The sequence below is a fragment of the Streptomyces marinisediminis genome (assembly GCF_026262575.1).
Classification (GTDB): Bacteria; Actinomycetota; Actinomycetes; order Streptomycetales; family Streptomycetaceae; genus Streptomyces; species Streptomyces marinisediminis.
Genome location: NZ_JAPKFL010000009.1, coordinates 110,730 through 166,841, shown reverse-complemented (window position 1 = coordinate 166,841; position 56,112 = coordinate 110,730). Strand labels below are relative to the sequence as shown.

At 76.3% G+C, this 56,112-nt stretch carries 53 protein-coding genes (2 of these 53 running past the window's edge); 23 read left to right on the top strand and 30 right to left on the bottom strand.

All coding sequences use genetic code 11. The annotated features are described in order from the left end of the window. A protein-coding gene (locus OSB71_RS10220) for an ABC transporter ATP-binding protein (RefSeq protein ID WP_265946676.1) crosses the window boundary here: on the top strand, window positions 1-208 show its end. 497 nt of this gene lie to the left of the window's left edge; only the last 208 of its 705 coding nucleotides appear in the window; the start codon falls outside the window, past its left edge; the stop codon is at window positions 206-208. A 12-nt stretch (window positions 209-220) separates the two neighbouring features. Here the strand turns inward: OSB71_RS10220 and OSB71_RS10215 are convergent, their stop codons facing one another. After that, a complete protein-coding gene (locus tag OSB71_RS10215) occupies window positions 221-1,333 on the bottom strand; it encodes a methyltransferase domain-containing protein (RefSeq protein WP_265946674.1) in 1,113 nt (370 codons plus the stop codon). A 286-nt stretch (window positions 1,334-1,619) separates the two neighbouring features. On the opposite strand from OSB71_RS10215, the gene OSB71_RS10210 reads away from it, so the two are divergent. Together OSB71_RS10210 and OSB71_RS10205 are read left to right on the top strand one after the other, a co-directional pair. Continuing rightward, entirely contained in the window at window positions 1,620-2,789 is a 1,170-nt protein-coding gene (locus tag OSB71_RS10210; RefSeq protein ID WP_265946672.1) for an adenosine deaminase, read from the top strand. Window positions 2,790-2,903: 114 nt separating this feature from the next. Further along, on the top strand, window positions 2,904-3,323 hold the full coding sequence (locus OSB71_RS10205) for a hypothetical protein (RefSeq protein ID WP_265946670.1): 420 nt from the start codon (window positions 2,904-2,906) through the stop codon (window positions 3,321-3,323). Window positions 3,324-3,419: 96 nt separating this feature from the next. On the opposite strand, the gene OSB71_RS10200 is transcribed toward OSB71_RS10205, so the two are convergent. The 5 genes from OSB71_RS10200 to OSB71_RS10180 all read right to left on the bottom strand — a co-directional run bounded on the left by OSB71_RS10200 (window position 3,420) and on the right by OSB71_RS10180 (window position 7,568). Next, a complete protein-coding gene (locus tag OSB71_RS10200; protein WP_265946754.1) occupies window positions 3,420-3,617 on the bottom strand; it encodes a PspC domain-containing protein in 198 nt (65 codons plus the stop codon). Window positions 3,618-3,708: 91 nt separating this feature from the next. Then, entirely contained in the window at window positions 3,709-4,431 is a 723-nt protein-coding gene (locus OSB71_RS10195) for a VanZ family protein (protein ID WP_265946668.1), read from the bottom strand. Window positions 4,432-4,498: 67 nt separating this feature from the next. After that, a complete protein-coding gene (locus tag OSB71_RS10190) occupies window positions 4,499-5,191 on the bottom strand; it encodes a hypothetical protein (RefSeq protein WP_265946666.1) in 693 nt (230 codons plus the stop codon). Continuing rightward, window positions 5,188-6,852, bottom strand: a complete 1,665-nt coding sequence (locus OSB71_RS10185; protein ID WP_265946752.1) for an ATP-binding protein — start codon at window positions 6,850-6,852, stop codon at window positions 5,188-5,190. Before OSB71_RS10185 ends, OSB71_RS10190 begins: the two co-directional genes overlap by 4 nt. A gap of 38 nt (window positions 6,853-6,890) precedes the next feature. Continuing rightward, window positions 6,891-7,568, bottom strand: coding sequence for a response regulator (locus OSB71_RS10180; RefSeq protein ID WP_265946664.1), 678 nt, complete (start codon window positions 7,566-7,568; stop codon window positions 6,891-6,893). Between the two features lie 185 nt (window positions 7,569-7,753). Here OSB71_RS10180 and OSB71_RS10175 point away from each other — a divergent pair, with 185 nt between their 5' ends. Beyond that, window positions 7,754-8,593 carry a SigE family RNA polymerase sigma factor gene (locus OSB71_RS10175; protein ID WP_416237233.1) on the top strand — a complete coding sequence of 280 codons (840 nt, stop codon included), beginning with the start codon at window positions 7,754-7,756 and terminating at the stop codon, window positions 8,591-8,593. Between the two features lie 297 nt (window positions 8,594-8,890). On the opposite strand, the gene OSB71_RS10170 is transcribed toward OSB71_RS10175, so the two are convergent. From OSB71_RS10170 to OSB71_RS10160, 3 genes are all read right to left on the bottom strand, one after another. Next, window positions 8,891-9,307 (bottom strand): PGPGW domain-containing protein, encoded by a 417-nt coding sequence (locus OSB71_RS10170; protein ID WP_265946662.1) that lies wholly within the window; start codon window positions 9,305-9,307, stop codon window positions 8,891-8,893. Window positions 9,308-9,457: 150 nt separating this feature from the next. Beyond that, entirely contained in the window at window positions 9,458-9,991 is a 534-nt protein-coding gene (locus OSB71_RS10165) for a PGPGW domain-containing protein (RefSeq protein WP_265946660.1), read from the bottom strand. 242 nt (window positions 9,992-10,233) lie between these two features. Next, a complete protein-coding gene (locus tag OSB71_RS10160) occupies window positions 10,234-10,839 on the bottom strand; it encodes a uridine kinase family protein (protein WP_265946658.1) in 606 nt (201 codons plus the stop codon). Window positions 10,840-10,968: 129 nt separating this feature from the next. Between OSB71_RS10160 and OSB71_RS10155 the strand changes: the two genes are divergently transcribed. Next, window positions 10,969-11,352, top strand: a complete 384-nt coding sequence (locus tag OSB71_RS10155; RefSeq protein WP_265946656.1) for a hypothetical protein — start codon at window positions 10,969-10,971, stop codon at window positions 11,350-11,352. A gap of 132 nt (window positions 11,353-11,484) precedes the next feature. Here the strand turns inward: OSB71_RS10155 and OSB71_RS10150 are convergent, their stop codons facing one another. The 7 genes from OSB71_RS10150 to OSB71_RS10120 all read right to left on the bottom strand — a co-directional run bounded on the left by OSB71_RS10150 (window position 11,485) and on the right by OSB71_RS10120 (window position 19,652). Beyond that, the gene (locus OSB71_RS10150) at window positions 11,485-12,372 is read right to left on the bottom strand and encodes an aldehyde dehydrogenase family protein (protein WP_265946654.1); all 888 of its coding nucleotides are present in this window, start codon (window positions 12,370-12,372) and stop codon (window positions 11,485-11,487) included. Further along, window positions 12,365-13,813: an aldehyde dehydrogenase family protein gene (locus tag OSB71_RS10145; protein WP_265946652.1), complete on the bottom strand. Its 1,449-nt coding sequence runs from the start codon at window positions 13,811-13,813 to the stop codon at window positions 12,365-12,367. Before OSB71_RS10145 ends, OSB71_RS10150 begins: the two co-directional genes overlap by 8 nt. 6 nt (window positions 13,814-13,819) lie before the next feature. Then, window positions 13,820-14,788 (bottom strand): deoxyribose-phosphate aldolase, encoded by a 969-nt coding sequence (deoC, locus tag OSB71_RS10140; protein ID WP_265946748.1) that lies wholly within the window; start codon window positions 14,786-14,788, stop codon window positions 13,820-13,822. Between the two features lie 160 nt (window positions 14,789-14,948). Further along, the gene (locus OSB71_RS10135) at window positions 14,949-15,578 is read right to left on the bottom strand and encodes a PH domain-containing protein (protein ID WP_265946650.1); all 630 of its coding nucleotides are present in this window, start codon (window positions 15,576-15,578) and stop codon (window positions 14,949-14,951) included. A 73-nt stretch (window positions 15,579-15,651) separates the two neighbouring features. Beyond that, window positions 15,652-17,328, bottom strand: coding sequence for a phospho-sugar mutase (locus OSB71_RS10130; RefSeq protein WP_265946648.1), 1,677 nt, complete (start codon window positions 17,326-17,328; stop codon window positions 15,652-15,654). Window positions 17,329-17,372: 44 nt separating this feature from the next. Beyond that, window positions 17,373-18,170 (bottom strand): purine-nucleoside phosphorylase, encoded by a 798-nt coding sequence (locus tag OSB71_RS10125; RefSeq protein ID WP_416237239.1) that lies wholly within the window; start codon window positions 18,168-18,170, stop codon window positions 17,373-17,375. 459 nt (window positions 18,171-18,629) lie between these two features. Next, entirely contained in the window at window positions 18,630-19,652 is a 1,023-nt protein-coding gene (locus OSB71_RS10120; RefSeq protein ID WP_265946644.1) for an NAD(P)/FAD-dependent oxidoreductase, read from the bottom strand. Between the two features lie 80 nt (window positions 19,653-19,732). On the opposite strand from OSB71_RS10120, the gene OSB71_RS10115 reads away from it, so the two are divergent. Continuing rightward, on the top strand, window positions 19,733-20,320 hold the full coding sequence (locus OSB71_RS10115) for a helix-turn-helix domain-containing protein (protein WP_265946642.1): 588 nt from the start codon (window positions 19,733-19,735) through the stop codon (window positions 20,318-20,320). 235 nt (window positions 20,321-20,555) lie between these two features. On the opposite strand, the gene OSB71_RS10110 is transcribed toward OSB71_RS10115, so the two are convergent. Both OSB71_RS10110 and OSB71_RS10105 read right to left on the bottom strand, forming a co-directional pair. Further along, window positions 20,556-21,044: a hypothetical protein gene (locus tag OSB71_RS10110; RefSeq protein ID WP_265946640.1), complete on the bottom strand. Its 489-nt coding sequence runs from the start codon at window positions 21,042-21,044 to the stop codon at window positions 20,556-20,558. A 240-nt stretch (window positions 21,045-21,284) separates the two neighbouring features. Next, window positions 21,285-21,722 (bottom strand): gamma-glutamylcyclotransferase family protein, encoded by a 438-nt coding sequence (locus OSB71_RS10105; protein WP_265946638.1) that lies wholly within the window; start codon window positions 21,720-21,722, stop codon window positions 21,285-21,287. Between the two features lie 97 nt (window positions 21,723-21,819). Here OSB71_RS10105 and OSB71_RS10100 point away from each other — a divergent pair, with 97 nt between their 5' ends. The 10 genes from OSB71_RS10100 (at window position 21,820) to OSB71_RS10055 (ending at window position 35,309) form a co-directional block, all read left to right on the top strand. Beyond that, a complete protein-coding gene (locus tag OSB71_RS10100) occupies window positions 21,820-23,250 on the top strand; it encodes an NAD(P)H-quinone dehydrogenase (protein ID WP_265946746.1) in 1,431 nt (476 codons plus the stop codon). Window positions 23,251-23,389: 139 nt separating this feature from the next. After that, on the top strand, window positions 23,390-24,286 hold the full coding sequence (locus tag OSB71_RS10095; protein ID WP_416237238.1) for a DeoR/GlpR family DNA-binding transcription regulator: 897 nt from the start codon (window positions 23,390-23,392) through the stop codon (window positions 24,284-24,286). Between the two features lie 269 nt (window positions 24,287-24,555). Further along, window positions 24,556-25,419: an alpha/beta hydrolase family protein gene (locus OSB71_RS10090; RefSeq protein ID WP_265946635.1), complete on the top strand. Its 864-nt coding sequence runs from the start codon at window positions 24,556-24,558 to the stop codon at window positions 25,417-25,419. Between the two features lie 117 nt (window positions 25,420-25,536). Then, window positions 25,537-28,461, top strand: coding sequence for a helix-turn-helix transcriptional regulator (locus tag OSB71_RS10085; protein WP_265946633.1), 2,925 nt, complete (start codon window positions 25,537-25,539; stop codon window positions 28,459-28,461). A gap of 188 nt (window positions 28,462-28,649) precedes the next feature. Next, window positions 28,650-29,930: a PucR family transcriptional regulator gene (locus tag OSB71_RS10080; RefSeq protein WP_265946631.1), complete on the top strand. Its 1,281-nt coding sequence runs from the start codon at window positions 28,650-28,652 to the stop codon at window positions 29,928-29,930. 317 nt (window positions 29,931-30,247) lie between these two features. Next, entirely contained in the window at window positions 30,248-31,108 is an 861-nt protein-coding gene (locus tag OSB71_RS10075; RefSeq protein WP_265946629.1) for an ABC transporter ATP-binding protein, read from the top strand. Then, entirely contained in the window at window positions 31,105-32,016 is a 912-nt protein-coding gene (locus OSB71_RS10070) for an ABC transporter ATP-binding protein (protein WP_265946627.1), read from the top strand. The genes OSB71_RS10075 and OSB71_RS10070 overlap by 4 nt, the downstream gene beginning before the upstream one ends. Then, window positions 32,013-32,903 carry a branched-chain amino acid ABC transporter permease gene (locus tag OSB71_RS10065; protein WP_265946625.1) on the top strand — a complete coding sequence of 297 codons (891 nt, stop codon included), beginning with the start codon at window positions 32,013-32,015 and terminating at the stop codon, window positions 32,901-32,903. Before OSB71_RS10070 ends, OSB71_RS10065 begins: the two co-directional genes overlap by 4 nt. Then, complete coding sequence (locus OSB71_RS10060; RefSeq protein ID WP_265946623.1) at window positions 32,896-34,050, top strand: branched-chain amino acid ABC transporter permease; 1,155 nt, start codon at window positions 32,896-32,898, stop codon at window positions 34,048-34,050. Before OSB71_RS10065 ends, OSB71_RS10060 begins: the two co-directional genes overlap by 8 nt. After that, window positions 34,047-35,309: an ABC transporter substrate-binding protein gene (locus OSB71_RS10055; RefSeq protein ID WP_265946621.1), complete on the top strand. Its 1,263-nt coding sequence runs from the start codon at window positions 34,047-34,049 to the stop codon at window positions 35,307-35,309. Before OSB71_RS10060 ends, OSB71_RS10055 begins: the two co-directional genes overlap by 4 nt. A gap of 265 nt (window positions 35,310-35,574) precedes the next feature. Here the strand turns inward: OSB71_RS10055 and OSB71_RS10050 are convergent, their stop codons facing one another. The 6 genes from OSB71_RS10050 to OSB71_RS10025 all read right to left on the bottom strand — a co-directional run bounded on the left by OSB71_RS10050 (window position 35,575) and on the right by OSB71_RS10025 (window position 44,706). Then, window positions 35,575-37,341: a S8 family serine peptidase gene (locus OSB71_RS10050; RefSeq protein ID WP_265946619.1), complete on the bottom strand. Its 1,767-nt coding sequence runs from the start codon at window positions 37,339-37,341 to the stop codon at window positions 35,575-35,577. Between the two features lie 208 nt (window positions 37,342-37,549). After that, window positions 37,550-40,432 (bottom strand): ATP-binding protein, encoded by a 2,883-nt coding sequence (locus OSB71_RS10045; protein WP_265946617.1) that lies wholly within the window; start codon window positions 40,430-40,432, stop codon window positions 37,550-37,552. Window positions 40,433-40,648: 216 nt separating this feature from the next. Continuing rightward, a complete protein-coding gene (locus OSB71_RS10040; protein ID WP_323055265.1) occupies window positions 40,649-42,112 on the bottom strand; it encodes a pyridine nucleotide-disulfide oxidoreductase in 1,464 nt (487 codons plus the stop codon). Then, window positions 42,109-43,302 carry an MAB_1171c family putative transporter gene (locus OSB71_RS10035; RefSeq protein WP_265946615.1) on the bottom strand — a complete coding sequence of 398 codons (1,194 nt, stop codon included), beginning with the start codon at window positions 43,300-43,302 and terminating at the stop codon, window positions 42,109-42,111. Before OSB71_RS10035 ends, OSB71_RS10040 begins: the two co-directional genes overlap by 4 nt. A gap of 52 nt (window positions 43,303-43,354) precedes the next feature. Further along, window positions 43,355-43,960 carry a M48 family metalloprotease gene (locus tag OSB71_RS10030; protein WP_265946613.1) on the bottom strand — a complete coding sequence of 202 codons (606 nt, stop codon included), beginning with the start codon at window positions 43,958-43,960 and terminating at the stop codon, window positions 43,355-43,357. Window positions 43,961-44,037: 77 nt separating this feature from the next. Next, window positions 44,038-44,706 carry an XRE family transcriptional regulator gene (locus OSB71_RS10025; protein WP_265946612.1) on the bottom strand — a complete coding sequence of 223 codons (669 nt, stop codon included), beginning with the start codon at window positions 44,704-44,706 and terminating at the stop codon, window positions 44,038-44,040. A gap of 423 nt (window positions 44,707-45,129) precedes the next feature. Between OSB71_RS10025 and OSB71_RS10020 the strand changes: the two genes are divergently transcribed. After that, window positions 45,130-45,579 (top strand): universal stress protein, encoded by a 450-nt coding sequence (locus OSB71_RS10020; protein ID WP_265946610.1) that lies wholly within the window; start codon window positions 45,130-45,132, stop codon window positions 45,577-45,579. An 11-nt stretch (window positions 45,580-45,590) separates the two neighbouring features. Beyond that, window positions 45,591-46,658, top strand: coding sequence for an adenylate/guanylate cyclase domain-containing protein (locus OSB71_RS10015; RefSeq protein ID WP_265946608.1), 1,068 nt, complete (start codon window positions 45,591-45,593; stop codon window positions 46,656-46,658). On the opposite strand, the gene OSB71_RS10010 is transcribed toward OSB71_RS10015, so the two are convergent. Next, window positions 46,589-46,816 carry a hypothetical protein gene (locus OSB71_RS10010; RefSeq protein WP_265946606.1) on the bottom strand — a complete coding sequence of 76 codons (228 nt, stop codon included), beginning with the start codon at window positions 46,814-46,816 and terminating at the stop codon, window positions 46,589-46,591. The genes OSB71_RS10015 and OSB71_RS10010 overlap by 70 nt on opposite strands. Window positions 46,817-47,057: 241 nt before the next feature. Then, window positions 47,058-48,839, bottom strand: coding sequence for an acetyl/propionyl/methylcrotonyl-CoA carboxylase subunit alpha (locus OSB71_RS10005; protein ID WP_265946604.1), 1,782 nt, complete (start codon window positions 48,837-48,839; stop codon window positions 47,058-47,060). A gap of 460 nt (window positions 48,840-49,299) precedes the next feature. On the opposite strand from OSB71_RS10005, the gene OSB71_RS10000 reads away from it, so the two are divergent. Beyond that, window positions 49,300-49,764 carry a hypothetical protein gene (locus OSB71_RS10000; protein ID WP_265946602.1) on the top strand — a complete coding sequence of 155 codons (465 nt, stop codon included), beginning with the start codon at window positions 49,300-49,302 and terminating at the stop codon, window positions 49,762-49,764. A 52-nt stretch (window positions 49,765-49,816) separates the two neighbouring features. Here OSB71_RS10000 and OSB71_RS09995 read toward each other — a convergent pair whose 3' ends face one another. The 4 genes from OSB71_RS09995 to OSB71_RS09980 form a co-directional block, all read right to left on the bottom strand. Then, window positions 49,817-50,443: a Maf family protein gene (locus OSB71_RS09995; RefSeq protein WP_265946600.1), complete on the bottom strand. Its 627-nt coding sequence runs from the start codon at window positions 50,441-50,443 to the stop codon at window positions 49,817-49,819. A gap of 24 nt (window positions 50,444-50,467) precedes the next feature. Then, the gene (mmpB, locus tag OSB71_RS09990; protein ID WP_265946598.1) at window positions 50,468-50,596 is read right to left on the bottom strand and encodes a morphogenic membrane protein MmpB; all 129 of its coding nucleotides are present in this window, start codon (window positions 50,594-50,596) and stop codon (window positions 50,468-50,470) included. 140 nt (window positions 50,597-50,736) lie between these two features. Beyond that, window positions 50,737-50,940 (bottom strand): acyl-CoA carboxylase subunit epsilon, encoded by a 204-nt coding sequence (locus OSB71_RS09985; protein ID WP_265946596.1) that lies wholly within the window; start codon window positions 50,938-50,940, stop codon window positions 50,737-50,739. A gap of 16 nt (window positions 50,941-50,956) precedes the next feature. Next, the gene (locus OSB71_RS09980; RefSeq protein ID WP_265946594.1) at window positions 50,957-52,552 is read right to left on the bottom strand and encodes an acyl-CoA carboxylase subunit beta; all 1,596 of its coding nucleotides are present in this window, start codon (window positions 52,550-52,552) and stop codon (window positions 50,957-50,959) included. A gap of 107 nt (window positions 52,553-52,659) precedes the next feature. Here OSB71_RS09980 and OSB71_RS09975 point away from each other — a divergent pair, with 107 nt between their 5' ends. The 4 genes from OSB71_RS09975 to OSB71_RS09960 all read left to right on the top strand — a co-directional run. Next, entirely contained in the window at window positions 52,660-53,556 is an 897-nt protein-coding gene (locus OSB71_RS09975; protein WP_265946592.1) for a biotin--[acetyl-CoA-carboxylase] ligase, read from the top strand. Between the two features lie 159 nt (window positions 53,557-53,715). After that, a complete protein-coding gene (locus OSB71_RS09970) occupies window positions 53,716-54,894 on the top strand; it encodes an adenylate/guanylate cyclase domain-containing protein (RefSeq protein ID WP_265946590.1) in 1,179 nt (392 codons plus the stop codon). A gap of 368 nt (window positions 54,895-55,262) precedes the next feature. Beyond that, window positions 55,263-56,051 (top strand): enoyl-CoA hydratase/isomerase family protein, encoded by a 789-nt coding sequence (locus OSB71_RS09965; RefSeq protein ID WP_265946588.1) that lies wholly within the window; start codon window positions 55,263-55,265, stop codon window positions 56,049-56,051. A gap of 42 nt (window positions 56,052-56,093) precedes the next feature. After that, a protein-coding gene (locus tag OSB71_RS09960; RefSeq protein ID WP_265946585.1) for a GGDEF domain-containing protein crosses the window boundary here: on the top strand, window positions 56,094-56,112 show its beginning. 1,100 nt of this gene lie beyond the right edge of the window; the window shows 19 of its 1,119 coding nt (coding positions 1-19); the start codon lies at window positions 56,094-56,096; its stop codon lies off the right edge, out of view.

Sequence of the window (56,112 nt, the reverse complement as noted above, 5' to 3'; positions counted from 1 at the left end):
CGACGAGCCCACCAGCGCCCTGGACCACGCGCGCGGCGCCGCCGTCGTCGGCCTGATCGCCCGCCTCACCCGGGAGCGGGGCACCGCCACCGTGCTGGTCACCCACGACCGGGCGCACCTGGCCACGGCGGACCGCACCGCCGAGATGCGCGACGCCCGCCTCACGCCCCTGGCGGGGCCGCGGCCCCCGGCCGCGGCGGGGCGGTGAGCGGGGCGGCGGTCAGGGGGAGGCGTGGGTGACCGGGGTGGCCGGGTCGTCCAGCCACACCGACGGGTGGCCGTCCGGGCCGACGGTGAGGCCGAAGCGGTCCCGGGCGGGGGAGCCGAGGGCCTCCCAGCGCCGGAAGGCGGCCTCCACCTCGTCCCACAGGCGGCGCGGCCCGTACTGGTCCGTCTCGAACTCGGCCGTGCGCGGCGCGTACTCGACGGTGGCCCAGGACCGCTTGTCGTCGGCGAACAGCCACAGCGTCGCCTCGCCGCTGTCGTCGTCCGCGGCGGACCAGCGGTACCAGGCGTCGGTGACGTGCAGCGACACGAAGAACGCCGGGTCGGTCTGGAGCACGTTCTGCGGCGGGACGCGGGTGCGGCCGGGGTCGCCGGACTGGTCGTGGTAGTAGTCACGGATGTGGCCGGCTCCGGCGGGGCGGACGCGGTCCCACATGAACGAGGGGTCGCCGCTGAGGCGGCCGGTGCCCACGCCGTCGCGCACGTCCACCGTGGCGAAGGAGGCGTGGAAGAAGCTGCTGCCCCACGGGGCGACGATGCGGCCGTTCGGACACTGCGCCACCAGGCGGCCGAAGTCGCGCAGCGTGCAGGTGGCGATCACCCGGTCGTACGGCGCGCCGGACGCGTCCCCGGCCAGGCCGTCGCCGATTAGGACGCGCGGGGCGAACCCCGCGGCCGCCAGGGCGCGCCGGGCCCGCTCGGCCAGCCCGGGGTCGTACTCGACGGTGGTGACGCGCTCCTGGCCGAGCCGGTGGCACAGCCAGGCCGCGTGGTACCCCGTCCCGGTGCCGATCTCCAGCACCCGGTCCCCGTCACGCACCTGGAGCAGCTCCAGCATCTCCAGCATGAGCGAGGGCATCGACGACGAGGAGCTCGGCCGCTCGAAGGCGCCGTCCCCCAGCTCCCGGCCGTCGTTGACCTGGGTGATGATCGGTACGTCGCTGTACACCGCCGCCCGCCACGCCTCCGGATCGGCGGCGACGTCGTGGCCGCCGAACCGGGGCGGGATGAACAGCGCGCGGTCCACCGCGGCGACCGCGTCCCGCCACGGCTCCGGCACGGCGCCGGAGCGCTCCAGGGCACGGACGAGGTCGCGCTGGGTGGTCACCGCCGGCTCACTTCGGCGGCTCGTACGGCTTCGTCGGGCCCGGCGGCTTGTCGCGGTGCCCGTCTCCGCCGGCCGTGTCCGGCTTTCCGGAGTGGCCTCCGCCCTTCTTCTCCATCGCGAACCTCCCTCTCCCGGGGCTCCCGGTCTGTGGCGTCCGGGATATGCCCCCGTGAGACGCGCGCTACACCGGGTCACCGTAGCGTGGCCGAGAACCACCGTCGCCCCCCTGAACCGTGCGCATCGTTCGGGGCTCGATTATCTACGCGCGTAGGACTACAGTACGAAGATGCCACGCGAGACCCTGAGCACCCAGCCCACCGAGGAGCAGATCCGGCGCGCCCCCAAGGTTCTGCTGCACGACCACCTCGACGGCGGCCTGCGTCCGGCCACCGTCGTCGACCTCGCTCGAAAGGCCGGATACGACCGGCTGCCGGAGACGGACGCCGAGGCGCTGGGCCGCTGGTTCCGGGAGGCCGCCGACTCCGGCTCGCTGGAGCGGTACCTGGAGACGTTCACCCACACCGTCGCGGTGATGCAGTCCCGCGACGCCCTGTTCCGGGTCGCCGCCGAGTGCGCGGAGGACCTGGCGGCCGACGGCGTCGTCTACGCCGAGGTGCGGTACGCGCCGGAGCAGCACCTGGAGGGCGGGCTGAGCCTGGAGGACGTCGTCCGGGCGGTGAACGAGGGCTTCCGCGAGGGCGAGCGCCGCGCCCTGGCGGCCGGGCACCGGGTCCGCGTCACCGCGCTGCTGACCGCCATGCGGCACGCGGCCCGCTCGCTGGAGGTCGCGGAGCTGGCCAACCGCTTCCGGGACGAGGGCGTGGCCGGCTTCGACATCGCGGGCGCGGAGGCCGGCTACCCGCCCACCCGCCACCTGGACGCCTTCGAGTACCTCAAGCGGGAGAACCACCACTTCACCATCCACGCCGGGGAGTCCTTCGGCCTGCCGTCGATCTGGCAGGCGCTCCAGTGGTGCGGCGCGGACCGGCTGGGCCACGGGGTGCGCATCACCGACGACATCACGGTGGCCGAGGACGGCACCGTGGAGCTGGGCCGTCTGGCCGCCTACGTGCGGGACAAGCGCGTCCCCCTGGAGATGTGCCCGACGTCCAACCTCCAGACGGGCGCCGCCACCTCCTACGCGGATCACCCGATCGGGCTACTGCGCACGCTCCACTACCGGGTCACCGTCAACACCGACAACCGGCTGATGAGCGGCACGAGCATGACGAACGAGTTCGCGCACCTGGTGCGCACGTTCGGCTACACCCTGGACGACATGCAGTGGTTCACCGTCAATGCGATGAAGTCGGCTTTCATCCCTTTCGATGAACGTCTGGCGATGATCAACGACGTGATCAAGCCGGGTTACGCGGAGCTGAAGTCGGCCTGGCTGTTCCGGCAGACGGCCGCCGAACGCGGCGTGACCAGCGCTCTCTCCCACGCCGACCGCTGAGCGCGGCTCCGGGGCGCGGGGCGGCGGCGGCGCGCCGCCGCGCCGCCCCGCACGCCGTCCCGGGCGCGGCGGTGTTTGCTCCCGCACTCACGTGATCACTACGTTCTGGTGACCATGAGCCACGGAATCACCAGGAAGACCCTGAGCGCCGCCGTACTGGGGGCCGCCATGGCCGCCGGCGCCGCCGGCACCGCCGCCGCAGCCGACCACCAGGCCGCCTCGGCCGACAACCTCACCACCACCGTCGCCGACGTGCAGAACATGAGCGTCGAAGACCGCGTCATGGGCATCCCCGGCGACATCACGCGGGCGGCCGGGGCCGTGCACGGCACGGTCGAGCGCGCCGCGCCGCAGCGGTCCGCGGAGGGGCTGCTCGGCGGCCTGCCGCTCATCGGCCCGCTGCTGGAGGGCGCCGCCGGCGGCCTGCCGACCGACAGCCTGACCGGCGGGGGCCTGCCCACCGACAGCATCACCGGCGGCGGCCTGCCCACCGGCAACCTGTCCGGGCTGCCGACGAGCGCGCTCGGCCTGTAGCCCGCGGGCACCGCGGAGGGCGGGCCGGTGCCCCGGCCCGCCCTCCGACACTCCGAGACCCCGAGACCTCTCAGCGCTGCCCGCGCGGCCCCCGCCTCACCACGCGCCGGGACGCTCCTCCTGCGGGAGCAGCACCCACAGCGCCAGGTAGAGCAGGAACTGGGGTCCGGGCAGGATGCACGACGCGACGAAGATGATCCGCATCGTCGTCGGCGAGATTCCGAAGCGGCGGGCGAGCCCCGCGCACACCCCGGCGATCATCCGGCCCTGACGCGGTCGGGAGATCCCTGAGATCACGGCCATGGCCTGACTCCTTCGCAGTGGTTGGCGGCGCCTTCCGCGCCAGGTATCCAACGTAGGGCCGCCGCAAACCCGGCGCGTCGGTCTACGGGGCGATTCCGACCCTGGCCGACCTCGGGGTACGCCCCGGAGGGGCCCCGCCGGCCCGCGCGGCGCGCCCGGCCCCGGGCACGGCTCCGGCCGTGCCCCCGGCACCGCTCGCGCCTCCGCCTCCGGCCGTGGCGCCGCCTCCGGCCGGGGTGCCGCCTCCGGCCGGGGTGCCGGCGCGCGCTGCGGCCGGCGTCACCCTCACCGTCCCCGTCCCCGTCCGGGCGCACGCGGCCGCGCCCGCCACCGCCGGGCACCGCGCGGTGCGCCGCCGCACGCCGGCGCGCAGCACCGGGTGGAGCGCCAGGTGCACGACGCCGGCGCCCACGGTGTTGAGCAGCACGGCGTCCACGTTCCCCGTCTGGCCCGGTACCGAGGTGCGGGCCACCTCCAGGGCGCACGAGAGCGCGGCGACGGTGGGCACCGTGCGCAGGAACGAGGCCAGCCACGGGCCCAGCGGCCCGGCGGCCAGGGGCAGCAGGACGCCCAGCGGGGCCAGCAGCAGCAGGTCGCCGCCCAGCGCGGCCAGCGCGTCGCGCGGCCCGCCCGCCCACTGCGCGCGCACCGTGGCCAGCAGCGTCACGTTGGCGGGCTCCACCCACGGCACCGTGCGGGGCCGCAGGGTCAGCCAGCCGGTGAACAGCAGGTACGCCGCGAGCAGCGCGCGGCTCGCGCTCCGGACGCGGAAGGCGGCGGTGCCTTCGGGACGATGACGCTGCACGGGTGCCACGCGGAGGACGACGCGGGGCCGGGCCGCACCGGTTCCCGGCTCCGCGCCACCGGGCGCCTCACCGGGCGAGCGGCGCCCGTTCGGCGGAGGCGGGGCCGTCGGCGCTGGTCCGCAGGGCGACGTCGCACTCGTAGCGCCGCACCGGCGCCTCCTCGGACCCCGTCGTCCCGTCGGCGCGGTCGGTGGCGTCCGGGCGGGGGGCCGGGCCGCCGAGCAGCACGCCGTCCCCGCTGTCGGCGAGCGAGGTGTCGGCGTAGGTGCACACGAGCTGGGCGAGGGCGAACGCGGGCAGCGCGGCGGGCGGGCGGCTCAGCCGCAGCGCTTCGGGGTCGTCCCGCTCCTGCGGGCCGCTGACCCGCAGGTCGCCGGGGACGGCGGTGGAGAAGCCGGCCGCGCGCTCGCGCCCGTCCGGGGTGCGGCGCACCTCCGCCAGCAGGGTGCGGGCGAGCGCGAGCCGGTCGGTCTGGCTTTCCCCGGTGGGCAGTTCCAGCGCGCGCCGCACGTCCACCACGCGGCCGCTGCACACCAGTGCGATCCGTACGGTGCGCTCCTGCGCGCCCGCGCCGGTCTCCCGCACCCCGCAGGCCACCCGGGACGGCGCGGGCCCGGCGTCCACGGGCACGGGCGTGGCCCGGATGCCGCACCCGGCGAGAGCCGCGACCGCCACGGCGGCGGCCGCCAGCCGCGCCGCCGCCCGGGCGCCGCCCACCCGCGCCGCCCGGCGCCCGCCCACCGCGTCCACCCCGCTCACCGGCCGTCCTCCCCGCCCCGGCGGCTCCGTCCGCCGCCCTGGTCGCCCGCGTGGTCCGCGTCGGCCGCGTCGGCCGGGTCGTCCGTTCGGCCCGTCCGGTTCTCCTGGCAGGCGTCTCCCGCGCGGTCGTCCGCGTCGCCGTAGTCGCCGTCGTCGCCGTCGTCCGCGTCACACGGGTCGCCGTGGGAGGCGTTCGCGTCCAGCGCGCTGGCGTCGCGGGGCAGCCGCAGGGTGAAGACCGCGCCGCCCTCCGGCGCGTTGTGCGCGGTGATCGACCCGCCGTGGATGTGCGCGTTCTCCCGCGCGATCGACAGACCGAGCCCGCTGCCCTCCGAGCGCGGCCGGGAGGCGCTGGCCTTGTAGAACCGGTCGAAGACGTGCGGCAGGACGTCCTCGGGGATGCCGGGCCCGCGGTCGGCCACCTCGATGACCAGCACCTCCCCGGCCGGCCCGTCCGCACCGTCGCCGTCGCGGGTGTGCACCGCGACGCGCACCGGGGACCCGCCGTGCTTGAGCGCGTTGCCGATGAGGTTGGCCAGGATGACGTCGAGCCGGCGCGGGTCGAGGCGGGCGCGGATGCCCAGCGGCGCGTCCAGTTCGACCGCGTCCAGCCAGGCGCGCGCGTCCATGCACGCCATGACCTGCTCGGCCACGTCCACGTCGTCCAGCACCAGGCGGGCCGTGCCCGCGTCGAAGCGGGTGACTTCCATCAGGTTCTCCACCAGGTCGCCCAGGCGCCGGGTCTCGCTGACGACGAGCTGGACGGCCGGGGCGATCATCGGGTCCAGGTTGTCGCTCTCCTCCTCCAGCACCTCCGTGACCGCCGAGATCGCGGTGAGCGGCGTGCGCAGCTCGTGCGACATGTCGGCCACGAAGCGGCGGCTGGACTGCTCCCGGGCGCTCAGCTCGGCCACCCGCTGCTCCAGGGAGGCCGCCGCCGCGTTGAAGGTGCGCGAGAGGTCGGCCAGCTCGTCGTTGCCGGACACCGCGAGCCGGGTGTTCAGCCGCCCCTCGCCCAGCCGCCGGGCCGCCTCGCCCAGCCGCTGGACGGGACGCAGCACCGTGGACGCCGCCGCCTGCGCCAGCAGCACCGAGCCGAGCAGCGCGAGGGCGCTGGCGACGGCCAGCGACCAGGCCAGGGAGTTGAGGTCGTCCCGCTCCGGCTCCAGCGACTTCAGCAGGTAGCCCGTCGGCCCGTCCCCGATCACCGTCGCGCCCGCCACCAGGTAGGGCGTGTCGTCCTGGGTGACGCGCTGCCAGTACAGGTGGTACGGGGCTTGGTTGACCCCGTCGACGGGGCGCTCCTCGCGCACCGCGTCGCGCAGCGGGTCCGGCACGTCGGCCAGGGTGAAGGACCCGTCGGAGGTCACCGCGCACCGTTCGCCCCCCGCGTCGCGGTCCACCAGGAGCACGGCGTAGTTCTGCGTGGTGTCGGCCATCGCGTCGGCGGCGTCGCGGAGCTGGTCGCAGCGCGGCCCGGGCGGCAGCGTCCCGGCGTGGTCGCCGAGCATCTTGCTGAAGTCGTCCAGCGCGGCGTTCTGCGCGCGGGTCAGCACCGCGTCGCGGTTGAGCCAGTACGCGATGCCGCTGGCCACCACCGCGGCCGACAGCGCCGCGACGGCGAACACGACGACCAGCCGCAGCCGGAGGCTGGGCAGCATCCCGGCGAGCCGGCCGCGCACCCGGCCGGGCGCCGGGCTCACTGCGGCGCGTCCAGCCGGTACCCGACGCCGCGCACGGTCCGGATCAGGGTCGGCGAGGAGGGGACGTCCTCCACCTTGGCCCGCAGCCGCTGGACGCACGCGTCCACCAGCCGGGAGTCACCGAGGTAGTCGTGCTCCCACACCAGGCGCAGGAGCTGCTGCCGGGACAGCGCCTGGCCGGGACGGCGGCTGAGCTCCAGCAGCAGGCGCAGCTCGGTGGGGGTGAGCTGGAGCTCGGCGCCGTCCTTGGTGACCGTCATCGCGGCGCGGTCGATGGTGAGGTTGCCGAAGGTGGCCGCGTCGTTGGCCTCGCGCTCGCCGCGCCGCATCACCGCGCGGATGCGGGCGTCCAGCACCCGGCCCTGCACCGGCTTGACGACGTAGTCGTCCGCGCCGGACTCCAGCCCCACCACGACGTCGATGTCGTCACTGCGCGCGGTGAGCAGGATGATCGGGAGCTGGTCGCCGCGCCGGATGCGGCGGCAGACCTCGAAGCCGTCGATGCCGGGGAGCATGACGTCCAGCACGATCAGGTCGGGGCGCTGCTCGCGCAGCAGCTTGAGGCCGTCCTCGCCGGAGGCGGCGGTCACCACGCGGTGGCCCTGACGGGTCAGGCCCATCTCCAGGGCGGTACGGACGGCGTCGTCATCCTCGATCAGCAACAGGAAAGCCACGCCCGTCATTCTGGCCCATCCGGACGGACGAGTTCGACCGCCCGGGTGCCGGACGGCCGCCCGGGCGGCGCCGCGGACTTTGTGACAGCGCTGTGACAATGGGGGGACTCGCTCATGAAACTGGCCCGGCAGTGTGTTCGTCACACGGCAAGCCCACCCGGCTGGCTGAACGAGGGAGGCACGGGATGACGACAGCACTGCGGGAACCGCGCGGACAGCACGGCACGGCCCCGTCGTCGTCCACCGAGCCGGGCGGTGCAGTGGTTCACACGCGCCGGCACCCCGCTTCGGTTCCCGGGGCGAGGCGAACCGCCGAGAACCCCGGTGCCGCGGGCGGGCGGGGGTGCGCCCGCGGCACCGGTCGGCAGCGTCTCGGCGCGCGCCTGGCGGTCGTCCCCGCGGACGGCGGGCAGGCGGCGCCGGCCCCGGCCACCGCCGCGGCGCCGGTGGCACCGGCCCTCCCGGCGCCGGACGCGCAGGCGGCGTCGGAGGCGGCGTCGGAGAGGGAGTTCACCGCCTACGTGCGGGAGCGCCGCGCCGCGCTGTACGCCACCGCCTACCACCTCACCGGCGACCGGTACGAGGCCGAGGACCTGCTGCAGAGCGCGCTGTTCTCCACCTACCGGGCGTGGGACCGGATCAGCGACAAGGCGGCCGTCGGCGGCTACCTGCGCCGCACCATGACCAACCTGCACATCAGCGCCTGGCGGCGGCGAAAGCTCAACGAGTACCCCACCGAGGAGCTGCCCGAGACGCCGACGACGGCGGACCAGGACGCGATGCGCGGCACCGAGCTGCGCACGGTGCTGTGGCAGGCGCTCGGCCGCCTGCCCGAGCCGCAGCGGACGATGCTCGTGCTGCGCTACTACGAGGGCCGCACCGACCCCGAGATCGCCGACATCCTGGGCATCAGCGTGGGCACGGTGAAGTCGAGCATCTGGCGCTCGCTGCGCCGGCTGCGTGACGACGAGGTGCTGGCGCGCGGCCGGGACCACACGGAGTGCTTCGGCGAACTGGTCGCCTGACCGGCGCCGACACGGCGCGCGGGGGAGCGCGCCGGGGCCCGCGGGGAGGGGAAGCCCCGGGGGATGCGGGGGGCACGGGGGAGCGGGGCGGGTGCGGCCGGCCGGGGGGTCTGGCCGCACCCGCCCCGCGCGTGTGTCCGCATGCCCAGCCACACCGCCACACCGCCCGACGCGTGTGCGGGCCCGCCCCTCGCGGCCCGCCCCGCCCGCGCGCGGTCCGCGGGGCGGCCGGAGCTGCGGCGGCCCCGCCCGCGGGGGTGCGGCACGCGTCTCGTGCCGGGCGGCGCACCCGGGCCGCTACCGGCGTCCGGCGTCCGCGCGCCGCTGTGCGCGCACCCGGCGCCAGCTCCAGCCCAGCAGGGCGAGGAGCACGAGGCCGGACAGGAGCAGGCTCGACCCGGCGCTCCAGCCGGTGAAGGGCAGCCACGGAAGCGCGCCGAGCCCCACCACGACCCCGGCGCCCAGGAGTCCGAGCCCGGCCAGCACGGACCCGGCGACGCGCCACGGCGACGCCACGCTGTCCTCGGCAGCCCGCAGCGCCCGCAGCCGCACCGGCTCCTCGAACCGGGCCACGGAGGGCACCGCGCGGCCCAGCAGCACCACGCCGGCGAACACGAGCAGCAGTCCGGGCCCGGGCAGCACCAGCAGCGCGACGCCGGTCAGCAGCACCACGGCGCCGGTGGCGATCAGGCCCACCCGCTTCACATGACCCACGTCCCGTGCCCCGTTCCTCCGCGTCCGTCCCCGGCCTCACGTTATGCCGGGACGCCGCGCCCCGGCGACGGCACGCGGCCGGTGTGCGCCACGCCGCCGTCGGCCCGCGGGCGGGGCGGGCGGGGGCGCGGGGCCGCGTGCCGGACGGGGTCAGGCGCCGGGCCGCGCCCGCGCGGTGGCGGAGACGCTCGCGGGGGCGCTCGGGCCGCCGGCGGACTCCGCGGCGGGGCCGCCGTCCGCGAAGGCCGTGACGCCCCCGGTCCCGGCGGCGCCCGCGGTCCCCTCGACGCCCAGGGCGGCGGCGGCCCGCACGCGCCGGTGGCTCCACACCAGCAGGGCGAACAGGATGAGGCCGGAGACCATGAGGCTGATCCCCGTCGGCCACCCGGCGAACGGCAGCTCGGGGAAGACGCCCGCCACGACCCCCGCGGTCAGCAGCGACAGCCCGACGATCACCGACCCGGCTATGCGCCACCACGAGGACACGCTGTCCTCGGCCGCCTTCATGGCCCGCGCGCGGACCGGCTCGACGTGCCGGCGCAGCGCGGGGACCGCCTTCGCCAGCAGCACCATCCCGGCCAGCACCAGCAGCAGGCCGGGGCCGGGCAGGACGAGCAGCGCGATGCCGGTCACCAGCAGCGCGCCACCGACCGTCGCCAACACGACCCGCTTGAGGTGTCCCACGTTCCCCGTCCTGCCCTTCGCTCGCGTTCGCGCACGTCCCGGCCCACGGTAAGGGGGACGCGCCCGTTCCGGGTAATCCCGTCCGAACAGCCTTCCGGCCGACCGGAGGCCTTCACCCGGTCACCTTCCGGCCGCAACCGTACGGACGCCCGGGGGAGCCGTGCGGGTTGCCGCCGGGAGGTGTGGCTGCTCTCACGCCGGTGGTGCTCCGGCCGTGCGCGGGAGCCCCGCCGCGCGGCGCCTCACACCGGGGCGGGCGCGTGGCGGGCGGCGGCGATGCGGGCGAGCGCCTCCGGGGCCCGGCACGGGCGGGCGCCCAGGGCCGCGTGCTGGGCGACGATGCCGGGCTCGGCGCGCATGAGGCGCCAGCCGCGCGCCAGCAGCACCGGCAGCGGCTTGCGGCTCTCGCGCACGTCGCGCAGCAGGCGGCGCCGGAACGTCGCCGACGGCCGTCCGCGCAGGCACAGGGCGTCGGCCAGCAGACCCAGCTCCCGGCAGCGCGCGGCGATCTCGGCCGCGAAGACGCCCTCGGCGACGAACAGCCGGGCGCCGTCCAGCGCCAGGTGCGCGGTGCCGGTGCGGGCGCTGGCGCCGATGTCGTACACCGGCACCGTCGCGCGCCCCGCGGCGCACAGCTCGCGGACGGCGGCGACGGCCGCTTCGGCGTCCCACGAGGCGGGCGCGTCCCAGTCGGTGCCGCCGCCGGGCAGGCGGGGCAGGGAGGGGTCGCCGTGTTCCTTGTAGAAGTCGTCCAGCCGCAGCACCGGCAGGCCCGTGCGGGCGGCGAGTGAGGACTTCCCCGAGCCGGAGGGGCCGGTCAGCAGAATCACGCGGGCGGTGTCGGTCACGAGACGCCATTGTCCCGCATTCGCCCGTCCGAGTGACCCCCCGGGGGCCGGAGGATGAACGCCGGGCGCCCCTCCACTACGCTCCGGACCTGGTCCCTCACTCGCCGTCGACCCCGGACAAGGTGGCCCATGGCCTCGCACGCCCGTCACGCCCGCCCCCGCACCCGCCAGCTCCTGCGCGCGGGGCTCACGCTCTCGGCGGCCGCGGCGGCCGCGCTCGGCACCGCCGGGCCGGCCCAGGCCGACGCCACCGTGCCCGACGCCGTGGGGATGGCCACCGGCAGTCTGGGCACCGCGCTCGGCAACACCCTCGTCCCGGTGACCGACCTGCGCCTGTACCCGCTGGCCGGCACCGGCACCGATCCGCTGGCCAACTCAATCGGCACGCAGGTCGCCGACTTCAAGCCGGTCAGCACCGCGCCGGTGACCGCGCCGGTCACGGAGGGCGGCGCCTCGCTGGACACCCTCACCGGGCCGGTCACCGCGCTGCTCGGCCCCCTGGCCACCGGCTGACGCCGCGCGCCCCCGGCCCCGCGGCGACCGCGCCCGCGGCGCCGCGGCGACCGGGGCGTCCCGCCCCCCGGCGTCGACGACCGGCGCCCCGCTCCCCGGCGGTGGGGAAGCGGGGCGCGGGCGGGGCGCGTCTCAGTAGGCGGAGCCGGAGGCGCCCAGGGACCCCGTGGGGTGCCAGACGGTCTTCGTCTCCAGCAGCGCCAGCATGCGCTCCGGGCCGGGGTCGGCCGTCCACGACGTACCCGGCCGGGGGCGCAGCACGCGCTTGAGGTTGTCGGCCGCGGCGACCTCCAGCTCGCGGGCCAGCTCGGCGTCCGCGCCGCTCAGGTCGATGGCGTTGACGTCCCGGTGCGCGGCCAGCGGCGCGCCCAGTTCGGCGGCGCGGCCGGAGAGGACGTTGACCACGCCGCCGGGCACGTCCGAGGTGGCCAGCACCTCGGCGAGCGACAGCGCGGGCAGCGGCGCCGACTCGCTCGCCACGAGGACGACCGTGTTGCCCGTCACGATCGCCGGGGCGAGCACCGAGACCAGGCCCAGGAAGGCGCTCTCGCGCGGGGCGAGGACGGCGACGACGCCGGTCGGCTCCGGGGTGGAGAGGTTGAAGTACGGACCGGCCACCGGGTTCGCGCCGCCCGCGACCTGCGCCACCTTGTCCGACCAGCCCGCGTACCAGACCCAGCGGTCGATCGCGGCGTCCACCTCGGCCGCCGCCTTCGCCTTCGACAGCCCCGAGCCCGCCGCCACCTCCGCGGTGAACTGCCCCCTGCGGCCCTCCAGCATCTCCGCCACCCGGTACAGCACCTGGCCGCGCAGGTAGGCCGTCGCGCCCGACCAGCCGCCGAACGCCTTGCGCGCGGCGACCACCGCGTCCCGGGCGTCCTTGCGGGAGGCCAGGGGCGCGTTGGCCAGCCAGCCGCCCTTCGCGTCCGTCACCTGGTACACCCGCCCGCTCTCGGACCGGGGGAACGTGCCCCCGATGAACAGCTTGTACGTCTTGAGGACTGCCAGCCGCTCAGACATCGAGGTACGCCTCCAGACCGTGACGACCGCCCTCGCGGCCGAAGCCCGACTCCTTGTAGCCGCCGAACGGCGAGGTCGGGTCGAACTTGTTGAACGTGTTGGCCCACACCACGCCCGCACGGAGCCGCGCCGCCATCGCCAGGATGCGCGACCCCTTCTCCGTCCAGATGCCCGCGGAGAGGCCGTAGGGGGTGTTGTTGGCCTTGGCCACCGCCTCGTCCGGCGTGCGGAAGGTCAGCACCGAGAGCACCGGGCCGAAGATCTCGTCCCGGGCGATGGTGTGCGCCTGCGTGACGCCGGTGAACAGCGTGGGCGCGAACCAGTACCCGGAGTCCGGCAGCTCGCACGCCGGGGACCAGCGCTCGGCGCCCTCGGCCTCGCCGGTGCGGGCGAGCGCGGTGATGCGCGCGAGCTGCTCGGCGGAGTTGATGGCGCCGACGTCGGTGTTCTTGTCCAGCGGGTCGCCGACGCGCAGCGTGGTCAGGCGCCGCTTGAGCGCGTCCAGCAGCTCGTCGTGGAGCGACTCCTGCACCAGCAGCCGCGAACCCGCGCAGCACACCTGGCCCTGGTTGAAGAAGATGCCGCTGACGATGCCCTCGACGGCCTGGTCGACGGGCGCGTCGTCGAACACGATGTTCGCGCCCTTGCCGCCCAGCTCCAGGGTGAGCTTCTTGCGGGTCCCGGCCACGGTGCGGGCGATCTCCCGGCCCACGGCCGTCGAACCGGTGAACGCCACCTTGTCCACGCCCTCGTGCGCGACCAGCGCCGCGCCCGTCGACCCGTCCCCGGTGACGATGTTGACGACGCCGCGCGGCAGCCCCGCCTGCCGGCACACGTCCGCGAAGAACAGCGCGGACAGGGGCGTCGTCTCGGCGGGCTTGAGCACGACCGTGTTGCCGGTGGCCAGCGCCGGGGCGATCTTCCACGCCAGCATCAGCAGCGGGAAGTTCCACGGGATGACCTGCCCGGCCACGCCCAGCGGACGCGGGTCGGGCCCGAACCCGGCGTGCGCCAGCTTGTCCGCCCAGCCCGCGTAGTAGAAGAAGTGCGCGGCGACCAGCGGCAGGTCGGCGTCCCGGGACTCGCGGATCGGCTTGCCGTTGTCCAGCGTCTCCAGCACCGCCAGCTCGCGCGAGCGCTCCTGGAGGATGCGGGCGATGCGGAACAGGTACTTGCCGCGCTCGGCGCCGGGCAGCGCGGACCAGGCCGGGAACGCCGTCCGGGCGGCCCGCACGGCCGCGTCCACGTCCTCCGCCTCGGCCTGCGCGACCTCCGAGAGCACCTCCTCGGTGGCCGGGGAGAGCGTCGTGAACACCTTGCCGCCGGCGGCCTCGCGGAACTCGCCGTCGATGAAGAGGCCGTAGGACGGCGCGATGTCGACGACCGCGCGCGACTCGGGCGCCGGTGCGTAGGTGAACGCGCTTGCGTTGTCGTGAGCCATGAGCCTTCAGTCCACCGTGACGTAGTCGGGGCCGGAGTAGTTCCCGGTGCGCAGCTTCTGCCGCTGCATCAGCAGGTCGTTGAGCAGGCTGGAGGCGCCGAAGCGGAACCACCGCGCCGACAGCCAGTCCGCGCCCAGCGTCTCGTTCACCATGACCAGGTACTTGACGGCGTCCTTGCTGGTGCGGATGCCGCCGGCCGGCTTCACACCGACCTGCCGGCCGGTCTCCCGGCGGAAGTCGCGCACCGCCTCCATGAGCAGCAGGGTGTTCGCCGGCGTGGCGTTGACGGCCACCTTGCCGGTGGAGGTCTTGACGAAGTCGGCGCCCGCGAGCATGGCCAGCCAGGAGACGCGGCGGATGTTGTCGTACGTCGACAGCTCGCCCGTCTCGAAGATCACCTTCAGCCGGGCGGTGCCGCAGACGTCCCGCACGGCGCGGATCTGCTCGTAGACCTCCAGGTAACGGCCGGCCAGGAAGGCGCCCCTGTCGATCACCATGTCGATCTCGTCGGCGCCGGCGGCGACGGCGTCCCGGGTGTCGGCGAGCCTGACCGGCAGCGCGGCGCGGCCCGCGGGGAACGCGGTGGCCACGGAGGCCACCTTGACGCCGCTCCCGGCCACCGCGGCCCTGGCCTCCGCGACCATGTCGGGATAGACGCACAGGGCGGCGACCGGCGGGGTGCCGCGGTCGGTCGGGTCCGGCGTGACGCCCTTGGCCGACAGCGCGCGCACCTTGCCGGGCGTGTCGGCGCCTTCCAGGGTCGTCAGGTCGATCATCGAGATGGCCAGGTCGATCGCGTACGCCTTGGCCGTGGTCTTGATGGACCGGGTGCCGAGCGCGGCGGCCCGCGCTTCGAGACCGACGGCGTCGACGCCGGGAAGCCCGTGCAGGAAACGGCGCAGCGCGGCGTCCGACGCGGTGACGTCGGCCAGCGGCGATGCCGCGCTCGCGGACTGGGGGGGCGATGAGGGCATGGTCACCAGGGGAGCATATCTACGCGCGTAGCAGTTACGCCAGCCCCCCGGGGGGAACGCCGGCTCACCCGGCGCGGGGCGCGGTGCCCGCGCAGGGAGTGGCGGGCGTCGTCCGGCGGGGCACGGCGGCTCAGCCGGGCGCCCGTCAGCCGGGCGCCCGTCAGCCGGTGACGAGCAGTGTCAGGGCCGTGGCGGCGCCGACGACGGTCGGGGCGAGAATCTCGTAGGCCCAGCGGACCGTCGGCGCGCCCTCCTGGTCGGCGTGCTCCTCGGCCAGCTCGCGCAGGATGGTCACCGCCTCGTCGTCGGGCGAGCGGCGCACGCCCGCCTGCGGTGCCTGGCCGCCGCCGAACAGCGCGCGGCGGCGGAGCGGCTCCAGCGTCTGCCCGGCGGCCAGTCGGGCGTTGTGCCGCTGGGCGCCGCGCCGGGCCCGCAGGGACACCGGGATCGCCCAGAGCTGGTAGGTGCGCCCGTCGGCGACCAGTTCGGTGGAGTACCCGGCCCGGACCGTCTCGACGGCGCCCCACGGCACGCTGATCGTCCGGAACGGGTTGCGCACGCGCAGCCGCTCGGCACCGGCGTGCACCACCGGACGCAGCGTGAAGGCGACGATCAGCGGCACGGCGCACAGCAGGACGGCGCCCGCCGTGAGCGGCGCCCGCCCGGCCCCTTGCAGCAGCGCGCTCCCGCCGATCCAGGCCGTGGCGGCCAGCATCAGCACCCCGCTGACCACCGCGCCGGTCGACCGGAAGCTGCGGTCGGCGTACTGGGGGTTCGGCTCGCTCGTCATGCGCCCGATTCTGCCCGACCGTCCGCATCCCGGACGTCTCGGTCCGACAACATCCGCCGCACCGACCGCGTGCTCAGATGCCCGCGGCGGCGGCGACGTCGGCGCGCAGGGCGTCGAGCACCTCGGCCGCCCGGGCGCGCGCGGCGGGGAGACCGGCCGCGGAGGCGACGGGGACGACGGCCTCCAGGTAGCACTTGAGCTTCGGCTCCGTGCCGCTCGGGCGGACGATGACGCGGGCGTCGCAGGCGCCGGTGAGGCGGTAGCGCAGGCCGTCGGTCGCGGGCAGGTCCGCGGAGCCGTCGGCGAGGTCGTCCGCCGCGGTGACGGTCAGCCCGGCCAGCGTCGCCGGCGGCCGCGCGCGCAGCCGGGCCATCGCGTCCGCGATCGTCGACAGCTCCGTCACCCGTACGGAGAGCTGGCCGGTGGCGTGCAGCCCGTGGGCGAGCGCCAGCTCGTCCAGCAGGTCGGCGGGCGTGCGGCCGGACTCCTTCAGGCCCGCCGCCAGCTCCGCCACCGCCAGGGCGGCCGTGACGCCGTCCTTGTCGCGCACGCCGTCGGGGTCGACGCAGTAGCCGAGTGCCTCCTCGTACCCGTACGCCAGGTCCGGCACGCGGGCGATCCACTTGAACCCGGTGAGCGTCTCGGCGTGCGGCACCCCGGCGGCGTCGGCGATGCGGGCGAGCAGCGTCGAGGAGACGATCGACTCGGCGAACGTGCCCCGCACGCCCTTGCGCACCAGGTGGACGGCGAGCAGCGCGCCCACCTCGTCGCCGTGCAGCATGCGCCAGCCGGAGTCGGAATCCGGCGCGGGGACCGCCACCGCGCACCGGTCCGCGTCCGGGTCGTTGGCGATCACCAGGTCCGGCGCCGGGGACTGGGCGCGCCCGGTGGCGAACGCCAGGTCCATCGCGCCGGGCTCCTCGGGGTTGGGGAACGCGACGGTGGGGAAGTCGGCGTCCGGCTCGGCCTGCTCGGGCACGGGCACCGGCTCGGGGAACCCGGCGCGGACGAACGCCGCGCGCACCGTCTCCCCGCCGACGCCGTGCAGCGCGGTGTGGACGACGCGCACGCCGCGCGGCCCGTCGGCGTCCAGCACGGCCCCGGAGCGGGCGAGGTACGCCTCGACGACGTCCTCGCCCAGCACCTGCCAGCCGCCGTCGGCGCGCGGCACGTCGGCCAGCGCGCCGACGGCGGCGATCGCGGCGGCGATGCCGGTGTCGGCGGGCGGCACGATCTGCGAGCCGTCACCGAGGTAGACCTTGTAGCCGTTGTCCCGGGGCGGGTTGTGGCTCGCGGTCACCATGACCCCGGCGGCCGCGCCCAGGTGCCGGATGGCGAAGGCGAGCACCGGCGTGGGCAGCGGACGCGGCAGCAGCGCCGCGCGCAGCCCGGCGCCGACCAGCACCGCGGCGGTGTCCCGCGCGAACGCCTCGCTCTTGTGCCGGGCGTCGTACCCGACGACGACCAGCCCGGCGTCCCCGGACGGGCCGCCCCGCTCGCGCAGGTACGCGGCGAGTCCGGCCGCCGCGCGGATCACCACCGCGCGGTTCATCCGCATCGGCCCCGCGCCCAGCTCGCCGCGCAGCCCCGCGGTGCCGAACTGGAGGGTGCCGGAGAACCGGTCGGCCAGCTCCGCCGCGTCGCCCGCGTCGAGCAGGGCGGCCAGTTCGGCGCGGGTGTCGGGGTCGGGGTCCTCGGCCAGCCAGGCGCGGGCCTGGGCGACGAGTGCGTCCGGGGCGGGTGCGGTCACGGTTCCTCTGGCTTTCTGTCGGTACCGGGGGCGTGCGGCGGGGCTCAGATGCGGCCGAGCACCTGGGCCAGCAGGGTGCCCATGCGGGCGGCGGAGTCCCGGCCGGCCTGCAGGACCTCCTCGTGGTTCAGCGGCTCGCCGGTCATGCCCGCGGCGAGGTTGGTGACGAGGGAGATGCCGAGCACCTCGGCGCCCGCCTCGCGTGCGGCGATGGCCTCCAGCACGGTGGACATACCCACCAGCTCCCCGCCGATCGCCCGGATCATGCCGATCTCGGCCGGCGTCTCGTAGTGCGGCCCGGGGAGCTGGACGTACACGCCCTCTTCGAGGGAGGAGTCGATCTCCTTGCACATAGCGCGCAGGCGCGCCGAGTACAGGTCGGTGAGGTCGACGAAGTGGGCGCCGGCGATCGGCGAGGCGGCCGTCAGGTTGATGTGGTCGCTGATCAGGACGGGCTGCCCGGGACGCATCCCCGGGCGCAGGCCGCCGCAGCCGTTGGTCAGCACGACCGTCGCGCACCCCGCGGCGACGGCCGTCCGCACGCCGTGCGCCACGGCGCCGACGCCCCGGCCCTCGTAGTAGTGGGTGCGGCCGAGGAAGACCAGCGCGCGCTTGCCGCCGAGCTGGTAGGAGCGGACCCGGCCCGCGTGTCCGGCGACGGCCGGCGGGGGGAACCCGGGCAGCTCGGTGACGGGGAACTCCGCCTCGGGCGTTCCCAGGGCCTCGGCGGCGGGCACCCATCCCGAGCCCATCACCAGGGCGACGTCGTGGCTCTCCGCGCCGGTCAGCTCGCGCAGCCGGTCGGCCGCCGCGGCGGCGGCGCGATGGGGATCGGTGGACATGTCTGAAGCGTTCACCCGACGAGGGTAGCGGTTTTCCGCCTACGCGCGTAGACGCGTCCGGCGACTCCGTGAGATCCGACGAGGAACCGCCCCCGGCCTTGTGCCTTCCGCCTCCCTCCGATGGCGGCCGGGGCGGCCACGCGTCCCCGGGCGGCGGCGCGGGTGCGGACGTCTCGGTGGGCGGGCGGGCGGCGGCCCCCGGGGGACGCGGCTCCGCGTGCCGCGCGGTGGGGGCGCCGTGCGGTGGGGGACGCCCCGCCCCTCCTGCCGCGGCCATCAGGGCCCGCCCGCCGGGGTGCGGCGTCCGGCGCGGTGCGGCACAAGGCGCCGGACCAGCCGCTCGGCCGGCGCGGCGGGTCGCCAGGCGTGGTGGGCCTGCCCGGCCGCTCCGAGGACCCCGCGAGGCGCCGTGGCGGGCGTTGCGACGGGGCGGACCCGCCCCTGATGCGGCACCAGAGGTCACAGGCCGTGGCGGCGGTGGGTCGTCACGAGTCGGCTCACGCGGGCCTCGGACGCGGCCGAGAAGGGGCTGCGGTGCGCGGCGACGGCCCGCCGGGTGTCCTCGGCGACGAGGTCGGCGTTGAGCTGGGCCGCCGCGGCCGCGCCCGCCGCGGCGGCCGCCCCGACCTGCGCGGCCAGGTCGGTGACGTTGCCCGCCACCCAGATCCCGGGCACGTCGGTGTGTCCGCCCGCGTCGGACGGCACGTACTCGCCCATCGGGTGCTCCGCCGTGCGCAGACCGAGCGCGCGCAGGAACCCGGCGCGGGCCACCATGCGCGGCGCGACCGCCACCGCCTGGCGGGCCACCACCGTGCCGTCGGCCAGCCGCACCCCGCTCAGGCGGTCCCCGGTGAGCTCCAGGCCCGTCACCTCCCCCGCCACGGTCCGCACGCCGCGCGCCGCGAGCTGTTCGGCCTCCGGCCCCGAGGGGGCCGGGCCGGTGTGGGAGAAGAACACCACGTCCGCGCTCCACTGGCGCAGGAGCAGCGCCTGGTGCACCGCCATGGGGCCGGCGGCCAGCACGCCGATCGCCTGGTCGCGCACCTCCCAGCCGTGGCAGTACGGGCAGTGGAGGACGTCCCGGCCCCACCGCTCGCGCAGCCCGGGCACGTCCGGCAGGACGTCCACGAGCCCGGTGGTCACCAGCAGCCGCCGCGCGCGCACCGCGCGCCCGTCGGCGAGCGCCACCTCGAACCCGCCCGCGTCGCGCGACGCCCCCACGACCTCGCCGGTCGCCAGGTGCCCGCCGTAGCCGCGCACCTCCGCCCGGCCGCGCTCCAGCAGCTCCGCCGGGGGCACGCCCTCGCGGCCCAGCAGCCCGTGCACGCCCTCGGCGGGGGCGTTGCGCGGGGCGCCGGCGTCGATCACCACCACGGAGCGACGGGCCCGGGCGAGCAGCAGGGCCCCGTTCAGTCCGGCGGCGCCGCCGCCGACGACCACCACGTCGTACCGGTCCTGGCCGGTGCGCAGTTCCTCGGTCATCACGACCACCTCCGCGCCCCAGCCTGCGAGGCGGTGCGCCGTCCGGCAAGCACCCTTGCCGCTCTGGCAAAGTGGGGAGCATGGACGGCGACCTCGAAACCACCCTCACCGCGGTCGGCTCCCGGCTGCGCGCGCTGCGGCGCCGGCGCGAGACCACGCTCGCCGAGCTCTCGGCGGCGACCGGCGTCTCGGTGAGCACCCTGTCCCGGCTGGAGTCCGGCACCCGGCGCCCCACCCTCGAACTGCTGCTCCCGCTGGCCAAGGCCCACGGCGTCACCCTGGACGAACTGGTCGACGCCCCTCCCACCGGCGATCCGCGCATCCACCTGCGCCCCGTCACCGCGCACGGCATGACCATGCTGCCGCTGACCCGGCGGCCCGGCGGCATCCAGGCGTACAAGCTGGTGCTGCCGCCCGGCAACCCGCCCAGGGAACCCGATCCGCAGACCCACGAGGGCTACGAGTGGCTCTACGTGCTCAACGGGCGGCTCCGGCTCGTGCTGGGCGAGCACGACGTGGTGCTCGCCCCCGGGGAGGCGGCCGAGTTCGACACCCGCGTGCCGCACTGGTTCGGCGCCGCCGGGCCCGAGCCGGTGGAGTTTCTCAGCCTCTTCGGTAAGCAGGGGGAGCGCGCCCACCTGCGTGCCCGCCCCAAGCGCGACGGATAGGGCGGCATCGGCAGAGGTCCGCCCCGCCGCGGTGCCCCGGCACGGCGCCTCGTGGCGTTACCGAATCGGCCGAGCGGGCCACCACACCCGCTACGCCGCCGATCCGGCGCCTTGTGACGCACCGCACCGGACGCCGCTCCTCAACGGGCGAAACCCCGGCTCATCGGGTGAGCCCCGGCCGAAGACGCGGCACTGGCGCCATGCCGGGTCCACCTGCCGCCACGTGAGACACGCTTCAGTAGGTGGAAGTGGACCACGTCTGACTGAAGCGGTTGTAAGACCAGTGTGCTGCGACGGCACGTCGGTCGTACGTACGGGCCAAGATGTGCATGACACCGGAGTTGTCCTCGAAGCCCGCGCCGGACTTGTCGTTCATGGCGAGGTACAGCTTCTTGTCGGGGTCCGGTGAGTCGCTGATGTACAGGTAGGCGTCGCCGACCTTGAACGGCGTGCCGTCCGGACCCCACTTGCCGATCAGAGAGCCCATGTAGCCCCTGGGGCCCGAGTGCAGGAACTCGGTCTTGCCCTCGGTTTCCAGATGGCGGTGGTAGAGCCCCTCCTTGCCCGGGATTCTCCCGTCCGGCCCCACGGCCTCCCAGTCACTGCTGTGGATCCACGTACCCGCAGCACGGACACTAAGACCAGTTTCGGAGTCCCCCAACTGGTAGATGTCCGTTTTCTGCCACTCAAGGTCCGCTCGAACGTCGAGCTGCCATTCGGTCATGCGGTGAGGCTAGCCCAACTGTGTTCCGTTGCACACTCCCTGTGAACGCAGCCACGGTGCACGGGCGGTCGTTCGTACGGCGCCGCTCGTCGTCCTGGCCCTTGTCCGGTGTGTGGCAGGCGCGCCGTTCGCCGCTGTCCGCGCGCCTCACCTGACCTGGCGGCGGATCCGGCGGACCTTCGTACCGTGGGCGGTGCTCACCTTGACCGAGGACGGACTCCGGGCAGCAGCGGTCCTCGGTCAGCAGGGGTGTTTGCGCAGGGACATGACGTAGTCGTGCGGGGCGCCCGCGGACTCGGCGGCGTCGGCGATCTCCCCGAGGTAGCGCGGTGCGGGCAGGCCGCCCTCGAAGCCGTTGAGCACGTACATCCACGCGGCCTCGTCGCCGTCCAGTGTGTGCACCTTGACCCGCATGCGCCGGTAGATGTCCAGGCCCACGCCCTCCCACCGGTCCATGGCCTCCTCGTCCATGGGGGCGATGTCGTACAGCGCCACGAAGACCTGCGCGCGGGGGGCCTCCACCACGGTGGCCAGGGCGCCTTCCCAGCCCAGGTGCTCGCCGCCGAAGGTGAGCCGCCAGCCGGTGATCCAGCCGGTGCCGCGCAGGGGGGAGTGCGGGGCGCGGCGTGCCATCAGCCGGGCGTCGAGGTTTCCGGCGTATGCGGCGTAGAGCGACATGGGAAGAAGGGTAACGGGACGCCCCGGGCGGCCACCCGCGCCGCGCGACGCGCGCGGCGAGGGGGTGGACGGGTGGCGGCGGGAGGCGTGAGGGACACTGGCGTACGTGACGCGGATCGTGATTATCGGTGGTGGACCTGGCGGCTACGAGGCGGCACTGGTGGCCGCGCAGCTCGGGGCGGCTGTGACCGTCGTCGACTGCGACGGGCTGGGCGGGGCGTCGGTGCTCACCGACTGCGTCCCGTCCAAGACGCTGATCGCCACGGCCGAGGTGAAGACCACCTTCGACTCCTCCTACCAGGAGCTGGGCATCACGCTGGGCGGGCCCGACGCCGAGAACGGCATCGGGGTGGATCTGGGCAAGGTCAACCGCCGCGTCAAGCGCCTGGCGCTGGCCCAGTCGCACGACATCACCGCCTCCGTCACCCGGGCCGGGGCGCGGGTGCTGCGCGGCAAGGGCCTGCTCCAGCCGCAGCGGGCGGCGGACGGCTCGCGCGAGGTCGTGGTGCGCGCGGCGGACGGCAGCGAGGAGCGGCTGACGGCCGACGCCGTGCTCCTGGCCACCGGCGGCCACCCGCGCGAGATCCCGGACGCCAAGCCGGACGGGGAGCGCATCCTGAACTGGACGCAGGTCTACGACCTCGACGAGCTGCCCGAGGAGCTCATCGTCGTCGGCTCCGGCGTCACCGGCGCCGAGTTCGCCGGGGCCTACCAGGCGCTCGGCTCCCGCGTCACCCTCGTCTCCTCGCGCGAGCGCGTGCTGCCGGGCGAGGACCCGGACGCGGCGGCCGTGCTGGAGGACGTCTTCCGGCGGCGCGGCATGAACGTCATGTCCCGCTCCCGCGCCGCCTCGGCCGAGCGCGTGGGCGACCGGGTGGAGGTGACGCTCTCCGACGGGCGCGTCATCACCGGCTCGCACTGCCTGATGGCCGTGGGCGCGGTGCCCAACACCGAGGGCATCGGCCTGGCGGAAGCCGGGGTGCGGCTGAAGGACTCCGGGCACGTGTGGACGGACAAGGTCTCGCGCACCACCGCGCCGGGCGTGTACGCGGCGGGGGACTGCACCGGCGTCTTCGCGCTGGCCTCGGTCGCCGCGATGCAGGGCCGGATCGCGATGTACCACTTCCTCGGCGAGACGGTGGCCCCGCTGTCCCTGAAGACGGTCTCGGCGAACATCTTCACCGACCCCGAGATCGCCACCGTCGGCTACTCGCAGGCCGAGGTCGACGAGGGCAGGATCGACGCCTGGACGGTCAAGCTGCCACTCCTGCGCAACCCGCGGGCGAAGATGCAGGGCGTCCGGGACGGTTTCGTGAAGCTGTTCTGCCGCCCCGGCACCGGCATCGTGGTCGGCGGCGTCGTCGTCTCGCCGCGCGCGAGCGAGCTGATCCACCCGATCTCGATCGCGGTCGACAACAACCTGACGGTGGAGCAGATCGCGAACGCCTTCACGGTGTACCCGTCGCTGTCGGGTTCGATCGCGGAGGTCGCGCGCCAACTGCACACCCGCAAGGCCGCGCAGGACTGAGCGGGCGGCGCTTCTACCACAACCGGCCTTCCGGCATGACCAATTCCGGTTAATTGCGGCACATAGCTGAAAGTCACCGGTCGGTCGCGTTACTGTCAGTTCCGTGTTCGCTGCAGAACGTCGACAACTGATCCTAGAGATGGTGCGGGCCAACGGGGCGGTCTCGCTCCGGGAGCTGGCCCGCGTCGTCCAGACCTCCGAAGTCACCGTGCGCCGGGACGTCCGCGCGCTGGAGGCCGAGGGGCTCCTCGACCGCCGCCACGGCGGTGCGGTCCTGCCCGGCGGGTACACCCGGGAGTCCGGGTTCCCGCACAAGGCCCACCTGGCCACCGCGGAGAAGACGGCCATCGCCGACCTCGCCGCCGGCCTGGTCCACGAGGGCGAGGCCATCGTGGTGGGTGCGGGCACGACGACCCAGGAGCTGGCCCGTCGCCTCGCCCGCGTGCCCGGGCTGACCGTCGTGACCAACTCCCTGCTCGTCGCGCAGGCGCTGGCGCACGCCAACCGGGTCGAGGTGGTGATGACCGGCGGCACCCTGCGCGGCTCCAACTACGCCCTCGTCGGCAGCGGCGCGGAGCAGTCGCTCCAGGGGCTGCGGGTCTCGCGCGCCTTCCTCTCCGGCAGCGGCCTCACGGCCGAGCGCGGGCTGTCCACCTCCAACATGCTGTCCGCGAGCGTGGACCGGGCGCTGGTGCAGGCGGCCTCCGAGGTCGTCGTCCTGGCCGACCACGGCAAGCTCGGCGCGGACACGATGTTCCAGACGGTGCCGACGGACCTGATCACCCACCTGGTCACCGACGAGCCCCCGGCCGACGACGACCGGGCGAACGCCGAACTCCAGGCGCTGGCCGACCAGGGCGTGCAGATCGCCGTCGCCGGAGCGGTCCCCGCCGCCCCGCCGCCCGCGCCCCGCCCCGAGGTGCCGCTCCCCGGCCAGCGGCGCAACACCCCGGGGGCGCCCGGATCGCCTGCCGCGTCGCAGTTCCGGGCAGCCGCGACGCCGGTGGCGGATCTCACCCCACGCCGTCGCGGCTGAACCCCGGCGGCTCCGGCGCCGCCCGTCCGCGCCCACGTGGCCGCCGGTCCGCGGCGGACGCCGGGGCCGGGGGCGCGCCCGGGGTGAGGCGCGGGGCCCACCGTGCGCGTGCCACGCCGGGGTGGGCGGGGGTGGTGCACGGGCACAGGGCCGCGCCACCGTGAAGCGGGGCGTAACACCGGTGAAACACCCGATGTGACGGCGCGGTGGCAGGCGTCATCGTGACAGGGCTCTCCCCCCCCAACCCCCACCGAGAGGGCTCACCCGTGATGCGGAACAACAGACTCGGCCTGGCCGCCGCACTCCTCGCCGGAGCGCTCGCCCTGACGCCGTCGCAGGCCCTGGCGGACGACAACCCCTACGAGCGCGGCCCCGACCCCACCGAGGCCGGCGTCGAGGCACCGCGCGGCTCCTACGCCGTCGACGAGTTCGACGTCTCCCGGTGGCTCGTCAGCGGTTTCGGCGGCGGCACGGTCTTCCACCCCACCGAGACCCGCGACGGCACGTTCGGCGCCGTGGCGATCTCCCCGGGCTTCACCGCCTCCAAGGAGACGGTGGAGTGGCTCGGCCCGTGGATCGCCTCGCGCGGCTTCGTCGTCATCGTCATCGACACCAACTCCGTCTACGACCAGCCCGCCAGCCGCGGTGACCAGCTCCTGGCCGCGCTGGACTACCTCACCGGGCGCAGCCCCGTGCGGGACCGCATCGACCCGGAGCGCCTCGGCGTGGCCGGTCACTCCATGGGCGGCGGCGGCTCGCTGGAGGCGGCCAAGGACCGGCCCTCGCTCAAGGCGGCCGTCCCGCTCACCCCGTGGAACCTCGACAAGACCTGGCCGGAGGTCCGCACGCCGACGATGGTCATCGGCGCCGAGAACGACTCGGTCGCCCCCGTCGCCTCGCACGCCGAGCCTTTCTACGAGAACCTGCCGCGCTCGTTGGACCGGGCGTACCTGGAGCTGAACTCGGCGAGCCACTTCGCCCCCAACCGGGCCGACAGGACGATCGGCAAGTACACCGTGTCCTGGCTGAAGCGGTTCATCGACGACGACACCCGCTACGAGCGGTTCCTGTGTCCGCTGCCGCGGCCGAGCCTGGAGATCGAGGAGTACCGGGGCACCTGCCCGCTCGGCTGACCCGCGCCGGGCCGCCGCCCCGGGACCGTGCCGCTGTGCGCCGGCACAGTCTTGGGGCGGCGACGTTGAGCCGCGGCCCCTTGCAAGCCCCCCGGGAGCGCTTCCGATGATGGCGGGATGACGACGGCGGCCACGTCCGACACCGGCGCGCGGCGGCTGTACGGCCGCCGCGCGGAACTGGCGGCCGTCCACGCGCTGCTGCGCCGGACGAGCGCGGGCCGGGGCGGCGCCCTGCTGCTGACGGGCGCGCCGGGGCTCGGCCGCACCGCGCTGACGCGGGAGGCGGCCCGCGCCCTCCCGCCGCCCGGGGTGGTGCTGGACGTGCGCGGCGTCGCCGCCGAGCGGGAGCTGCCCGGCAGCGGCCTGCACGCCCTGCGGTGCCGGGCCGCCCAGAAGCTGGGCACTCCGGAGCCGCCGCCCACCCCGCCCACCCCGTCCGGTCCGGGCGGCCTGCTCGACCTGCTGGCCCGGCTCGCGGCGCCCGGCCGCCCGCTGCTGGTCAGCGTCGACGACGCACACCTGCTCGACGCCGACTCCCGCGCGGCGCTGGGCTACGCCGCCCGGCGGCTGGGGCCGGGCCGCCCCGTCGGCGTGCTGCTCAGCGCGCCCCCGGGCGAGGCCCCGGAGTTCGCCGGGCTCCCGACGGCGGAGCTGCGCCCGCTGGCCGCCCCCGCCGCCACGGCGCTCCTGCGCGAGCTGCTGGGCGCGTCGGCGGAGTACGCCGTCCCGAACGGGCTGCTCGACGACGCCGACGGCAACCCGGGCCTGCTCACCGAGCTGGCCGCGAGCGCGCGCCGGCTGCGGTCCGCGAGCCGGGCGGGGCCGGTGCCGGGGCAGGCGGCGCCGGGTGCCACCTGCCCCGGCACCGGCCCCGCACCGCAGGGCCCGCACCCGCCCGGCTCGCTGCTCGCCCGCTACGCCGCCCGGCTGGCCGCGCTGCCCGACGCGACCCGGCGCTGCCTGCTGCTGGCCGCCGCCGCCCGGGTGGTGGACGAGCGCGGTCGCGGTGGCGCGCTGGGCGACGAGGCCGGCCGCCTGCTGCGCGCGCTGGCGGCGGCGGAGCTGGACCCGGCGTGCCTGGAACCCGCCGAGGCGGCCGGCCTGCTGCGCACCACCGGCGGCCGGGTGCGGTTCGCCCCGCCGGTGCTCGGCCGCCTCGTGTACGGGGCGGCGCCGCTGGCCGCCCGCCGCGCCGCGCACGCGGTGTTCGCCGCCTCCCCGGACGCCGAACCCCGGCCGCTGCTGCGCCTGCACCACCAGGCGTACACCAGCACCGGGCCCGACGCGGGGCTGGCCGCCGCGCTCGCCGAGGCCGCCGCGTACGCCCGGGACCACGTGGAGGCCGCCGCCGTCATCACCCAGGCGGCCCGGCTCAGCGAGGACGACGAGGCCCGCGTCGGCCACCTGGCCGCCGCCGCGGACCACGCCCGGGCCGCCGGCCGCCCGGGGCAGGCCCGCGCCCTGCTGGACCAGGTCCGCGCGTGCCGCGGGGCCGCGCTGCCCCCGCCGCCGGCCGGGGACCGCCCCCGGGAGCGCCCGGTGGTCGGGCCGGCCGGTGCCGCCGTGCGCGGCCGGGCGGAGCTGGTGCGCGGCACGCTGGAGCTGCGCGACGGCCACGTCGGGGACGCCCACGCCGTGCTGCACCTGGCGGCCGAGCTGCTCGCCCCCGCCGATCCCGCGCGTGCGGCCGAGGCCATGCTCGGCGCGGCCGAGGCCGCCTGGGCGGCCGGCGACCTGCCCGGCTACGTCGCCGCGCTGACCCGGGCCGGGGAGGTGGGCCCGCTCCCGCCGCTGCTGGCCGACTACCGCGGCGGCATGGCGGCCCTGCTGGGCGGCGAGGAGGCCCGGGGGCGCCGCCTGCTGCGCCGCACGCTGGAGCGGGCCGCCGGCGAGGACGACCCGGTGCGGCTGGTGCACGCGGGCGGCGCGGCGCTGGTCCTGGGCGACGTACCGGCCGCCCGCGCGGTGGGCGCCCGCACGCTGGCCGCCGCCCGCGCCCGGGGCCTGGGGCTGCTGGTGCCGCAGGCGCTGGAGTACCTCGCCTACGCCGAACTGCGCTCGGGCGAGTACGCGCGCGCCACGGCGCACGCCCACGACGGCCTGGCCGCCGCGCGGGCCGCCGGGCAGCGCAACCCGGCCGCCCAGCACCACGCGGCGCTGGCGCTGGCCGCCGCCGTGGTCGGCTCCGCCGAGGAGTGCCGGGCGCACGCCGAGGCGGCCACCGCGACGGCGACCCGGCACGGCCTGGGCGTCCCCGCCGGGCTCGCCGCGACGGCGCTGGCCCACGCGGACCTGGGCCACGGCCGGGCGCGGGCCGCGGCGGACCGGCTGCGCCCGCTGGTGCTGCCCGGACCGCACCGGGGGCACCCGGCGGTGCGGGTGCAGGCCGCGCCGGTGTTCATCGAGGCCGCGGCCCTCACCGGCGCCCGGCAGGAGGCGGCGACGGCGCTGGCGGAGTTCACCGAGTGGGCCGGGTGGACGGTGGACCCGCTGGCCGGGGCGCGGCTCGCCCGCTGCCGCGCGCTGCTCGCCCCGCCCGAGGAGGCCGAGGCCCTGTACGCGCGGGCGCTGGCCTGCCACGAGCGCGCCAGCGGCGCGTTCGAACGCGCCCGCACGCTGCTGCTGTCCGGCAAGGCGCTGCGCCGGCGCCGCCGCCCGCTGCGGGCCCGGGAGCACCTGCGGGACGCGCTGGTGGGCTTCGAGGGCTGCGGCGCGGCGGCCTGGCGGGAGCAGGCGCGGGCCGAACTGCGTGCGACGGGGGAGTCGGTGGGGGCCCCGGCGGACGGCCCGGCGGCGTGCGTGTCCGCCGGGCGCGGCCCGGAGGCGTCCCGCCCGCTGGCCGGGCTCACCCCGCAGCAACTGCGCATCGCCCGGTACGTCGCCGAGGGCGCCACCAACCGGGAGGTCGCCGAGCGGCTCTCGGTCAGCCCGCGCACCGTCGACTACCACCTGCGCAACGTCTTCGCCGCGCTCGGGGTGCGCTCCCGGGTGGAGCTGACCAGGCTGGTGGGCCGCTCGGAGCTGCGCGCGGGGTCGGCCTGAACCGGGCGGCGCGGCCCGACCGGGCCCGGCCGGAACCCGGTGCGCGGCGGGCGGACGGGGGCCGGGCGGGGGCTGGACGGGAGCCGTCGGGCCCGTGGTCACCGACCGGTTGGTATGTCATGCTGAGTCCTCCGGCGGCCAGGTGTTCGCCGCCCGTCCGCAGGGACCCACCCAGGTGGAGGACTCTGATGCAGCCAGAGGTACTGTCCCGCGTCCGCACGCTCGACGGACCGGCGGCCCAGGGGCGGCCCGTCAGGTCGCGCGCGGACTCCGCGGCCCTCGCGGTGCTCCACCGCGCCGCACGCGTTCTCATCGAGGACCTGCCTGGGCTCACCGACCGGCTGGTGAACTACCTGCGCGAGCGCGAACCGGCCTACCGGGCCGCGCTCGACGCGGACGCCGACGACGTCTGGCAGGAGGCGCACCGCGCGCTGCGCTACAACGTCGGCTCGCTGATGCGGCCGCGCCAGTTCCGCGAGACGGCCCGCCGCTGCACCTGGGACATCGGCGTCCACCGCGCCCAGCAGGGCGTCCCGCTGGACGCGGTGCAGCACGCGTTCCGGCGCGGCGGCGCGCTGGTGTGGCAGGGGCTCATCGAGGAGACCGAGCGCCGCGCCTTCGACGATGTCCGGCTGCTGGTGCACTGCGCCGCGGACGTGTGGAACTTCGTCGACGAGCACTGCGCCCTGGTCGCCGACGCCTACCGGGAGACCGAACGCCAACTCGCCTGGCGGCGCGACAACGCGCGGCGGCTGATGACCGAGGCGCTGCTGGCCGGCGCCACCCGCGTCGCCGACCTGCCCGACGTGGCCCGCGCGCTGGAGCTGCCCGAGGACGGCCGCTACGCCGTCGCCGTCCTCACCGGTCGCGGAGCGGGACCCGCGGGCGACCCCGGGCACGCCCCGGGCCCCGGCGTGCGGCTGCCGGAGCGTCCGGCGGGCCTGCGCGCGCTGTGGCACGCCGACGCCGACGCCGACCGCGCCATCGCCGCGCTCGGGGACGCCGCCCCCGGCGACCTGGCCCGCGCCCTGCCCGTGCCGCCGGGCGCCCGGCTGGGCGTCAGCACCGTCGTGCGGGGGCTCGCCGCGCTCGGGGACGCTCGCAAGCTGGCCGAGACCGCGCTGCGCTGCGCCACCGACACCACCCCGGTCGTCGTGCTGGGCGACCACCTGCCCGCCGCGCTGACCGTCTCCTCGCCCGCGCTGGGCGCCGCGCTCACCGACAGCGTCCTCGGTCCGCTGCTCGCCCTGGACCCCGGCGACCGGGACGTGCTGCTCCAGACGCTCACCGTGTGGCTGGAGTGCGACGGCTCCGCGCCCAAGGCGGGCGCCCGGCTGTACTGCCACCGCAACACCGTGCTGAACCGGCTGCGCCGCTGCGAGCAGCTCACCGGGCACTCCCTCTCGCGCCCCGCCGACCTGGTGCAGCTCTCGCTCGCCCTCACCGCCCACCGCCTGCTGCCCGGCTGAGCCCGCGTCCGCTCCCGGTCCGCGTCCGCTCCCGGTCCGCGTCCGCCAGTGCCGGGGGCGCGACGCCCCCTCCGCCGCCGTCAACGCCCCCGGCTCCGCGCGCCGTTGTGCCGCCGCACAACCCCGGCCCGGCGGGGCTCGCGCTGCGCCGTCGCGCCCGCCTTGTGCGCCGGCACAGGCACCGGCACGGCTTTCTGGGAGGCGTGCCCGACATCGGATGCGGACCTGTACGCCCGTCCGCCCCGGTGGTGTCGTGACACTCCCGTTCCCGCGACGTCCGCCCGCCCCGCGGCGGGCGCCGTCCCCCAGGAGGAGTGATGTTCGGCTCACCGCCCGACCGCGGGTCGGGAGACCTGCGCGTCGACCACCTCGCCGTCCGCTACGGCCGCGCCGTGACCGCCCTGCACGACGTCAGCCTCACCGTCCCCGACGGCGGGGTCGTCGCCCTGCTCGGCGCCAACGGGGCCGGGAAGACGACGCTGCTGCGCGCCGTCTCCGGCACCCTGCGCCTGTACCGGGGCGCCGTCACCGCGGGCACCGTCAGCTACGCCGGGCGCCCGCTGGCGGGCACCGACCCGGTGGCGGCCGTGCACGCCGGGGTGGTGCAGGTGCCGGAGGGGCGCCGCGTCTTCGGCGGCATGACCGTCGAGGAGAACCTGCGGGCCGGCGGCCTGGGCCGGGTGCGGCGCGGCCCGGCCGGGCACCGCGCGGCGGCCCGGGACCGGGTCTACGGCCTCTTCCCCCGACTGGCCGAGCGTGCCGGGCAGCGCGCCGGGCTGCTCTCCGGCGGCGAACAGCAGATGCTCGCCATCGGCCGGGCGCTGATGGCCTGGCCCCGGCTGCTGCTGCTGGACGAGCCCTCGCTCGGCCTCGCGCCGCTCATGGTCGAGCGCATCACCGACGTCGTCCGGGAGATCCACGCCCAGGGCACCTCGGTGCTGCTGGTCGAGCAGAACGCCGCGATGGCGCTCGCCCTGGCCGACCACGCCTACGTGCTGGAGGTCGGCCGGGTGGGTCTGGCCGGGCCCGCCGCCGAGCTGGCCCGCACCGACCGGGTCGCCCGCCTGTACCTCGGCGAGTCGGTGGACGGCGCCCCCGCCGCCCCCGCCGCCGGCGGTGCCGGTGCCGACGGCGCCCCGGCCGCCCCCCGCGCCGGTGAGGGGCGGTGGGCCGGATGAGCCAGGGACCACCGCCGCCCCTGCGCGTCACCGACCTCACCGTCCGCTTCGCCGGTCTGGTCGCCCTCGACGCCGTCTCCCTCACCGTCGAGCCGGGCAGCATCCACGCGCTCATCGGGCCGAACGGGGCGGGCAAGTCGACCTGCTTCAACGTGCTCTCCGGCGTGTGCCGCCCGGCCTCCGGCAGCGTCCGCCTGGGCGAGCGGGAGCTGACCCGGCTCGCCCCGCACCGCATCGCCGCGCTGGGGGTCGCCCGCACCTTCCAGAACATCGTCACCACCGAGGGCACCGTCGCCGACAACCTCATGCTGGGGCGGCACGGGCTGAGCCGGGCGGGGTTCGCCGCCACCGCGCTGCGGCTGCCGCACGCCGTGCGCGAGCAGCGCGCCCACCGCGAACGGGCCCGCGCGTTCGCCGGACTCACCGGGCTCGGCGCGCTGTTCGACACCCCCGTGGGGCTGCTCTCCTACGGCGACCGCAAGCGCGTCGAGCTGGCCCGCGCGCTGTGCCTGGAGCCCCGGCTGCTGCTGCTGGACGAGCCGGTGGCCGGGATGAACGGGGCCGAGCGCGAGCGCATGGCCGGCGTCGTGCGCACCGTGCGCGCGGAACTGGGCCTGTCCGTGCTGCTGGTGGAGCACGACATGGGGCTGGTGATGCGGCTCGCGGACGAGGTGACCGTGCTCGACTTCGGCCGCCGCATCGCGGGCGGCGCGCCCGCCGACGTGCGCACCGACCCCGAGGTCGTGCGCGTCTACCTGGGCTCACCCGCCGCACCCGCCGCACCCGCCGCGCCCGCCGTGTCCGCCCCGTCCGGGGCCGGTGCGGTCGAGCGTCCCGGTGACGCTTCCGCGCGCGCCCGCGGGGCCGCCGCGCCCGCCCCTGGGACCGAGCGGGGGGACTCCGCATGACCACGGCACTCGACATCCTGCTCAACGGGCTGGCGCTCGGCTCGGTGTACGCGCTCGTCGCCCTCGGCTTCGTCATCATCTTCAAGGCGTCCGGGGTGATGAACTTCGCGCAGGGCTCGCTGCTGCTGCTCGGCGGCTACCTCACCGCCGTGCTCCACGAGGAGCTGGGCTTCCTGCCCGCGCTGCTCCTCGCCGTCGCCGCCACCGCGCTGGTCGCCGGGCTGGTGGACCGGGTGCTGCTGCGCGGCATGGACCCCCGGCACCACCACATCCTGACGATCATGACGATCGGCGTCGACATCCTCCTGCTCACCGAGCTGGCCCGGCGCATCGGCGGCGACCTGCTGACGCTGGGCGACCCGTGGGGCAACGACGTCCTCACCCTGGCCGGGGTCACCGTGCCCACCAGCCGGGTCGCCTCCATCACCGTCTCCGTCCTGGTCATCGGGACCGTCTTCGCCGCGTTCCGGCACACCGACTGGGGCCTGTCGCTGCGCGCCGCCTCCGAGGACCAGGAGGCCGCCGCGCTCATGGGCGTGCGGCTCGGCCGCGTGCGCACCCTCGCCTGGGCGCTGGCCGGGGCGCTGGCCGCGCTCGCCGCGCTCTTCCTGACCGCGTTCCCCGCCCCGGGGCTGGAGCGCACCACCGGGCAGATCGCGCTGAAGGCGTTCCCCGCCGCGATCCTGGGCGGCATGGCCTCACCGCCGGGCGCGCTGCTGGGCAGCCTGCTCATCGGCGTCACCGAGGCCCTGGCCGCCGGGTACCAGAGCGAGCTGTCGGCGCTGGGCCGCGGGCTCGGGGACGTGGCGCCCTACCTGGTGATGATCGTCGTCCTGCTGGTCCGCCCGCACGGACTGCTGGGCACGAAGGAGGCCGTCCGTGTCTGAGCGCGTCCCCCGCACCGGCCCGAGAGCCGTGCTGCCGTACGCCGCCGCCGTCGTGCTGCTGTGCGCGCTGCCGCTGTACCTGGAGGCGTACTGGCTGCGCATCGGTCTGTTCGCCATGGCCGCCGCCATCGGCGCCATCGGGCTCAACCTGCTCAGCGGCGGCACGGGGCAGCTCTCACTCGGGCACGCCTTCTTCCTGGCCGTGGGCGCCTACGGCTACGCCTGGCTGGCCGGGGAGCCGGGCCCGGGCCTGCCCGCCCCGCTCGCCCTCGTCCTCGCCGTCTGCCTGGCCGGGGTGGCCGGCGGGCTGTTCAGCCCCGTCTCGGGGCGGGTGCGCGGCGTCTACCTCGGCGTGGCCACCCTGGCGCTGGTGTTCCTCGGGCACCACGTGATGCTCAACGCCGAGGCCGTCACCGGCGGGTACAACGGCCGCGCGGTGGCGCCGTTCACCCTCCTGGGGTTCTCCTTCACCTCCGCCGACCCCGAACTGAGCGTGCTGGGTGTGCCCTTCGGCGCCGAGGAGCGGCTGTGGTACCTCGGCCTGGCGCTGCTGGGCCTGGCCTGGTTCACCGCGCGCAACATCCTGCGCGGCCGCCCGGGCCGGGCGCTGGCCGCGGTGCGCGACAGCGAGGTGGCGGCCGCCGTGCTGGGCGTGCCGGTGGCCCGCTACCGGTCGGCGGCCTTCGTCGTCTCCTCCATGTACGCCGGGCTGTCCGGCGCGCTCATCGCGCTCGCCTTCCGGCGCATCGTCCCCGACTACTTCGGGCTGACGCTGTCCATCGACTACCTCGCCATGATCGTCCTCGGCGGCCTCGGCTCGGTGGCCGGCGCGGTCGCCGGGGCCGCGTTCGTCACCGCGCTGCCGCTGGTGCTGACCCGCTACGCCGACGTGCTGCCGCTCGTCGACGAGCCGGGCGCGGGCGGGCAGGGCGTCGGCCCCACCGAGGCCGCCCGCTACCTCTACGGCGCCGCGATCGTCCTCGTCCTGCGCTACGCGCCCGGCGGCCTGGTCGGCCTGGTGCGGCGCACCCCCGCGCCCGGGCGCCGGGCCGCCCCGGCCGCGTCCGCCCCCGCCGACGACGGCGCGCCCGCCAACGCGGCCTCCCCGTCCGTCCGCCCCTCGCACCCCAAGGAGTCCTCCTCGTGAAACGCACCGGAAGCCGCTGTGCCGCCGTCGCCCTGACCGCCCTCGCCCTGCTCGGCACCGCGTGCGGGACCAAGGGCGGTGACGACGGCGGCGGGCAGGGCGCCGACGGCGTCGCCACCGGCCCCGGCGTCACCGACGACACCATCACCCTCGGCGCGCTCACCGACCTCACCGGCCCCTACGCCACGCTGGGCGAGTCCATCGTCAACGCGCAGCAGCTCTGGGCGGACCAGATCAACGCCGACGGCGGCATCTGCGGCCGGGACATCCGCATCGAGGTCGAGGACCACGGCTACGACGTGCAGAAGGCCGTGGCCGCCTACGCCCAGCTCTCCCCGGACGTGCTGGCCATGCCGCAGGTCATCGGCTCGCCCGTGGTGGACGCCCTGGTGGACAGCATCGAGGCGGACGGCGTCCTCACCTTCCCGCAGGCCTGGTCCGCCTCGCTGCTCGGCCACGACGCCGTGCAGGTCCTGGGCACCACCTACGACCTGGACATGATGCGCGCCGTGGACTTCCTCGTCCGCGAACAGGGGCTGGCCGAGGGCGACCGGATCGGCCACGTCTACTTCGAGGGCGAGTACGGCGCCAACGCGCTGGAGGGCTCCACGCACGCCGCCCGGGCGGCGGGGCTGACCGTGGTCGAGCAGAAGATCAAGGCCACCGACACCGACCTGACGGCCCAGGTCACCGCGTTGCGCGGCGAGGACGTCCGGGCCGTGCTGATCAGCGCGGGGCCGGCCCAGACCGCGTCCCTGGTCGGGGTGGCCGCCGCCGCCGGGTTCGAGGTGCCGGTGGTCACCAGCGCGCCCGGCTTCGCGCCGCAGCTCCTCAAGACCCCGGCGGCCCCGGCGCTCACGGCGCAGCTCCACATCGTCACCGCGATCCCCTCGGTCAGCTCCGACCTGCCGGCGGTGCGGAAGCTGGTGGCCGACTACACGCGGACCTACCCGGACGCCCTGGTGGACTCCGGCGTCCTGTCCGGCTACAACGCCGCCGTGCTGATGGGCGAGAGCCTCAAGGCCGCCTGCGACGCCGGCGACCTCACCCGCGAGGGCCTGGTCACCGCGCACCGCTCCCGCGACCAGGTGGACGTCGGCCTCGGCTCCCCGCAGGACTTCTCCGACGCCGCCCAGCCCTCCAGCACCGCGTCCTACCTCATCCGCCCCGACCGGGACGCCGTGGGCGGCACCACCGGCGTGGAGGACGCGCGAACGCCCCCGGGCGCCGAGGAGTTCTCGGCGTCCAGGGGCGAGTGACCGCGTCCCGGCCCGCCGGCCGGGGGCGCGGCCGCGGCCCGGGCGGCCGGACGGGTGACGGGCAGCCGCCTTGGGCGGCCGGGCCCCGGGCAGCACGTCCCTCCACAGCGAGGGCCCGGGCACCGGCCGCACCGAACCCGCCCGCCGGCACGGTTCCGTGCCGGCGGGCGGGTGCGACGTGCCGGGCCGCAACTCCCGCGGCCCGGCACGTCATCCCCTCAACCCCCCACCCGTGAGGTGGTGGTCATGCGACGGGCGGAAGGCGTCACATCGCGAAGCAGAAGGGGCTGGAGCCGAAGTCCCAGCACTGGATCTGCCGCGTCGCGGTGTCGCTGTTGCCCGAGGCGTCGGTGACGGTCAGCTCGGCGGTGTAGGTCTGAGCGCCGCGGTAGTCGTGCGAGGCGTTCACACCGTTGCCGGAGGTGCCGTCGCCGAAGTCCCACGCGTAGGAGGCGATGTCGCCGTCGGCGTCGGTGGAGCCGGCGGCGTTGAAGTCACACGCGGAGTACCAGCAGTTCGCGGTGAACGAGGCGTTCGGCGCGGAACCGGCCGGGGCACCGGCCGACACGCGGCGGGTGGCGGTGTCGGTGTTGCCCGCGTCGTCGGTGACGGTCAGCGTGACCTCGTAGGTGCCCGGCTCGCCGTAGGTGTGCGACGGGGTGGCGCCCTGGCCGCGCTCGCCGTCACCGAAGGCCCAGGCGTAGGAGGCGATGCTGCCGTCCGGGTCGCTGGAGGCCGAGGCGTCGAAGGAGCAGGTGGTGTTCTCCGTCGAGCACTGCGCGTCGAACTCGGCGCTGGGCTGGCCGGGCTCGGGGGCCTCGCCCAGACCGGTCACGTTGAGCAGCAGGTTCGGCGAACCGCTGCCCGGGTTGCCCACCACGCCGCGCTCGGCGGCGTCCACCAGCGCGTCGCGCACCTCGCGCGGGCTGGCGCCCGGGTTGCTCGACAGGTACAGCGCCGCCGCGCCCGCCGCGTGCGGCGTGGCCATCGACGTGCCGCTCATCTGCTGCGAGCCGCCGCCGTTGCGGGTGGAGGTGATGTTGCTGCCCGGGGCGAACAGGTCCAGGCAGCGGCCCAGGTTGGAGAAGCTGGAGCGGTTGTCGCTGCGGTCCGTGGAACCGAGCGTGACGCCGTCGGCGACCCGGGCGGGGCTGGTGCCGCAGGCGTCCCGGCCGTTGTCGTTGCCGGCCGCGATGGCGACCTGCACCCCGGAGTCGATGACGCCCTGCACGGCGTTGTCCACCGAGCTGTTGGCGCCGCCGCCCAGGGACATGTTCGCCACGGCCGGGCCGCTGGCGTTCTCCGCCACCCAGTCCAGGCCGCCGATGATCTGCGACCACTGGCCCGAGCCCTGGCAGTTGAGCACGCGCACCGCGACCAGGTCGACGTCCTTGGCGACGCCGTAGTCCTTGCTGCCGACCGTGCCCGCGACGTGCGTGCCGTGGCCCTGGCAGTCACTGGCGTCGCGGTCGTTGTCGATGAAGTCGTAGCCGCTGGTGGCCCGGCCCTCGAAGTTCGGGTGGTTCATGTCGATGCCGGTGTCCAAGACGTAGGCGGTGACGCCCGAGCCCCGGTTGGGGTAGGTGTAGGTGCCGTCCAGGGCGCCGTCGATCCGGTCGATGCCGTAGGAGGGCGGGTTGGGCTGCTCGCCGACCAGCGAGGCGACGCCGTCGGCCTCCACGTACCGCACGCCGGGGGCGGCGGCGATCCGCTTGGCCTCGGCCTCGCTCGCGGTGACGGAGAAACCGCGGAAGGCCGCCGAGTACACCTCGCGCACCTCGGCGCCGTACTTCTTGGCCAGCGCGGTCGCGTCGGCCTTCACCTCGGCGCGGGCGTCCGCCTGGATGGACGCCTCGCCGTCGAGCGCCACGATGTACTGGCCCGCGATCGCGCCCTCGGCGTTCGCGCCCAGGATCGTGCCCTCGGCGGGCCCGCTGGCGGTGGCCGCCGTGGCCTGACCGGCCAGCGCGAACACCGTGGCCGTCGCGGCGCCGACGCACAGCGCTCCCAGCCGCTTTCTGCTTGTGCGCATACCTGTGTCCTTCGAAGTGGGGTGTCGGACGGCCGGGCCCGGCGGGGGGTTGGTGTCGCGGGACCGGCGCGGGGCTCACCCTCCGGCCCCCGGGGCGCGCGAACAATCCGTGGTGCGGTAGGTATGCGCTACGCAAATCGGCACCGGACGCGGGTGCGTGGCGCGGGCACGTACGCACCGGGGCCTGCGCGCCGCGCCACCGGACGGGTCAGCGGGTGGGGTCGGCGACGTCGGCGCGGGAGGTGACGCCCAGCTTCCGCAGCACCTTGGCCACGTGCTGCTCGATCGTCCGGGGCGAGAGGAACAGCACCTCGGCGATCTCCCGGTTGGTGTGCCCGAGCGCCACCAGCCGTGCCACCTCCTGCTCGCGCGGCGACAGCGCGCTGCCGTACCCGCGCCGGCCCCGCCGCGAGGGCGTGACGACGCCGCTGCCGCGCAGCACGCGGCGGCACCGCGCGGCGTCCCGCGTCGCGCCCAGCCGCGAGAACTCCTCGGCGAGCGCGGTCAGTTCGGCGGCGGCCTCCGGCTCGCCCAGCGCCAGCCGCGCGCGGGCCGCCGCCTCACCCGCCCGCGCCGCCGGGTACGGGCGCGGCAGCGCCGCGTACGCGCCGCGCGCCGCCGCGAAGGCCGCCGCGGCGTCCGCGTGCCGTCCGGCCCCCGCGGCCAGCACCCCGCGGCAGGCGTGCAACCCGGCCACGGCCAGCGGCGCGTCGCACTCCGTGATCCCGGCGGCGAACTGCGCGACCAGCTCCTCGGCCTCCGCGTACCGCTCGGCGCGCACGAACGCCACCGTGGCCATGGGCGCCAGCTCCGCCCCCCACGCCCAGATCCCCATGCGCCGCAGCCGGGCCAGCGCCCGATCGGCCAGGGCACAGCCGGCCCCCAGCTCCCCGCGCGCCACCCGCAGCCGGATCATCGCGCCGGAGGCCGCCGCCAGCACGGCCGCCGAGGTGTTGGCCGGGTCGGCGAGCCCGGCCGCGTCCAGCCGGTCGGCCGCCTCGTCCCACTCGCCCCGGGCCAGGGCCAGAAAGCCCAGCACCAGGTGGGCGTCCCCGGCGATGCTCGGCAGGCCCTCCCGGTCCGCCAGCGTGTCCCGCGCCCGCTCGGCCAGGCCGTCCCAGCGCCCGCCGTGCCAGTCAAGCCGCAGCCCGGTGCCCTCCGTGATGCCCAGCACGTACGTCGCGCCGTACTCGGCGGCGAGCCGCTGCCCGGCCCGCCGGTAGTGCTGCGCCGCCGCGTCGTGGCCCAGCCACACGGCGGCGTCGGCCAGGTTGGCGCACGCCCTGGCCAGGTGCACCCGCTCGTCCGGCTCCGGCGGCCCCTCGCCGCCGGGCAGTCCGCCGCGCTCCAGCAGCTCCCGCGCCTCCGCCCACACCGTCCCGTCGCCCCCGGCCAGCCGCAGCGCGAGCTGGTTGCCGCGCACCGCCATCCGCAGGCCGCGGTCCGCCTCGGTGGCGACCAGCGCCTCCGCCCGGTCGATCCACCGCCGGTAGACCTCGTAGGGGTGGTCGCCCCAGATGGGGATGCCGAGCGCGGCCATCGCCCGGGCCGCCAGCGCGGGGCGGTCCCGCAGCTCCTCGACGGCGATCTCGGTGTCCACCCGGCCCTGCTCGTACTTGCCCGCCTGGTTGTTGAGCAGCAGGCCGAGGTGGAGCCGGATCTCCCCGCGCAGCCCGTCGGGCAACTGGTCGTCCTGGACGATCCGGCGCAGCAGCGTCGCCGCCCGCCGGTGGCTGAGCCCGTTGACCGCGGCGCGGCTGAGCCGGGCCGCCAGCCGCGCCCGCTCCATCGGGTCCGGCCGCGCCGCGGTCAGCAGGGCCTCCCACAGCTCGACGGCGAGCGCCAGGTCGCCCGCCCGCTCGGCCGCCTCGGCGGCGGCCTCGCCGTACCGGCACCACCGGGCCTGCTCCCCGGCGTGCCGCGCGTGGTAGGCGAGCTGGACCAGCGGCTGCGGGGCGAGCGCGGCCAGGGCCGCCATCGCGCGGTGGTGCAGCCGCCGCCGGTCGGGCCCCGGGAGACTGTGGTAGACGGCCTGCTGGGCGAGGGAGTGCCGGAAACCGTAGCGGTCCGGCTCCACCTCGTGCAGCACGCCCGTGGCCAGCGCGTCCCGGATCGCGGTGACCGCCTCGGCGGCGTCGGTGCCGGAGACCGCCGCGATCAGCTCCTCCCCGGCCGGGACGCGCAGCACGGCCGCCGCGCGCACGCACGCCGCGGCGCGCCCCGGGAGCAGGGCCATGCGGTCGGCCATCGCCTCGTGGAGCAGCGTGGGCACCCCGACGGCGTCCAGCGTCTCCCGGCCCGGCGCCCGGGCGCGCCCGCCGGGGGGCAGCGCCCGGATGACCTCCTCCAGCACGAAGGGGATGCCCGCGGTGCGACCGTGCAGCTCCTCGGCCAGCGCGGCCGACACCTCCGGGCTCCCGGTCAGCGCCGCCGTCATGCTGCGCACCGCCGCCACGTCCAGCGGCGCGAGGGGCACCAGCACCGCCGTCGTGCCCGGGGGCTGTCGGTAGGCGCGGCCCAGCGGCAGCCCGGTCCCGGGCAGCTCCTCGCGCCGGTAGCTGAGCACCGTGGCCAGGCCGGCGGGCGGGTCGTCGACCAGGAAGCGCACCAGGTCGCGGGTGCCGTCGTCGGCCCAGTGCAGGTCCTCGACCACCATGACGACGCCGGGCAGCGCGGCCAGCAGCGCGCGCACGGCGCGGAAGAGCCGGTGCTGGTCGGCGCGGTGGTCGGGCAGCGGGGCGGGCGCGGGCGGCAGCGCCTCGCCCAGCTCCGGCAGGTAGGCGCGCAGCGCTCCGCACACCGGGTTGAGCCCGGTCGGCACGCGCCCCTCCAGGCGCCGCAGCAGCTCGATGACGGGGCCGTAGGGGAACGGCTCGCGCAGGGGGTGGCAGCCGCCGGTCAGCACGGCCCGGCCGCGCACGCTGGGGTGCGCCAGGGCCTCGCGGATGAGCCGCGTCTTGCCGATCCCCGCCTCGCCCTCGACGAGCACGACGGCGGGCGGATGCGTCAGCGCGTCCAGCAGCGCGTGGAGTTCGCCCGTGCGCCCCACGAGGACGGGCGCCTCCGCCCGCCGTAGCACCCCATCGGCCATGCGAGCAGCTAACCGCGTGGCCGTGTGGCGATCAACCCTCGTGCACCGGGCGTTCGACCGGGTGTGCTCCCGCCGCCGGCAGCGGGCGGGGTCCACCGCCCGGGCGCGGCGGGGGGAGACGTGCGGAACCGGGGCACGCCCCGGCTCCGCGCGCCCGTCCGCGCGTCCGGGACTGCGCGTGCTCGGCGTGCTCGGCGTACCCGCGCGCCCGGTGCCCTACGCGTCCCCGCCCCGCAGCAGGGCCCGCTCGCGCGCCGTGAACTGCGGCCCGGTCAGCGGCGGACGCAGCGGGCCGACGAGCGCGGACAGCAGCACGCCGGGACGGCCCAGGGAGTGCGGGGCGGCCGTGAGGCTCATGACGTCGGTCAGCGCGCTCGCCGCCCGGTAGGAGCCGTTGCCGGTGAGTGCCAGGCGGCGCGCGTAGCGCTGGAGGACGCGGTCGCCCAGGGTCGGGGAGGCGCCGGTGGTGTGCGGGTAGTGCACGTCCTGACCGGTGGCCAGCGCCCAGGCGACGCCCACCGGAGCGGCGACGGCGCGCTGGGCGCGCCGCGCCGCGCCCGGGTCGGCCGGGCCGGTGCGGGTGAGCACCTCGCGCACGGCGAGCGCGCCCTGCGCCGCGACGGACATGCCGTGCCCGTAGACGGGGTTGTAGGCGGCCACGGAGTCGCCCACGGCGACGAGCCCGTCCGGCCAGTCGGCCAGCCGCTCGTAGCGGCGCCGCTCGTTGGCGGTGCCGCGGGTGAGCGCGACGTCCGACAGCGGCTCGGCGTGGGCCAGCAGCTCGCCCACGATCGCGTGGCGCAGCCCCCGGGCGAACGGCACGAAGGCGTCCGGGTCGCGCGTGGGTTCGCCGCCGCGTGTGCCGGAGAGGCTGACCAGCCAGCGCTCGCCCTCCACGGGCACGACGGTGGCGGACTGCCCGGGCCGCGGTTGCCGCGAGTCGGCCTGCACCATGACGACGGGCCAGTCGGGGTCGCCGGTGGGGGCGCGGTAGAGCCGGCTGGCGTAGACGAGCCCGGAGTCCACGCGCTCCTCCACCAGCCCGGTCACGCCCAGCCCGGCCAGCCACCCCGGCAGCCGGGTCGCGCGTCCGGCGGCGTCCAGGACGAGCAGTGCGGGCAGCGCGCGTTCGGGGCCGTCCTGCGGTGCGCAGCACACCCCGGTGACCCGCCGCCGGTCGCCCAGCAGCCCGGTGACGCGGCCGGGGACGACGCGCACGCGCGGGTCGCGCAGCACCTGGGTGCGCACGACGTGGTCCAGGAGGTCGCGGCTGCAGGTGACGAGGTACTGCGTCGCCCGCAGCCACCGCCGGTTCCAGCCCTCGGGGGTGTAGGACACCAGCCCGGTGGGCAGCGGCACGCGGCGGGCGCCCGCGGCCAGCAGCCGCTCGGTGGTGCCGGGCAGCAGCCGCTCGATCGCCCCGGCGCCGCCGGAGACGAGCACGTGGGCGTGGCGGGCCTGCGGGAGCCCCCGGCGCCGTACGGGCGCGGCGGGCAACGCGTGCGGTTCGACGATGTCGACGGCGTCGACCAGGTGGCGCACGGCGGCGGCGGACAGCATGCCGGCCAGGCCGCCGCCGACGACGACCGCGCGGCGCCCACCGCCGCTCCGGGGCCCGGGCACGGCGGCGGGCACGACCGCGGCGGTCGGCCCGGCCGGGGCGCGGCGGGCCGGGCTCACGGCGCCCCCTCCCCCGCGGGGACGGGCCGGCCGCGGCGGACGGCCTGGACGGTCGGCGAGGCCAGGGCCAGCGCCAGCGGCACCAGGTCGTCGCTGCGGCGTGCCCGGGCGAGCGGGCCGGTGTCGGCGGCCGGGTCGCCCGGTCGGGCCCCGGGCGCGGCCTTGGCGTCGATGGCGGCCACCAGCATGGCCGCCTCGGCGATCACCGCGGCGGCGGCCTCGTCGGCGCCGTCGGCGAGCGCGGCGGCGTGCGCGCGGTGCCAGACGGCGTCGTCGAAGTAGGGCGCGCACGCCAGGATGCCGTCGGCGATGTGCGTCTCGCGCTGGGTCAGCCGCAGCCGCAGGCGCGGCGACCACCAGGCCAGCCGGACGCGGACGGCGCCCTCGGTGGCGAAGCGGTCCAGCTCCCTGGACAGCGGCGCCAGCCGCCGCAGCCGGCACAGCGCCTCCCCGGTCCTGGACAGCCGCCGCCCCACCAGTGGCAGCAGGAACCCGACGGCGCTCAGCAGCGCGGAGGGGTAGGAGAACGCCGGCGCGGCGTCGGTGCTCAGGTGGTCCCAGTCGGTGCCCGCCCAGCGGGCCGCGACGGCGGCGGCCTTGGCGGCGTCGTAGCCGACCTGGAGCAGATAGCCGGCCACCAGCACGCGCAGCCCGGCGCGCAGCGTTCCGCGCACCTCGCGGGACCAGCCCCAGCAGAAGACGGTCGCCGCCACGGTGGCCACCGAGTGCGCGAGCAGGTACAGCACGATCATCTCGCGGATGAACGGGGTCGTGGCGTAGTAGGTGTCGAACTCCGTGAGCTGCTCCACGGGCGCCTCGCCCACCCAGAACAGGGCGACCAGGGCCACGACGACGCCGCTGTAGGCGGCCACGCAGCGCCGCGAGGCACGCCGGATGCGGGCGGCCGGGCCGCCGCGCCAGTTGATGAGCAGCACGATGGAGGCGCCGGAGAACGCCGTCAGCATGACGTAGACCATCGGCGCCGCGAAGTTGGTGATGCCGGTCGCCCGGTTGACGGCCACGATCGTCAGCGGCGCGGCGCAGATCAGGATGGGGCTGCCGATCAGCAGCAGCGCGACCACCGACCGCAGGAGCTGGTCGTGCCAGTCCCGCAGGAGGGCGGGGATCTTCAGCGCGGCGGCGAGCATGAGCAGGCCGCCCGAGAAGAAGAACGGCAGGCTCTCCCTCACGTCCGGCCCCGTCCGCTTCGACGGGGGGCCGCCGCCCCGGGCCCGCGCTCCCTCACGGCCGCGGCCCCCGGTGCCCCAGCGACAGCTCGATCCGCCCGGCGACCTGGCCGCGGTCGACGGGGGAGACCCGCGCGTCGTTGAGCACCGCGCGCACGTCGGTGCCGAACTGGTAGCCGAACAGCTCGGCCTCCTCCTCGTGCCGCCGGTCGAAGTGGGTGCGGGCCGCGTAGTGCAGCGCGGCCTCGCTGAGCGTGCCGGGCGCGCCGCCGGCGTCCCCGGTGGCCAGCGCGCGCACCAGCTCCGCGACGGCCTCGGCCTCGCCGCTGGCCGAGCGGGAGGAGGCCGGGCCGTGCGCGGTGGTGTCCCCGCAGTGGCCGTTGACCATGTGCCAGATCTCGTGACCGACGATCACCAGTTGGTGGTTGACGTCGGTGTGCTGGTGGTAGGCGATGACGTCGTCGTGCTCACGGTCCACCCACAGCCCGCTGACGGTGTCCGCGGGGAAGGGGAAACCGCGCAGCCGCACGGGTCGGCCGCGGAGCCGGGAGGCGGACCGGGCGATGGCCTCGAACGCCGCGTCGGGTGCGGCGGAATCGGGAACCTCCAGGCCCGCGACGAGGTCCGCGCTGAGCCGCCGCATTCTCCTGGCTATCTTCACGTTCTCCCCTGATCTCCCCCCGGTCCGTTGCTGCGTCCCCGTCGTCCCTGTGGTGCCGTTCCGGCGGCCGGTCCCGGTCAGCCGACGCCCGGGCGGCCGTCGCCGCGCGGTGCGCCGTTCCGGGCGCCGCCCGCGGGGTCCTCGCCGCCCGCGCCGCCCGCGCCCTCTTCGTCCTGGGCCAGCAGCGCGCCGAGCGTCGCCGCGAGCACCTTCCACTTGTCCTCCGAGAGCTCCTTGGCCGCGCGCAGGGCCGCGCCGCGCACCGCGTAGCGCTCCTTGACCTCGGACAGCGGGTCCGCCTCGCGCTCCAGGCGGGTGAGCACCGGCTGCAGCGCGGCGTCCAGCGCCTGCGTCGCCTCGGCCGTCAGGAAGCCGTTGGGCACGCCGAAGAACCGCTCTATCCCGGCCGCCGTGGACGCCAGCGGCGCGCCCTTGCCGTTGACCAGCGCGGACAGCGCGGCCCCCGAGGCACCGAAGGACTCGGCGATGGCCTTGAAGGAGTACGGCCTGCCGTCGGGCCTCGGACGGGTGCCGCGCAGGAAGACGATGCGCCGGCGCACGCGCTCGGCGAAGTCCTCCTCCGGCACGTGCTCCCCGGCCAGCAGCGCGCGCACCGTGGGCTCCGGGACGCCGGTGGCGTAGGACAGGGCCGCCACGTCCAGCGCGTCGCCGCCCGGACCGCTCTCCCCGGTGAGCAGGGTGAGGCGCTTCAGGGTCGCGGCGAGGTCGGAGCGCGGGTCTCTCACCGGTGACTCTCCCCGGGGTGTCAGTGAGGCGGCTGGTCCGCGGACGGCTGTTGGACGTCGGTGGCGGTCGTGACGACCACCCGATACCGGTTCGCGGCAAGAGTAGTTGACGCCCGCCAAGCTCCGGTAGCCCTTCCCTGCCTGCCTGCCTGCCTGCCCGCCCCGACCGGCACCGCCCGCCGGCCGCACCCGGTCGGCACCGCGCCGCGCGCGGTCGCCGCGCGGTGGGCCGCCGACCCGCCGTCACCCGTCCCGTTCCGCGTTTTTCGTCAGCCGGCGCGCACGACGCGTCGCGTGACGTGCGTTCCGTGCGCACGCGTGACGGCCGGGTGGGCCGGGTCACCCCGCCGACCGCGCCGCGTGGGTAACGTCCGGGGCGGCGTGCGGAGTCGGGGAGATCCACGGCGGAAGGGAGCGGGGCGCATGGCGGCGTATCGGACCATCGTGGTCGGCACGGACGGCTCCCCGTCGTCGTTGACGGCGGTGGAGAGCGCGGCGCGGCTGGCCGCGGCCTGCGGGGCGCGGCTGGTCATCGCGTGCGCCTACGCACCCCTGCGCGGCCCGGTGCTGGACCGGGCCGCCGACGTGCTCGGCGACGAGGCCTACCAGGTGGTGGGCTCGGCCCCGGCGGAGGACACCCTGCGTGCCGCGCGGGAGCGGGCGGTGGCCGCGGGCGCCACCCGGATCGACCAGGCCGCGGTGCAGGACGACCCCGTGCCGGGCCTGGTCGGCGTGGCCCGCGACGCCTCGGCCGACCTCATCGTCATCGGCAACCGGGGCCTGCGCTCGCTGACCGGGCGCCTGCTGGGCTCGGTGCCCTCCGGCGTCTCCCGCAAGGCGCGCACCGACGTGCTGATCGTCCACACCACCTGAGGAGCGCCCGCGTGGCGGCTGACCCCGATCCCGAGGCGCTGCGCGCCCGCGTCGACGCCCTGCTGCTCGGGGGCGAACGCCGCCACACCCGTGCCGACGTCACCGCACGCTCCGGCATCCCGCCCGAGCGCACCCACGAGATCTGGCGCGCGCTGGGCTTCCCGCTCGAAGGGGAGGACGAACGGGTCTTCACCGACGGCGACGTGGCCGCCCTCGCGGCCGGGGAGGGCTTCGTGCGGGCGGGCGTCATCAGCGCGGAGAGCGAGACGCTGATGACGCGCGCCCTGGGCCAGCACCTGTCCCGCCTCGCGGAGTGGCAGGTGCACACCCTGATGTCCTGGCTGGCCGACGACGGGGGCCTCCCGGCGGACGAGGACGGGTTCACCGCCCTGGTGGCCGAGCTCCTGCCCCGCCTGGAGGCCGTGCAGAACCACGTGTGGCGCCGCCACCTCGCCGCCTACGCCGCCCGGGCCCTCGCCGCCCCGGACGCCCGGCAGGACGCCGGCGTGCAGGCCGTGGGCTTCACCGACATGGTCGGCTACACCCATCTGGCCCGCAGCGTCCCGGAATCCGAACTGCTGGAGCTGCTGGACCGGTTCGAGTCCCTGGTGGGCGACGTCGTCGCCGACCACGGCGGCCGCGTCGTCAAGCTGATCGGCGACGAGGCGCTGTTCACCGCCCCCGACCCGCCGGCCGCCGCCGAACTCGCCCTCACCCTGCACGAGCGCGCCGCCGCCGCCCCGGACCTGCCCCCGCTGCGCACCGGCCTGGCCCACGGCCGCGTCCTGCGCCGCTTCGGGGACGTCTACGGCCCCGTGGTCAACGCCGCCGCCCGGCTGACCTCGCTGGCCCGGCGCGGCACCGTGCTCACCACACCCGAGCTGGCCGAGCCGCTGGCGGCCACCGCCGGGTACTCCCTGCGCGCCCTGCGCCCGGTGGCCGTCCGGGGCATCCCGCGCCTGCGCCCGGTCGTGCTGCGCCGCGCGCCGAGCGGCGTCCCGGAGCGGGCTCACCGGGCGCGGGCGAAGTCCCCGCGCACGACGCGGTCGGTGAGCGGGGGGCCGCCGAAGGAGCCGTAGCCGGTGGCGGCCCACAGGCTCGCGTCGGCCGGCACCTCGAAGTGCGGCACCGTCCTGCCCCGGTGCCGCACCGCCAGGGCGCTGGGCGCCACGCCCCGGCGCACCCGGCCGGCGCACTCCGCGCAGGCGGCGGCGCGCACCGGCTCGCGCCCGGGCACCGGACGCCGCACCCTCGGGCGCGGCACCGGCGGCCGCCGGGGCCGCGCCCAGCAGCAGCCAGCACACGGCGGCCGGCACCGCGAGTGCCGACAGGAGGCGGCGGACAGCCCTCGGGGCGCGGAACACGAACACCCGCTCAGGCTAGCGAACACCCGTGCCCCGCCCGGCGGGGCGGTGCGCCCCGGGCACGGGCCCGGAGCCCACCACCCCGCCGCCGGGCGGGCGTCCCGCCGACCGGCGTCAGTCCTTGATCTCGCAGATCACCGTGCCGGAGGAGAGGGAGGCGCCGACCTGGGCGGCCAGGCCCTTGACGGTGCCCGCACGGTGGGCGTTGAGCGGCTGCTCCATCTTCATCGCCTCCAGGACGACGACGAGTTCGCCCTCGGCGACCTGCTGGCCCTCCTCGACGGCGACCTTCACGATCGTGCCCTGCATCGGGGAGGCGAGCGCGTCCCCGGAGGCGGCCGAGGCCGACTTCTTCGCGGCGCGCCGACGCGCGGGCTTGGCGCCCCCGGCGACGGCGGCCCGGGCCAGCGGCATGCCCAGCGACGCGGGCAGGGAGACCTCCAGGCGCTTGCCGCCCACCTCGACCACGACGGTCTCGCGGGTGGCCTCGTCCTCGTCCTCCTCGCCGGCCGCGCCGCCGGTGAAGGGCTTGATCTCGTTGACGAACTCGGTCTCGATCCACCGGGTGTGCACGTCGAAGGGCTGCCCCTCGCGCCCGTGCACCTCCGGTGCGAAGGCCGGGTCGACGACGACCGCGCGGTGGAAGGGGATGGCGGTGGCCATGCCCTCCACGTCGAACTCGGCCAGTGCGCGGGCGGCGCGCTGGAGCGCCTGCCGCCGGGTGGCGCCGGTGACGACGAGCTTGGCCAGCAGCGAGTCCCAGGCCGGGCCGATGACGGAGCCGCTCTCCACGCCCGCGTCCAGCCGCACGCCGGGGCCGGAGGGCGGCGCGAACGTCGTCACCGTGCCGGGGGCGGGCAGGAAGTTGCGGCCCGGGTCCTCGCCGTTGATGCGGAACTCGAAGGAGTGACCGCGCAGCGGCGGGTCGTCGTAGCCCAGCTCCTCGCCGTCGGCGATGCGGAACATCTCCCGCACCAGGTCGATGCCGGTGACCTCCTCGGTGACCGGGTGCTCCACCTGGAGACGGGTGTTGACCTCCAGGAAGGAGATCGTGCCGTCCTGGCCCACCAGGAACTCGCAGGTGCCGGCGCCCACGTAGCCGGCCTCGCGCAGAATGGCCTTCGACGCCCGGTACAGCTCGGCGTTCTGCTCGTCCGTCAGGAACGGCGCCGGGGCCTCCTCGACCAGCTTCTGGTGGCGGCGCTGGAGCGAGCAGTCGCGGGTGGAGACGACGACGACGTTGCCGTGCCGGTCGGCCAGGCACTGCGTCTCCACGTGCCGGGGGCGGTCGAGGTACCGCTCGACGAAGCACTCGCCGCGGCCGAAGGCGGCCACCGCCTCGCGCACCGCCGAGTCGTAGAGCTCGGGCACCTCTTCGAGGGTGCGGGCCACCTTCAGGCCGCGGCCACCGCCGCCGAAGGCCGCCTTGATGGCGATCGGCAGCCCGTGCTCCTCGGCGAAGGCGACGACCTCCTCGGCGCCGGCGACCGGGTCCTTGGTGCCCGCGACGAGCGGGGCGCCGGCCCGCTGGGCGATGTGCCGGGCGGCGACCTTGTCACCGAGGTCCCGGATCGCCTGCGGCGGCGGGCCGATCCAGGTCAGCCCGGCGTCGAGGACGGCCTGCGCGAACTCCGCGTTCTCCGACAGGAAGCCGTAGCCGGGGTGGATCGCGTCCGCCCCGGAGTCGGCCGCCGCCTTCAGCACCTTGGCGATGTCCAGGTAGCTCGCGGCCGGGGTGTCACCACCCAGCGCGAAGGCCTCATCGGCGACCCGGACGTGCAGCGCGTCCCGGTCCGGGTCGGCGTAGACGGCTACGCTCGCGATCCCCGCGTCCCGGCAGGCCCGGGCGACGCGGACAGCGATTTCGCCGCGGTTGGCGATGAGCACCTTGCGCACGATGGCTCCCTCCTTGAAACAAGCTGAGTTTAGGTACTGGCGACACCGCACGCGCAGCTTTCCAGTGGGGTGAGCTTGCCCACACGATCCGTAGCGGGGCCTGCCGTCGCCGCCTCGTTTCCCTCGTCGTCCCACCGTACGCCGGGAAAACGAGTCTCGCTGGAGCTTGGGAGTGTGGCTGACGTCTCCCGAGACCGGGGTGAGGCCACCGGGCCCGGGTTTGTGGGAACCCTACTAACGGACGGGTGTTTCTTTGCGAGTCGGCCGTGAGTCGGCGGTGACCGCGCCGTGAGGAGCGAACGCACCTCTTGCCGCCCGCTCATACCCATGAGTAACGTTCGGCACGCCCACGGCGGCGCCCGCGCCCACTTCCGCGCCCACTTCCGCGGCGACGGCGACGGCGACGCCCACGGCGACCGCGACGCCGTGCGCGGCCGGGGAACCGAGGAGGCGGGACGCCATGGCGCTGAGACGGGTGGTGGCCGCGACCACGGCCGTGGTCCTGGTGCTGGAGGGGCTCGGAGTCGCCGCCGTCCACTGGGTGCTGAGCCTGTTCCTGGCCGGGCAGTCGATGTCGCTGGACGGCCTGGACCCGGGCCTGCTGGTCGCCGTGGCGCGCGGCGCGGGCCTCGCGCTCGGCGCCTGTTTCGTCCTGTGCGGTGCCCTGGCCCTGCGCGTCGCCTGGCGCGACCGGGTGCCCGGCCGCCCCACCCGGCTCGCCCTCGCCGGGTGCGCCGTCCTGCACGGGATCGTCGGCGCGCTCGCCGTGGCCCTGCTGGGCTGGCCCGTCTTCGCCCTGCTGATGGCCGCCCTGGCGCTGGTCGTCCTCACCCTCGTCAGTTACGGCCCGGCGCCCGCCGCGGCCCCCGGCCCGCCGGAACCCGGCCCGCCGGAACCCGGCCCGCCGGGGCCCGCACCCGCCTGACCGCGCCGCGGCGCCCGCCCGACCGCGCTCGCCGGGCGCGTCCGCCGGCTCCTCAGCCGGCCGGAGTCCACAGGTCGGTGATGGCCACGTCCAGCCGGGCCAGCAGGCGGCGCAGCAGCGGCAGCGAGAGGCCGATGACGTTGCCCGGGTCGCCGTCGATGCCCGCGACGAACGGGGCCGACCGGCCGTCCAGGGTGAACGCCCCCGCCACGTGCAGCGGTTCACCGGAGGCGACGTAGGCGGCGATCTCGGCGTCCGAGGGCTCGGCGAACCGCACCGTCGTCGCGGCGGTCGCGCTGACCCGGCCGCCGGAGACGGTGTCCACGACGCAGTGGCCCGTCAGCAGCACCCCGGAGCGACCGCGCATCGCCTTCCAGCGGGCGGTGGCGTCCTCGGCGTCCACGGGCTTGCCCAGCGCCCGGCCGTCCAGCTCCAGCACGGAGTCGCAGCCCACCACCAGGGCGCCCGCGGCCGGCGGCCGGGCGGCGACGGCGTCGGCCTTCGCCTCGGCCAGCACCAGCGCCAGTTCACTCGGCGTCGGCGCGCTCAGCGCGTCCTCGTCCACCCCGCTGACGATCACCTCGGGTGCCAGCCCGGCCCGCCGCAGCAGCCCGAGCCGGGCGGGCGACTGGGAGGCGAGCACGAGACGGCGCGGCGACGGGGCGGCAGGCGTGGTCATAGGGGCCATCGTAGAAGGACGCCGTCAGTGGAGGCCAAGCACGAGCGTCACCACCACGATGGTGGCGGCGAGCACCCAGCCGGCCCGGCGCAACTGCGCCTGCGCGGCCCGCAGCCGCTCCGGGGGCCGGTCCGGGGGGTCGGACCAGAGCATGGTGACCAGCGTGCGCCCACCGGGTCGAGCCCCGCCTGAGTACGCGTACTCATTCCCGCCGGGCCCACGCCGGCGGGACGCCCCGGCCGCCCGGCGCGCGGGGCCACGGGCGGTGCGGGCGTCGGCCGCCCGGCGGTCGGTCAGCCCGGCCAGAAGGTGGTGCGCCAGGCCTTCGGGCCCGGGTGGGGCAGGCGCCGGGGCACGAGGCGGGCCGGGTCCGACCACTCGGAGACGTCGCGCGCCTCGGGGTCCGCCGACGCCGCGGCGGCGGCTCGCGCCTGGACCACCGCGACGGCGGCGGCCAGCTCCTCCGGCGTCGGATTGCCGCGTACGACCTTGATCATGTCTGACCTCCGCGGGTCACAGCGGGATGTTGCCGTGCTTCTTCGGCGGGAGCTGCTCGCGCTTGTGCCGCAGCGAGCGCAGCCCGCGCACGATGTGCCGGCGCGTCTCGGACGGCAGCACCACCGCGTCCACGTAGCCGCGCTCGGCGGCCACGTACGGGTTGAGCAGGGCGTCCTCGTACTCCGCGGTGAGCCGCGCGCGCGTCTCCTCGCGCTCGGCGTCGCCTTGCACCGCCGCCAGGGTGCGCCGGTGCAGGATGTTGACCGCGCCCTGTGCGCCCATGACGGCGATCTGCGCCGTCGGCCAGGCGAAGTTGAGGTCGGCGCCCAGGTGCTTGGAGCCCATGACGTCGTACGCGCCGCCGAACGCCTTGCGCGTGATGACGGTGATCAGCGGGACCGTGGCCTCGGCGTAGGCGTAGATCAGCTTGGCCCCGCGGCGGATGATGCCGCCGTACTCCTGGTCGGTGCCGGGCAGGAAGCCGGGCACGTCGACGAAGGTCAGCACCGGCACGTTGAAGGTGTCGCAGGTCCGCACGAAGCGGGCCGCCTTCTCGCTGGCGTCGATGTCCAGGCACCCGGCGAGCTGGAGCGGCTGGTTGGCGACGACGCCCACCGCGTGCCCCTCGACCCGGCCGAACCCGGTGATCATGTTCGGCGCGAACAGGGCCTGGGTCTCCAGGAACTCCCCGTCGTCCACCACGTGTTCGATGACGCCGTGCATGTCGTACGGCTGGTTCGCCCCGTCCGGGACCAGGGTGTCCAGCTCCCGGTCCCGCTCGCTGGTCTCCAGGTCCGCCTCCTCGGCGTAGACCGGGGGGTCGGAGAGGTTGTTGGAGGGCAGGTAGGACAGCAGTGCCTTGACGTACTCGACCGCGTCCTTCTCGTCCCCGGCCATGTGGTGGGCCACGCCGGAGGTCGCGTTGTGCGTGCGCGCGCCGCCCAGCTCCTCGAAGCCGACGTCCTCGCCCGTCACCGTCTTGATCACGTCGGGCCCGGTGATGAACATGTGCGAGGTCTTGTCCACCATGACCGTGAAGTCGGTGATGGCCGGGGAGTACACCGCCCCGCCCGCGCACGGGCCCATGATCAGCGAGATCTGCGGGATCACGCCGGAGGCGTGCACGTTGCGGCGGAAGATCTCCGCGAACAGGCCCAGCGCCGCGACGCCCTCCTGGATGCGCGCGCCGCCGCCGTCGTTGATGCCGATGACCGGGCAGCCGGTCTTCAGCGCGAAGTCCATGACCTTGACGATCTTCTCGCCGTACACCTCGCCCAGCGAGCCGCCGAAGATCGTGAAGTCCTGCGAGTAGACGGCCACCGGGCGGCCGTCGACCGTGCCGTAGCCGGTGACCACCCCGTCGCCGTACGGGCGGTTGCGCTCCAGCCCGAAGTTGGTCGACCGGTGCCGGGCGAACTCGTCCAGCTCCGTGAAGGACCCCTCGTCCAGCAGCAGTTCCACGCGTTCGCGCGCGGTCAGCTTGCCCTTGGCGTGCTGCTTGTCGACCGCGCGGGCGGAGCCGGCGTGCGTCGCCTCGGCGGTGCGCCGCCGGAAGTCGGCGATCTTGCCCGCCGTGGTGTGGATGTCGGGAGTGCTTTCCTGCTCGGACACGGGGAGCGGCTCCTAGTCGTCCTCGGGGCTACCGACTCGTAGCGTAGCGGCGACGGCCCGTGTCGTCGGTGCGTCGTTGGCCACACCGACGGGCCTACGCTGACCCCATGACACCCCAAACCTCCGCGGACGCGCCCGGCCCCGGCGGCGCGCCGAGCCCCTTCACCGACCTGGACCGGCCGCCCCTGGCCGCCGCGGCCCTGCGCCGGGCGCTGCTGGGCGGGGACGGCCTGTGGAGCGAGCTCGACGTCGTCGCGCGCACCGGTTCGACCAACACCGACCTGGTGGACCGGGTCCGCCGGGGCGCGGCGCGCGAGGGCACCGTCCTGATCGCCGAGGAGCAGACGGCCGGCCGCGGGCGGCTGGACCGGTACTGGAACGCCCCGCCGCGCAGCGGGCTCTTCCTCTCCTTCGTGCTGCGCCCCGGGCCCGCCGTGCCGCAGGCCCGCTGGAGCTGGCTGCCGCTGCTCACCGGCGTCGCCACCGCCACCGCGCTGGCCCGCACCGCGGGCGCGGACACCCGGCTGAAGTGGCCCAACGACCTGCTCGCGGAGGTCGACGGCGAGGAGCGCAAGATCGGCGGCATCCTCGCGGAGCGCACCGGCGGCGCCGAGCAGGACGCGGTGGTCGTCGGCGTCGGGATCAACGTCTCGCTGCGCGCCGCCGAGCTGCCCGTGCCCACGGCGGGCTCCCTCGCGCTCGCCGGTGCGCACACCACCGACCGCGACCCGCTGGTGCGCGCGGTGCTGCGCTCGGTGGAGCGGTGGTACGCCGACTGGCGCGCGGCCGGCGGCGACGCGGGCGCCTGCGGGCTCCAGGAGGTCTACGCCGCGGGGTGCGCCACCCTCGGCCGCGCCGTGCGGGCGGAGCTGCCCAGCGGCCGGGAGCTGGTCGGCGAGGCCGTCGCCGTGGACGGCGACGGGCAGCTGGTGCTGGACACCGGCGGCGGGGTACAGCGGTCGGTCGGCGCCGGTGACATCGTGCACCTGCGGCCGGGCCGGTGACCGGCAGGGCGGGCGACGCCCACGCGCCCGCCCGCACGTGAGCTACGGCACACCTGCCGTATCGTGGGGCCCGTGGCGCGGCGCGGCGGGCGCGGCGCAGTGGAACGGAAGGGCAGTGCGCGGGCACCTCATGCGCGGGAACCTGGCAAGGGGCGGGAAGTGACCGCGGACGACTCGGCCGTGCCCGAGCCCGACGCGGAGGGCGCCGCCGACTCCGGCTCCGGAGCCGACCGCGCCGGGCGGTCCGCGTCGGAGCCCGCGGGGGGCGCGGGGCGCTACCCCGCGCACGCCTTCGAGGAGCGCGAGCCGCCCGAGGACCGGCCGAAGGACAACCCCCTCGCGCTCAAGGTCGAGGAGCTCATCCTCGGCTCCGCCCGCACCTACACCCCCTTCCAGGCCGCCCGCGCCGCCGACGTGCCCATGGACCTGGCCGCCCGCTTCTGGCGCGCCATGGGCTTCGCCGACATCGGCCAGGCCCGGGCGCTGACCGAGGCCGACGTGCTGGCCCTGCGCCGCCTGGCCGGTCTGGTGGAGGCCGGGCTGCTGAACGAGGCGATGGCCGTGCAGGTCGCCCGCTCCACCGGCCAGACCACCGCCCGGCTCGCCGAGTGGCAGGTCGACTCCTTCCTCGCGGGGCTGACCGTCTCGCCGGAGCCGGGGATGAGCCGGATGGAGGTCACCTACCCGCTGGTCGAGCTGCTGCTCCCGGAGCTCCAGGAGTTCATCGTCTACGTCTGGCGACGGCAGCTCGCCGCGGCCACCGGCCGGGTCGTGCAGGCGCAGGACGACGAGGAGATGGTCGACCGGCGGCTGGCCGTCGGCTTCGCGGACCTGGTCGGCTTCACCCGCCTGACCCGGCGGCTGGAGGAGGAGGAACTCGGGGAGCTGGTCGAGGCGTTCGAGACCACCGCCGCCGACCTGGTGGCCGCGCACGGCGGCCGCCTGATCAAGACTTTGGGCGACGAGGTCCTCTACGTCGCTGACGAGGCGGGTACCGCCGCCGAGATCGGGCTGCGCCTGATCGAGACCCTCTCGAACGACGAGACCATGCCCGAGCTGCGGGTCGGCATGGCCTTCGGCACGGTGACGACCCGCATGGGCGACGTGTTCGGCAACACCGTCAACCTCGCCAGCCGGCTGACCTCGATAGCGCCGAAGGACACCGTCCTCGTCGACGGCGCGATCCGCGAGGAGCTGACGGCCGTCGGCGACGCCCCGCGTTCGGAGAAGGACTCCGGGGCGGGCGGCGGCTACCGGTTCGCCCTCCAGCCGCTCTACCAGCGCCCCGTGCGCGGTCTGGGCGTCGTCGAACCGTGGCTGCTGAGCCGGCGCGGATGACCCCGGCGGCGCCCTGACGCCCCGGCCGCGCGGAACCCCGGCCGCCCGCACCCCGGCGTACCGGCGTCCGTCCTGCCTGCGTCCGCGTGTCTGCGTGTCTGCGTGTCTGCGTGCCTGCGTCCGGCGCCCGTGCCCCTGCCGTTCCCGGTGGCGGGTCGGTCCGGCGAACCCGTGGGCGGGTCACCGAGGTCCGTGCGGGGCACGCCTGCCGCCACCGGCCGGTGACCGTCTGCCCGGCGCACCCGGCGTGCCCGGTCGCGCGGCCGGGGTCCCCGCCGCGCTGCCGGTCCCCGCCGCGCTGCCGGCCCCCGGGGCGCACCCGGTAGCGTGAGCGGGCGTTCACACGAGCGAGGACGAGGGAGTTCGCGATGGTGCGGTACGGAGAGTGGATCGAGGTCCGCGAGGACGGGCACGTGGCGGAGCTGGTGCTCGACCGGCCCCAGGCGATGAACGCGGTGTCCACGCGGCTGGCCGCCGATCTCGCGGAGGCGTGCGCGGCGCTCGCCGCCGACACCGGGGTGCGCGCCGTCGTCCTGACCTCCAGCAACGACCGGGCGTTCTGCGTGGGCGCCGACCTCAAGGAGCGCAACCGCTTCACCGACGCCGAGCTGGGCCGGCAGCGCCCCTACGCGCGCGCCGCCTACACCGGGGTCCTCCAGCTCCCGATGCCGACCATCGCCGCCGTGCACGGGTTCGCGCTCGGCGGGGGCTTCGAGCTGGCCCTCTCCTGCGACCTGATCGTCGCGGACACCACCGCGGTCGTCGGCTTGCCCGAGGTGTCCGTCGGCGTCATCCCGGGCGGTGGCGGCACCCAGTTGCTGCCGCGCCGCGTCGGGGCCGCCCGCGCCGCGGAGCTGATCTTCACCGCGCGCCGCGTCGAGGCCGAGGAGGCCCACCGGATCGGCCTGGTGGACCAGCTCGTCGCCGGCGGCGCGGCCCGCGCGGAGGCGCTGGAGCTGGCGGGGCGCATCGCCGCCCACTCGCCCGTCGGCCTGCGCGCGGCCAAGCGGGCGCTGCGCACCGGCTGGGGCATGGCGCTGGCGGCCGGCCTGGAGGTGGAGGACGCCGCGTGGCGCACCGTCGCGTTCTCCGGCGACCGCGCCGAGGGCGTGGCGGCCTTCAACGAGAAGCGCGCGCCCCGGTGGCCGGGGGAGTGACCCGGAGCGCCAAACAGGGCGAAGCCTCCTAACCTGGGTCGTATGGGAGACGACGCGAGGC

Excerpts from the sequence above, each read along its gene's own strand:
- OSB71_RS10210 (WP_265946672.1), top strand. The coding sequence starts at position 1,620 with ATGCCACGCGAGACCCTGAGCACCCAGCCCACCGAGGAGCAGATCCGG.
- OSB71_RS10205 (WP_265946670.1), top strand. The coding sequence starts at position 2,904 with ATGAGCCACGGAATCACCAGGAAGACCCTGAGCGCCGCCGTACTGGGG.
- OSB71_RS10185 (WP_265946752.1), bottom strand. The coding sequence starts at position 6,852 with ATGCTGCCCAGCCTCCGGCTGCGGCTGGTCGTCGTGTTCGCCGTCGCG.
- OSB71_RS10175 (WP_416237233.1), top strand. The coding sequence starts at position 7,754 with ATGACGACAGCACTGCGGGAACCGCGCGGACAGCACGGCACGGCCCCG.
- OSB71_RS10155 (WP_265946656.1), top strand. The coding sequence starts at position 10,969 with ATGGCCTCGCACGCCCGTCACGCCCGCCCCCGCACCCGCCAGCTCCTG.
- OSB71_RS10150 (WP_265946654.1), bottom strand. The coding sequence starts at position 12,372 with ATGTCTGAGCGGCTGGCAGTCCTCAAGACGTACAAGCTGTTCATCGGG.
- OSB71_RS10145 (WP_265946652.1), bottom strand. The coding sequence starts at position 13,813 with ATGGCTCACGACAACGCAAGCGCGTTCACCTACGCACCGGCGCCCGAG.
- deoC (WP_265946748.1), bottom strand. The coding sequence starts at position 14,788 with ATGCCCTCATCGCCCCCCCAGTCCGCGAGCGCGGCATCGCCGCTGGCC.
- OSB71_RS10135 (WP_265946650.1), bottom strand. The coding sequence starts at position 15,578 with ATGACGAGCGAGCCGAACCCCCAGTACGCCGACCGCAGCTTCCGGTCG.
- OSB71_RS10125 (WP_416237239.1), bottom strand. The coding sequence starts at position 18,170 with ATGTCCACCGATCCCCATCGCGCCGCCGCCGCGGCGGCCGACCGGCTG.
- OSB71_RS10120 (WP_265946644.1), bottom strand. The coding sequence starts at position 19,652 with ATGACCGAGGAACTGCGCACCGGCCAGGACCGGTACGACGTGGTGGTC.
- OSB71_RS10115 (WP_265946642.1), top strand. The coding sequence starts at position 19,733 with ATGGACGGCGACCTCGAAACCACCCTCACCGCGGTCGGCTCCCGGCTG.
- OSB71_RS10110 (WP_265946640.1), bottom strand. The coding sequence starts at position 21,044 with ATGACCGAATGGCAGCTCGACGTTCGAGCGGACCTTGAGTGGCAGAAA.
- OSB71_RS10105 (WP_265946638.1), bottom strand. The coding sequence starts at position 21,722 with ATGTCGCTCTACGCCGCATACGCCGGAAACCTCGACGCCCGGCTGATG.
- OSB71_RS10095 (WP_416237238.1), top strand. The coding sequence starts at position 23,390 with ATGGTGCGGGCCAACGGGGCGGTCTCGCTCCGGGAGCTGGCCCGCGTC.
- OSB71_RS10090 (WP_265946635.1), top strand. The coding sequence starts at position 24,556 with ATGCGGAACAACAGACTCGGCCTGGCCGCCGCACTCCTCGCCGGAGCG.
- OSB71_RS10085 (WP_265946633.1), top strand. The coding sequence starts at position 25,537 with ATGACGACGGCGGCCACGTCCGACACCGGCGCGCGGCGGCTGTACGGC.
- OSB71_RS10080 (WP_265946631.1), top strand. The coding sequence starts at position 28,650 with ATGCAGCCAGAGGTACTGTCCCGCGTCCGCACGCTCGACGGACCGGCG.
- OSB71_RS10075 (WP_265946629.1), top strand. The coding sequence starts at position 30,248 with ATGTTCGGCTCACCGCCCGACCGCGGGTCGGGAGACCTGCGCGTCGAC.
- OSB71_RS10070 (WP_265946627.1), top strand. The coding sequence starts at position 31,105 with ATGAGCCAGGGACCACCGCCGCCCCTGCGCGTCACCGACCTCACCGTC.
- OSB71_RS10065 (WP_265946625.1), top strand. The coding sequence starts at position 32,013 with ATGACCACGGCACTCGACATCCTGCTCAACGGGCTGGCGCTCGGCTCG.
- OSB71_RS10050 (WP_265946619.1), bottom strand. The coding sequence starts at position 37,341 with ATGCGCACAAGCAGAAAGCGGCTGGGAGCGCTGTGCGTCGGCGCCGCG.
- OSB71_RS10045 (WP_265946617.1), bottom strand. The coding sequence starts at position 40,432 with ATGGCCGATGGGGTGCTACGGCGGGCGGAGGCGCCCGTCCTCGTGGGG.
- OSB71_RS10020 (WP_265946610.1), top strand. The coding sequence starts at position 45,130 with ATGGCGGCGTATCGGACCATCGTGGTCGGCACGGACGGCTCCCCGTCG.
- OSB71_RS10000 (WP_265946602.1), top strand. The coding sequence starts at position 49,300 with ATGGCGCTGAGACGGGTGGTGGCCGCGACCACGGCCGTGGTCCTGGTG.
- OSB71_RS09995 (WP_265946600.1), bottom strand. The coding sequence starts at position 50,443 with ATGACCACGCCTGCCGCCCCGTCGCCGCGCCGTCTCGTGCTCGCCTCC.
- mmpB (WP_265946598.1), bottom strand. The coding sequence starts at position 50,596 with ATGCTCTGGTCCGACCCCCCGGACCGGCCCCCGGAGCGGCTGCGGGCC.
- OSB71_RS09985 (WP_265946596.1), bottom strand. The coding sequence starts at position 50,940 with ATGATCAAGGTCGTACGCGGCAATCCGACGCCGGAGGAGCTGGCCGCC.
- OSB71_RS09975 (WP_265946592.1), top strand. The coding sequence starts at position 52,660 with ATGACACCCCAAACCTCCGCGGACGCGCCCGGCCCCGGCGGCGCGCCG.
- OSB71_RS09965 (WP_265946588.1), top strand. The coding sequence starts at position 55,263 with ATGGTGCGGTACGGAGAGTGGATCGAGGTCCGCGAGGACGGGCACGTG.